Source organism: Methylobacterium sp. 22177, assembly GCF_052045615.1.
Lineage (GTDB): Bacteria > Pseudomonadota > Alphaproteobacteria > Rhizobiales > Beijerinckiaceae > Methylobacterium > Methylobacterium radiotolerans.
The window spans coordinates 1-55,596 of the sequence record NZ_JBQEPK010000023.1 but is presented as its reverse complement, the minus strand read 5'-3'; the positions used below and the strand labels follow the sequence as shown (position 1 = coordinate 55,596).

Annotated in this window: 49 protein-coding genes, 1 tRNA gene and 4 pseudogenes (1 of these 54 only partly in view); 33 read left to right on the top strand and 21 right to left on the bottom strand. The window is 73.6% G+C overall.

Annotation, left to right across the window (positions count from 1 at the left end):
* The 11 genes from ACTJK8_RS20005 to ACTJK8_RS19955 form a co-directional block, all read left to right on the top strand.
* On the top strand, window positions 1-1,263 hold the 3' portion of the coding sequence (locus tag ACTJK8_RS20005) for an ATPase domain-containing protein (protein WP_440762408.1). 246 nt of this gene lie to the left of the window's left edge; the window shows 1,263 of its 1,509 coding nt (coding positions 247-1,509); its start codon lies beyond the left edge, outside the window; its stop codon occupies window positions 1,261-1,263.
* Complete coding sequence (locus ACTJK8_RS20000; protein WP_043073441.1) at window positions 1,250-2,290, top strand: sensor histidine kinase; 1,041 nt, start codon at window positions 1,250-1,252, stop codon at window positions 2,288-2,290. Before ACTJK8_RS20005 ends, ACTJK8_RS20000 begins: the two co-directional genes overlap by 14 nt.
* Window positions 2,291-2,432: 142 nt before the next feature.
* The gene (locus ACTJK8_RS19995) at window positions 2,433-2,795 is read left to right on the top strand and encodes a hypothetical protein (protein WP_440762407.1); all 363 of its coding nucleotides are present in this window, start codon (window positions 2,433-2,435) and stop codon (window positions 2,793-2,795) included.
* Between the two features lie 495 nt (window positions 2,796-3,290).
* Entirely contained in the window at window positions 3,291-3,863 is a 573-nt protein-coding gene (gene msuE, locus ACTJK8_RS19990) for an FMN reductase (protein ID WP_024830604.1), read from the top strand.
* Between the two features lie 8 nt (window positions 3,864-3,871).
* The gene (locus ACTJK8_RS19985; RefSeq protein WP_012318323.1) at window positions 3,872-4,831 is read left to right on the top strand and encodes an aliphatic sulfonate ABC transporter substrate-binding protein; all 960 of its coding nucleotides are present in this window, start codon (window positions 3,872-3,874) and stop codon (window positions 4,829-4,831) included.
* Between the two features lie 18 nt (window positions 4,832-4,849).
* Window positions 4,850-5,899: a sulfonate ABC transporter substrate-binding protein gene (locus tag ACTJK8_RS19980; RefSeq protein WP_440762406.1), complete on the top strand. Its 1,050-nt coding sequence runs from the start codon at window positions 4,850-4,852 to the stop codon at window positions 5,897-5,899.
* On the top strand, window positions 5,899-6,681 hold the full coding sequence (gene ssuC / locus ACTJK8_RS19975) for an aliphatic sulfonate ABC transporter permease SsuC (protein ID WP_012318325.1): 783 nt from the start codon (window positions 5,899-5,901) through the stop codon (window positions 6,679-6,681). Before ACTJK8_RS19980 ends, ssuC begins: the two co-directional genes overlap by 1 nt.
* Window positions 6,681-7,532: an ATP-binding cassette domain-containing protein gene (locus ACTJK8_RS19970; protein WP_024830602.1), complete on the top strand. Its 852-nt coding sequence runs from the start codon at window positions 6,681-6,683 to the stop codon at window positions 7,530-7,532. Before ssuC ends, ACTJK8_RS19970 begins: the two co-directional genes overlap by 1 nt.
* A 118-nt stretch (window positions 7,533-7,650) precedes the next feature.
* Complete coding sequence (gene ssuD, locus ACTJK8_RS19965; RefSeq protein WP_012318327.1) at window positions 7,651-8,826, top strand: FMNH2-dependent alkanesulfonate monooxygenase; 1,176 nt, start codon at window positions 7,651-7,653, stop codon at window positions 8,824-8,826.
* Between the two features lie 141 nt (window positions 8,827-8,967).
* The gene (locus ACTJK8_RS19960; protein WP_012318328.1) at window positions 8,968-9,237 is read left to right on the top strand and encodes a hypothetical protein; all 270 of its coding nucleotides are present in this window, start codon (window positions 8,968-8,970) and stop codon (window positions 9,235-9,237) included.
* 585 nt (window positions 9,238-9,822) lie between these two features.
* Complete coding sequence (locus tag ACTJK8_RS19955; protein WP_041372287.1) at window positions 9,823-12,078, top strand: cyclic nucleotide-binding domain-containing protein; 2,256 nt, start codon at window positions 9,823-9,825, stop codon at window positions 12,076-12,078.
* A gap of 34 nt (window positions 12,079-12,112) precedes the next feature.
* Here the strand turns inward: ACTJK8_RS19955 and ACTJK8_RS19950 are convergent, their stop codons facing one another.
* Window positions 12,113-12,508 carry a DUF3307 domain-containing protein gene (locus ACTJK8_RS19950; RefSeq protein WP_012318330.1) on the bottom strand — a complete coding sequence of 132 codons (396 nt, stop codon included), beginning with the start codon at window positions 12,506-12,508 and terminating at the stop codon, window positions 12,113-12,115.
* Window positions 12,509-12,853: 345 nt separating this feature from the next.
* Here ACTJK8_RS19950 and ACTJK8_RS19945 point away from each other — a divergent pair.
* Window positions 12,854-13,354: pseudogene (locus ACTJK8_RS19945) on the top strand (sigma-70 family RNA polymerase sigma factor); the annotation flags it as partial.
* 24 nt (window positions 13,355-13,378) lie between these two features.
* On the opposite strand, the gene ACTJK8_RS19940 reads toward ACTJK8_RS19945, so the two are convergent.
* The 3 genes from ACTJK8_RS19940 to ACTJK8_RS19930 are packed head-to-tail and all read right to left on the bottom strand — an operon-like array spanning window position 13,379 to window position 17,217.
* Complete coding sequence (locus ACTJK8_RS19940) at window positions 13,379-14,791, bottom strand: MATE family efflux transporter (RefSeq protein WP_440762405.1); 1,413 nt, start codon at window positions 14,789-14,791, stop codon at window positions 13,379-13,381.
* Complete coding sequence (locus ACTJK8_RS19935) at window positions 14,788-16,119, bottom strand: lysine N(6)-hydroxylase/L-ornithine N(5)-oxygenase family protein (RefSeq protein ID WP_244633067.1); 1,332 nt, start codon at window positions 16,117-16,119, stop codon at window positions 14,788-14,790. Before ACTJK8_RS19935 ends, ACTJK8_RS19940 begins: the two co-directional genes overlap by 4 nt.
* Before the next feature lie 30 nt (window positions 16,120-16,149).
* Entirely contained in the window at window positions 16,150-17,217 is a 1,068-nt protein-coding gene (locus ACTJK8_RS19930; RefSeq protein ID WP_440762404.1) for a GNAT family N-acetyltransferase, read from the bottom strand.
* 161 nt (window positions 17,218-17,378) lie between these two features.
* Here ACTJK8_RS19930 and ACTJK8_RS19925 point away from each other — a divergent pair, with 161 nt between their 5' ends.
* Both ACTJK8_RS19925 and ACTJK8_RS19920 read left to right on the top strand, forming a co-directional pair.
* Entirely contained in the window at window positions 17,379-20,366 is a 2,988-nt protein-coding gene (locus ACTJK8_RS19925; protein WP_440762403.1) for an amino acid adenylation domain-containing protein, read from the top strand.
* 1 nt (window position 20,367) lies between these two features.
* On the top strand, window positions 20,368-21,141 hold the full coding sequence (locus tag ACTJK8_RS19920; RefSeq protein ID WP_024830596.1) for a GNAT family N-acetyltransferase: 774 nt from the start codon (window positions 20,368-20,370) through the stop codon (window positions 21,139-21,141).
* A gap of 11 nt (window positions 21,142-21,152) precedes the next feature.
* Here ACTJK8_RS19920 and ACTJK8_RS19915 read toward each other — a convergent pair whose 3' ends face one another.
* Entirely contained in the window at window positions 21,153-21,467 is a 315-nt protein-coding gene (locus tag ACTJK8_RS19915) for a hypothetical protein (protein ID WP_440762402.1), read from the bottom strand.
* Window positions 21,464-22,165: an SGNH/GDSL hydrolase family protein gene (locus ACTJK8_RS19910; protein WP_440762401.1), complete on the bottom strand. Its 702-nt coding sequence runs from the start codon at window positions 22,163-22,165 to the stop codon at window positions 21,464-21,466. Before ACTJK8_RS19910 ends, ACTJK8_RS19915 begins: the two co-directional genes overlap by 4 nt.
* Window positions 22,166-22,477: 312 nt before the next feature.
* On the opposite strand from ACTJK8_RS19910, the gene ACTJK8_RS19905 reads away from it, so the two are divergent.
* Window positions 22,478-23,254, top strand: coding sequence for a 3-hydroxyacyl-CoA dehydrogenase (locus ACTJK8_RS19905; protein WP_012318338.1), 777 nt, complete (start codon window positions 22,478-22,480; stop codon window positions 23,252-23,254).
* A 4-nt stretch (window positions 23,255-23,258) separates the two neighbouring features.
* Here ACTJK8_RS19905 and ACTJK8_RS19900 read toward each other — a convergent pair whose 3' ends face one another.
* Window positions 23,259-23,507, bottom strand: coding sequence for a hypothetical protein (locus ACTJK8_RS19900; RefSeq protein ID WP_012318339.1), 249 nt, complete (start codon window positions 23,505-23,507; stop codon window positions 23,259-23,261).
* Between the two features lie 192 nt (window positions 23,508-23,699).
* Here ACTJK8_RS19900 and ACTJK8_RS19895 point away from each other — a divergent pair, with 192 nt between their 5' ends.
* On the top strand, window positions 23,700-24,269 hold the full coding sequence (locus ACTJK8_RS19895) for a PepSY domain-containing protein (RefSeq protein WP_012318340.1): 570 nt from the start codon (window positions 23,700-23,702) through the stop codon (window positions 24,267-24,269).
* Window positions 24,270-24,510: 241 nt separating this feature from the next.
* The gene (locus tag ACTJK8_RS19890) at window positions 24,511-26,787 is read left to right on the top strand and encodes a xanthine dehydrogenase family protein molybdopterin-binding subunit (RefSeq protein WP_012318341.1); all 2,277 of its coding nucleotides are present in this window, start codon (window positions 24,511-24,513) and stop codon (window positions 26,785-26,787) included.
* Between the two features lie 85 nt (window positions 26,788-26,872).
* Here the strand turns inward: ACTJK8_RS19890 and ACTJK8_RS19885 are convergent, their stop codons facing one another.
* From ACTJK8_RS19885 to ACTJK8_RS19860, 6 genes are all read right to left on the bottom strand, one after another.
* Window positions 26,873-27,982, bottom strand: a complete 1,110-nt coding sequence (locus tag ACTJK8_RS19885; protein ID WP_024830591.1) for an aldo/keto reductase — start codon at window positions 27,980-27,982, stop codon at window positions 26,873-26,875.
* A 55-nt stretch (window positions 27,983-28,037) separates the two neighbouring features.
* Window positions 28,038-28,718: a nickel pincer cofactor biosynthesis protein LarB gene (gene larB, locus ACTJK8_RS19880; protein WP_012318343.1), complete on the bottom strand. Its 681-nt coding sequence runs from the start codon at window positions 28,716-28,718 to the stop codon at window positions 28,038-28,040.
* Window positions 28,715-29,536, bottom strand: a complete 822-nt coding sequence (locus tag ACTJK8_RS19875; RefSeq protein ID WP_012318344.1) for an adenine nucleotide alpha hydrolase — start codon at window positions 29,534-29,536, stop codon at window positions 28,715-28,717. The genes larB and ACTJK8_RS19875 overlap by 4 nt, the downstream gene beginning before the upstream one ends.
* Window positions 29,533-30,873, bottom strand: coding sequence for a LarC family nickel insertion protein (locus tag ACTJK8_RS19870; protein ID WP_053621407.1), 1,341 nt, complete (start codon window positions 30,871-30,873; stop codon window positions 29,533-29,535). The genes ACTJK8_RS19875 and ACTJK8_RS19870 overlap by 4 nt, the downstream gene beginning before the upstream one ends.
* A 113-nt stretch (window positions 30,874-30,986) precedes the next feature.
* Entirely contained in the window at window positions 30,987-31,697 is a 711-nt protein-coding gene (locus tag ACTJK8_RS19865) for a Crp/Fnr family transcriptional regulator (protein ID WP_012318346.1), read from the bottom strand.
* A gap of 371 nt (window positions 31,698-32,068) precedes the next feature.
* Window positions 32,069-33,289 (bottom strand): YihY/virulence factor BrkB family protein, encoded by a 1,221-nt coding sequence (locus ACTJK8_RS19860; protein WP_440762400.1) that lies wholly within the window; start codon window positions 33,287-33,289, stop codon window positions 32,069-32,071.
* A gap of 185 nt (window positions 33,290-33,474) precedes the next feature.
* On the opposite strand from ACTJK8_RS19860, the gene ACTJK8_RS19855 reads away from it, so the two are divergent.
* Together ACTJK8_RS19855 and ACTJK8_RS19850 are read left to right on the top strand one after the other, a co-directional pair.
* Window positions 33,475-34,479, top strand: a complete 1,005-nt coding sequence (locus ACTJK8_RS19855; protein WP_012318348.1) for an SDR family oxidoreductase — start codon at window positions 33,475-33,477, stop codon at window positions 34,477-34,479.
* Between the two features lie 106 nt (window positions 34,480-34,585).
* Complete coding sequence (locus ACTJK8_RS19850) at window positions 34,586-35,347, top strand: sigma-70 family RNA polymerase sigma factor (RefSeq protein ID WP_024830587.1); 762 nt, start codon at window positions 34,586-34,588, stop codon at window positions 35,345-35,347.
* A 236-nt stretch (window positions 35,348-35,583) separates the two neighbouring features.
* On the opposite strand, the gene ACTJK8_RS19845 is transcribed toward ACTJK8_RS19850, so the two are convergent.
* The 3 genes from ACTJK8_RS19845 to ACTJK8_RS19835 form a co-directional block, all read right to left on the bottom strand.
* Window positions 35,584-35,850 carry a hypothetical protein gene (locus ACTJK8_RS19845; RefSeq protein ID WP_024830586.1) on the bottom strand — a complete coding sequence of 89 codons (267 nt, stop codon included), beginning with the start codon at window positions 35,848-35,850 and terminating at the stop codon, window positions 35,584-35,586.
* A gap of 130 nt (window positions 35,851-35,980) precedes the next feature.
* On the bottom strand, window positions 35,981-36,295 hold the full coding sequence (locus ACTJK8_RS19840; RefSeq protein ID WP_024830585.1) for a hypothetical protein: 315 nt from the start codon (window positions 36,293-36,295) through the stop codon (window positions 35,981-35,983).
* A 67-nt stretch (window positions 36,296-36,362) separates the two neighbouring features.
* The gene (locus ACTJK8_RS19835; RefSeq protein WP_012318352.1) at window positions 36,363-36,920 is read right to left on the bottom strand and encodes a metallophosphoesterase; all 558 of its coding nucleotides are present in this window, start codon (window positions 36,918-36,920) and stop codon (window positions 36,363-36,365) included.
* Between the two features lie 1,570 nt (window positions 36,921-38,490).
* Between ACTJK8_RS19835 and ACTJK8_RS19830 the strand changes: the two are divergent.
* Window positions 38,491-38,666: pseudogene (locus ACTJK8_RS19830) on the top strand (LysR family transcriptional regulator); the annotation flags it as partial.
* A gap of 175 nt (window positions 38,667-38,841) precedes the next feature.
* Here ACTJK8_RS19830 and ACTJK8_RS19825 read toward each other — a convergent pair.
* Window positions 38,842-39,222 (bottom strand): winged helix-turn-helix transcriptional regulator, encoded by a 381-nt coding sequence (locus ACTJK8_RS19825; protein WP_058607612.1) that lies wholly within the window; start codon window positions 39,220-39,222, stop codon window positions 38,842-38,844.
* 139 nt (window positions 39,223-39,361) lie between these two features.
* Here ACTJK8_RS19825 and ACTJK8_RS19820 point away from each other — a divergent pair, with 139 nt between their 5' ends.
* The 7 genes from ACTJK8_RS19820 (at window position 39,362) to ACTJK8_RS19790 (ending at window position 46,466) form a co-directional block, all read left to right on the top strand.
* Entirely contained in the window at window positions 39,362-39,763 is a 402-nt protein-coding gene (locus ACTJK8_RS19820) for a DoxX family protein (RefSeq protein ID WP_440762399.1), read from the top strand.
* Window positions 39,764-39,832: 69 nt separating this feature from the next.
* Window positions 39,833-40,213 (top strand): glutathione S-transferase N-terminal domain-containing protein, encoded by a 381-nt coding sequence (locus tag ACTJK8_RS19815; protein WP_012318356.1) that lies wholly within the window; start codon window positions 39,833-39,835, stop codon window positions 40,211-40,213.
* Window positions 40,214-40,231: 18 nt separating this feature from the next.
* Window positions 40,232-40,843, top strand: a complete 612-nt coding sequence (locus ACTJK8_RS19810; protein WP_058607609.1) for a hemerythrin domain-containing protein — start codon at window positions 40,232-40,234, stop codon at window positions 40,841-40,843.
* A gap of 341 nt (window positions 40,844-41,184) precedes the next feature.
* The gene (locus tag ACTJK8_RS19805; RefSeq protein WP_182178437.1) at window positions 41,185-41,478 is read left to right on the top strand and encodes a hypothetical protein; all 294 of its coding nucleotides are present in this window, start codon (window positions 41,185-41,187) and stop codon (window positions 41,476-41,478) included.
* Entirely contained in the window at window positions 41,466-42,104 is a 639-nt protein-coding gene (locus tag ACTJK8_RS19800) for a TetR/AcrR family transcriptional regulator (RefSeq protein WP_012318359.1), read from the top strand. The genes ACTJK8_RS19805 and ACTJK8_RS19800 overlap by 13 nt, the downstream gene beginning before the upstream one ends.
* Window positions 42,101-43,330 carry an efflux RND transporter periplasmic adaptor subunit gene (locus ACTJK8_RS19795; protein WP_012318360.1) on the top strand — a complete coding sequence of 410 codons (1,230 nt, stop codon included), beginning with the start codon at window positions 42,101-42,103 and terminating at the stop codon, window positions 43,328-43,330. Before ACTJK8_RS19800 ends, ACTJK8_RS19795 begins: the two co-directional genes overlap by 4 nt.
* A 49-nt stretch (window positions 43,331-43,379) precedes the next feature.
* Window positions 43,380-46,466, top strand: coding sequence for an efflux RND transporter permease subunit (locus ACTJK8_RS19790; protein ID WP_012318361.1), 3,087 nt, complete (start codon window positions 43,380-43,382; stop codon window positions 46,464-46,466).
* A 330-nt stretch (window positions 46,467-46,796) separates the two neighbouring features.
* Here ACTJK8_RS19790 and ACTJK8_RS19785 read toward each other — a convergent pair.
* Both ACTJK8_RS19785 and arsH read right to left on the bottom strand, forming a co-directional pair.
* Window positions 46,797-47,298: pseudogene (locus ACTJK8_RS19785) on the bottom strand (DUF6428 family protein).
* A 35-nt stretch (window positions 47,299-47,333) separates the two neighbouring features.
* A complete protein-coding gene (arsH, locus tag ACTJK8_RS19780; RefSeq protein ID WP_024830578.1) occupies window positions 47,334-48,080 on the bottom strand; it encodes an arsenical resistance protein ArsH in 747 nt (248 codons plus the stop codon).
* Window positions 48,081-48,130: 50 nt separating this feature from the next.
* Between arsH and ACTJK8_RS19775 the strand changes: the two genes are divergently transcribed.
* The 4 genes from ACTJK8_RS19775 to ACTJK8_RS19760 are packed head-to-tail and all read left to right on the top strand — an operon-like array spanning window position 48,131 to window position 51,415.
* Window positions 48,131-48,487 carry an ArsR/SmtB family transcription factor gene (locus tag ACTJK8_RS19775; protein ID WP_024830577.1) on the top strand — a complete coding sequence of 119 codons (357 nt, stop codon included), beginning with the start codon at window positions 48,131-48,133 and terminating at the stop codon, window positions 48,485-48,487.
* Window positions 48,480-48,917, top strand: a complete 438-nt coding sequence (gene arsC, locus ACTJK8_RS19770) for an arsenate reductase (glutaredoxin) (protein WP_024830576.1) — start codon at window positions 48,480-48,482, stop codon at window positions 48,915-48,917. Before ACTJK8_RS19775 ends, arsC begins: the two co-directional genes overlap by 8 nt.
* Window positions 48,918-48,951: 34 nt before the next feature.
* A complete protein-coding gene (locus tag ACTJK8_RS19765; RefSeq protein ID WP_127991258.1) occupies window positions 48,952-50,247 on the top strand; it encodes an arsenic transporter in 1,296 nt (431 codons plus the stop codon).
* 7 nt (window positions 50,248-50,254) lie between these two features.
* Window positions 50,255-51,415, top strand: a complete 1,161-nt coding sequence (locus ACTJK8_RS19760; RefSeq protein WP_059409576.1) for an MFS transporter — start codon at window positions 50,255-50,257, stop codon at window positions 51,413-51,415.
* 937 nt (window positions 51,416-52,352) lie between these two features.
* On the opposite strand, the gene ACTJK8_RS19755 is transcribed toward ACTJK8_RS19760, so the two are convergent.
* Both ACTJK8_RS19755 and ACTJK8_RS19750 read right to left on the bottom strand, forming a co-directional pair.
* Window positions 52,353-53,642 (bottom strand): flavin monoamine oxidase family protein, encoded by a 1,290-nt coding sequence (locus ACTJK8_RS19755; RefSeq protein ID WP_012318368.1) that lies wholly within the window; start codon window positions 53,640-53,642, stop codon window positions 52,353-52,355.
* Between the two features lie 59 nt (window positions 53,643-53,701).
* Window positions 53,702-53,959: pseudogene (locus ACTJK8_RS19750) on the bottom strand (transposase); the annotation flags it as partial.
* A 502-nt stretch (window positions 53,960-54,461) separates the two neighbouring features.
* Here ACTJK8_RS19750 and ACTJK8_RS19745 point away from each other — a divergent pair.
* Window positions 54,462-54,537: transfer RNA gene (locus ACTJK8_RS19745), tRNA-Ile, on the top strand.
* A 265-nt stretch (window positions 54,538-54,802) separates the two neighbouring features.
* Window positions 54,803-55,596: adenylate/guanylate cyclase domain-containing protein (locus ACTJK8_RS19740; protein ID WP_440762398.1), on the top strand; the 794-nt coding region annotated here is incomplete at its 3' end.

Below are 55,596 nucleotides of genomic sequence, written 5' to 3'. Positions count from 1 at the left end.
CTCGACGGCATCGAGATCTGCGAGCTCGTCGCGCCGGAACTCAGCCTCGATCCCGGGCAGCAGCAGAGCCTGGTCCACTCGTCGGACCTGGAACTCGGCGAGACCGTCCGCATGGCGATCGCCGAGATCGAGCGGCTCAAGCCGCAGCGCGTGGTGTTCGACAGCCTGTCGGAGATTCGGCTGCTCTCGCAGGGATCGCTGCGCTACCGCAGGCAGGTCCACGCCCTGCGCAGCTTCCTGCTCATCCAGAACACCACGGCGCTGCTCCTCGACGATCTCACCGCCGAGACGGACGACCTGAATCTGCACAGCCTCAGCCATGCCGTGATCCGGCTGGAGCAGCTCGCGCCCCTGTACGGCGGCGAGCGCCGGCGCCTGCGCGTGATCAAGATGCGCGGCACGCCGTTCCGGGGCGGGTTCCACGACTACGTCATCCGGCGCGGCGGGCTCACGGTGTTCCCGCGCCTCGTCGCGGCCGAGCATCTCGGCACCTCCTCCGACGACCAGTGCGGCACCGGCAGCCCCGAACTGGACAAGCTGCTCGGCGGCGGCCTCGACCGGGGCACCAGCACGATGCTGATCGGCCCGTCCGGCGTCGGCAAGTCCACGGTGGCGCTCACCTGCGTCACCGCGGCGATCGCCCGCGGCGAGCGGGCGCTGATCCTCAGCTTCGACGAGACCACCGGCGTCCTCACGCGCAGGGCCCGCGGCCTCGCCATGCCGATCGACGACGCGATCGCCGCCGGATCCCTCATCGTCGAGCAGATCGACCCGGCGGAGGTCTCCCCCGGCGAACTCGCCGACATCGTGCAGAACGCGGTCGAGCACCGGGACGTGACGAGTGTCGTGATCGACTCCCTGACCGGCTATCACAACGCCATGCCGGAGGAGAATTACCTGCTCCTGCAGATGCACGAGCTGCTGACCTACCTGAACCAGCAGGGCGTCATCACGCTCCTCGTCCTGGCCCAGCACGGGATGATCGGGGCGATGGGCACGAACGTGGATCTCACCTACCTCAGCGACACGATCCTGCTGTTCCGCACCTTCGAGGCCGAGGGGCGGCTGCGGCGCGCGATCTCGGTCGTGAAGAAGCGCACCGGCAGCCACGAGGACGCGATCCGCGAATTGCGGATCGACTCCGACGGGATCCGCGTTGGCGAACCGCTGAGTGCGTTCCGAGGTGTCATGACCGGCGTTCCGACATTCGAAGGTGAGCGGTCGTCCCTCCTGCCCATCCGCGCGGCTGATGACCGAGGCTGAACCGCCGGCTCTCATCTTCACGCCCGGTGGCCGCGACGCCGTCGTCGCCGCGACCATCCTCGGCGAAGCGCGGATCGCGGCACAGGTGTGCGGCAGCCTCGCGGACGTGGTCTGCCGGCTCGACACGGCCGCCTGCGCGATCCTCACCGAGGAGGCGCTGCTGTCCTCGAACCGCCAGGCCCTGGCTGACTGGATCGCCGCTCAGCCGCCCTGGTCCGACTTCCCGTTCATCCTCCTGCGGCTGCGGGGCGCCGAGCCCAACGCGCAGCTGACCGACATGCTGGGCAACGTGAGCGTGCTGGAACGTCCGTTCCATCCGGCGACGCTGGTCATGGCGGCCCGCTCCGCCCATCGCGCCAAGCGCCGGCAGCTCGAGGCGCGGGCCTATCTCGAGGAGCGCGAGCGCACGACCGAGCGGCAGGCGCTCCTGATCCGCGAGCTGCATCACCGGGTGAAGAACACGCTGGCGACCGTGCAGGCGCTGCTCGGGGCCTCGGCCCGCTCCGCCACCAGCGTCGACGCGTTCTACGCGTCGTTCTCGGCGCGGGTGATCTCGCTGGCCAAGACCCACAATCTCCTGACCGAGGATTACTGGCAGCAGGCGCCCCTGCGCGACATGCTGATGAACGAGCTCGGCCCCTACAACGACGTCGAGGGCTCCCGCATCCAGCTCGACGGCCCCGCGATCGACCTGATGGGCGACCTCGCGGTCCCGACCGGCATGGCCATCCACGAGCTGACGACCAACGCGGCCAAGCACGGCGCGCTGTCCGTTCCGGAGGGCAGGATCGCGATCCGCTGGGATATCGAGCAGACGCCCGCCGCCCGCCTGCTCCACCTGGACTGGACCGAGCGGGGCGGTCCGGCCACGGCGGCGCCGACGCGGAAGGGCTTCGGCTCGACGCTGCTGCAGCGGGTCCTGAAGGTCCAGTGCCAGGCGGAGATCGCCTTCGATTTCCAGCCGGCCGGGCTGCACTTCACCATGCGGGCGCCGCTGCCCGAGACGCGCGTCGTCCCGGCCTACTGAGGCCGTCCGGGTTCCGGACCCGGCGCCGCGCCGGTCGCGGGGCGTGCGCTTTCACACAGAAGTGTCTTGCGTTCCGCGGCCCTGATCGAACTTATCGCAGGTGCGAGATTTGGGATGTCGCAGCACAGCGATACGTCTTGCGATGAATAGATTTGCTCCTCTCGTGGCGGCCGCACTGGCCTGGGCCGTGTTCGGTACCTGGGCCGAAGCCCGCCGCTCGTCCTTGCAGAAGGACATGCCGGCGCTCCGTCCGGGGATCGAGGCCGATCTGGCCGCGAGACACTGTCCGGCCGTCCGGATCGACACGGAGCGCTTCCGTCAGTTCTCGCGCGAGAACCATCTGAATCACGCGGACTTCTTCACGAAGAAGCGCTCGGTCGCCCTGCAGCACGACCTCGACGCGGAGCTGGCGCAGTTCCGCGCGCGTCCCGAGGAGGCCTGCGCGCGGATGTGGACCAAGTACGGCGACGACGGCACCGTGCAGCATCTCCTCGCCCGCAAGTAGGCACGCGCCCGCCGATAAGGGCTATCGCCGGTGCGCCGCCGATGTTGGTCGCGGCGACGGTGGCGGCGACCGTGGCGACGGCGACGCTGACGCCCGCCCGGATGACACCGCGGAAGGGTCGCCGGCCGCGCCGGCATCCGGCGCCGTTCCGGCGAGCGCGCTCGGCGATTCGGTTCCAAGCCGGCCCGCGTTTCGAGAAGACACTTCTCCCCTCAGGCACATCGGGAGACGGAACCTCCGATTTCTGCGCGCCTGAGCCGCGAGGACGCAAGATCTCTCCGCCGCCCTGCGCGGCTGGCGAGATGAAGTTCCATATTCCACGCCCGTTTTCGAGGAGAACGTTTTTCCTTTACCGGGGAATTGGGAACGCCGTTTCATTGACGGCGGATGTCGCGGCCATCAATTCTAGCGGCCTGTTCGGATGTCCGGCCGCGCAACCTCCGCTCTTCGGAGTCGGGGCGGTCCGTCATCCCGTCTCACAGCAAGGCATCCGGAATGACACGACCGAGACTCGTCGGGCTGAGCGCCAACGTGCAGCGGCCCTCCAAGACCCGCACGCTGGTGGATGCCGTGCTCCGCGAGGCCAGCGCCCAGGCTCCCCTCGACGCGCAGATCCTCGACTTCGTCGATGCCGGGACCGGCCTCGGTGCCGCCTGGACCCGCGACCAGCTCGCGCCGGCCGCGCGCAGCGTGCTCGCGGCCATCGAGGAGGCGGACGGGCTCGTCGTCGGCTCGCCGGTCTACAAGGGCGCCTATACCGGCCTGTTCAAGCACCTGTTCGACCTGGTCGATCCGGGTGCGCTCGCGGGAAAGCCGGTGGCGATCGTGGCCACGGGCGGCGGCGCGCGCCACGCCCTCGTGGTCGAGCACGCCTTCCGGCCGCTCTTCGGCTTCTTCGGGGCGCTCCAGATCCCGACCGCGGTCTACGCCTCCGATCCCGATTTCAGCGACGGCGTGCTGACCGAGACCGGCGTGCGCGCCCGCGCCCGCGAGGCCGGCGGGCAGCTCGCCGCACTGCTCGTGCACCGGGCCGCGGCGGCTCGGCCGGCCCTCGCCGCCGCCGAGTGAGGCGCCCGATGCTCGACCGTCGCGCCCTGCTGGCCGCCCTCGCGGCCCTGCCCCTCGCGCCGGCGCTCGCCCCGGGCGCCCGGGCGGCCGAGCCCGGCGTGCTGCGGATCGGCTACCAGAAGAACGGCATCCTGGTCGTCGCCAAGCAGCAGAAGATCATCGAGAAGCGTCTGGAGCCTCTCGGATACGCGGTGCGCTGGGTCGAGTTCTCCTTCGGACCGCCGCTGCTGGAGGCCCTGTCGCTGGACGGGATCGATCTCGGCCAGACCGGCGATGCCCCGCCGATCTTCGCCCAGGCCGCGCGCTCCAACCTCGTCTACGCGGCCGCCCAGGAGGCCGGCGGCTCCGGCGCCGGCATCCTGCTGCCGAAGGGCTCCGAGATCCGCAGCCTCGCCGAGCTCAGGGGCAGGCGCGTCGCCTTCGCCAAGGCATCGAGCTCCCACAACCTGACCATCGCGGCCCTGGAGAAGGCCGGCCTGAGCTACGCCGACATCGAGCCGGTGACGCTGGCGCCCGCCGACGCCGCGGCCGCCTTCGCCCGCGGCAGCATCGACGCCTGGACGATCTGGGACCCGTACTTCGCCATCGCCGAGCAGGGGGAGGGCGTGCGCGTGCTGGTGCGGGCCACCGACGTCACCCCGCAGAACAACTTCTTCCTGGCGAGCCGGCCCTTCGCGGAGAGCCGGGCCCCGGTCCTCACCGCGGTGATCGACGCCCTGGGCGAGGTGGCGGCCTGGTGCACGCAGAATCGCGGCGCGGTGGCGGAACTCCTGTCGCAGGGCACGGGCGTGCCGCTGGCCGCGACCCGGCGGGCGGTGGATCGGACCGACTACGTGATCGGTCCCATGACCGACCGCGTCGCCGCCGAGCAGCAGCGGATCGCCGACCGCTTCCACGCGCTGAGACTGATCCCCAAGCCGATCCGCATCGCCGACGCGGTCTGGACGCCCCCCGCCCGCAACGGCTGAGACCGACCGCAGAGAGCCATGACCGACCGATCGCCCCGCGCGCCGTCCCTGTCGCCCGCCAGCGGCCCCGCCCCGAACCGGCGCCTCCTCCTGTCCGCCGGGCTCGGCCTCGCGGCGACCGCGCTGCTGCGGCCGGCCCGCGCGGCCGGCAGCATCCGGATCGGCTACCAGAAATACGGGTCGCTCGTGCTGCTGAAGGGCCGCGGCACCCTGGAGCGGGCCCTCCAGCCCCTCGGCACCACGGTGGCGTGGTCGGAATTCCCGTCCGGGCCGCCGCTGCTGGAGGCGCTGAATGCCGGGGCGATCGACTTCGGCTCGGCGGGCGAAGCGCCGCCGATCTTCGCCCAGGCCGCGAGCCCGGAGCTGCGCTACGTCGCCGCCGAGCCGCCGGCGCCGCGGGGCGAGGCGATCCTCGTGCCCAGGGACAGCCCGATCCGCAGCGTCGCCGAGCTGCGCGGCAGGACCATCGCGCTCAACAAGGGCTCGAACGTCCATTACCTGCTGGTGCGCGCCCTGGAGCAGGCCGGCGTCCCCTACGACGCGGTGAAGCTCGCCTTCCTGGCACCGGCCGACGCCAACGCCGCCTTCGTGCGCGGCGCCGTCGACGCCTGGGTGATCTGGGACCCGTTCCAGGCCGCCGCCGAGCGCGCCACGGGCGCCCGGGTCCTGGTCGACGGGCGCGGGGTCGACGGGCACGCGCTCGCCCCGAACCGCCAGTTCTACCTGTCCCGGCGCGGCTTCACCGACACGAGCCCCGCGATCGTCTCGGCCGTGCTGGAGGCGATCGGGGAGGTCGACGCCTGGGCCGCGGGCCATGCCGACGCCGTGGCGGCGGAACTGGCGCCCTCGGTCGGCATCCCCGCGCCGGTCCTGGCCGTGGCGCTCGGCCGCCTGTCCTACGGCGTCGCGCCCCTGGATGCGACCGCGATCGCCGACCAGCAGAAGGTCGCCGACGCCTTCCACGGCCTCGGGCTCCTGCCGAAGCCCGTCCGGGTCGCCGACGCGGTCTGGACGGCGCCCGGGCCCGCGGACGCCGTCAAGTCCGAGAAGCGGACGGAGAACCGCTGATGCGCCCCTCCAAGCTCGATCGCCTGCGCGACTCCGCGGTGCCCTGGCTGCTGCCGGCCGCCATCCTGCTCGGCTGGCAGGCCGCGGTCTCGGCCGGGCTCGTCTCCAACCGCTTCATGCCGGCGCCCCTCGACGTGGTCCGGGCCGGCTGGGAGGCCGGGCGGACCGGGGAACTCTGGACCAACCTCGGCGTCAGCACCCTGCGGGCTCTGGCGGGCTTCGTGATCGGCGGCGGCATCGGCTTCGCGCTCGGCCTCGCCAACGGCCTGTCGCGCCTGTCGGAGCGGCTGACCGACACCTCGGTGCAGATGGTGCGCAACGTGCCCCACCTCTCGCTGATCCCGCTGGTGATCCTGTGGTTCGGCATCGGCGAGGAGGCCAAGCTGTTCCTCGTGGCGCTCGGCGTGTTCTTCCCGATCTACGCCAACACCCTGCACGGCATCCGCTCGGTGGATCCGGGCCTCGTGGAGATGGGCCGGGTCTACGGCATGTCCCGCACCGAGCTGTTCAGCCGCGTGGTGCTGCCCGGCGCCCTGCCGTCGATCTTCGTCGGCCTGCGCTACGCGCTGGGCATCATGTGGCTGACGCTGATCGTCGCCGAGACGATCTCGGCCTCGTCGGGGCTCGGCTACATGGCCATGCAGGCCCGGGAGTTCATGCTGGTCGACGTCGTCGTGCTGGCGATCCTGATCTACGCCGCCCTCGGCAAGCTCGCCGACGCCCTGACCCGCCAGCTCGAGCGCGCCTGCCTCGCCTGGAACCCCGCCTACAGGAGCGCCTGATGCTGCTCGACGCCGTCCGCCGCGAGGCGCTTCCCGACCTCGGCACCGATCCCCGGCAGGCGGCCGCCGCCGCGCCGGCGCGCGCGCCCGCGGAGCCGCCGGCCCGCGGGATCGCCGTCACCGTCCGCGACCTGCACAAGAGCTTCGACGGCAACGCCGTCATCGAGGGCCTGAACCTGTTCCTGCCGGCCGGGGGGTTCACCGCGGTGGTCGGCCGCTCCGGCTGCGGCAAGAGCACCCTGCTGCGCCTCATCCTCGGGCTCGACACGCCCACCGGCGGCCGGATCGACCTCGAGGGGCCGGCCGCCAGCCCGCGCCGGTCCGAGCCGCCGAAGCGGATCATGTTCCAGGAGCCGCGGCTGCTGCCCTGGGCGCGGGTCGTCGACAACGTCGCGGTCGGCCTGTCGGGGCACGGCTCCCGGGCCGAGCGCCGGGAGCGGGCGCTCGCCGCGCTCGCCGAGGTCGGCCTCGCCGACAAGGCTGGGCAGTGGCCCGCCACCCTGTCGGGCGGCCAGCGCCAGCGCGTGGCCCTGGCCCGGGCGCTGGTGAGCCGGCCGGGCCTGCTCGCCCTCGACGAGCCGCTGGGCGCCCTCGACGCCCTGACCCGGATCGGCATGCAGGACCTGATCGAGCGGATCTGGCGGGCGCAGGGGTTCACCGCGCTCCTCGTCACGCACGACGTCACCGAGGCGGTGGCGCTGGCCGACCGCATCCTCGTCGTCGATGAAGGGCGGATCGCCCTCGACCTGCGGGTCGACGTGCCGCGGCCGCGCCGGCGCGGGGACCCGGACCTCGCCCGCCTCGAGGGCCGCATCCTCGATCACCTGCTCGGATCGCAGCCGACGGCCTGAACGCGGGGCCGCCGTTTCCCGGAGGCGGCGGCCCGCCCTAGCTCTCGACGATCACCGGATGCGCGCAGTCGGATCCGGCTTTTCCGCATCCGGCCACCGGGCCGCACAGGAGATTCCGATGCACGCAGCCAATGACGGGCGCGCCGACGTCCTCTGGTTCCTGCCGACCCACGGCGACGGCCGCTATCTCGGTGCGCGGGAGGGGGCCCGGGACGTCTCGCTCAGCTATCTCCGGCAGATCGCGCAGGGGGCGGACGAGCTCGGCTATTACGGCGTGCTGCTGCCCACCGGGCGCTCCTGCGAGGATTCCTGGATCGTCGCCTCGGCGCTGGCGCCGCTGACCAAGCAGCTGCGTTTCCTCGTGGCGGTGCGGCCGGGCCTGATGGAGCCCTCCGCGGCGGCCCGCATGACCGCGACCCTCGACCGGATCTCGGACGGGCGCCTCCTGATCAACGTCGTCACCGGCGGCGACCCGGTGGAACTCGCCGGCGACGGCGTGTTCCTGTCCCACGACGCGCGCTACGCCGTCACCGACGAGTTCCTGACGATCTGGCGCGGCCTGCTCGCGGGTGAGACCGTGACCTTCCAGGGCGATCACCTGCGCACCGAGAACGGCCGGCTGATCTTCCCGCCGGTGCAGAAGCCCTATCCGCCGCTCTACTTCGGCGGCTCGTCGGCGGCCGGCATGGCGGTCGCGGCCGAGCATTGCGACGTCTACCTCACCTGGGGCGAGCCCCCGGCCCAGGTCGCGGAGAAGATCGCCGCCGCCCGGCAGGCCGCCGAGGCGAAGGGCAAGACCTTCTCGTACGGCATCCGCCTGCACGTCATCGCCCGCGAGACCGAGGCCGCGGCCTGGGAGGCCGCCGAGCAGCTGATCTCGAAGCTCGACGACGCCACCATCGCCAAGGCGCAGGAGACTCTGAAGCGGCAGGATTCCGTCGGCCAGAGCCGCATGATGGCGCTCCACGGCGGCAGCCGCGACAAGCTCGTGGTGGCGCCGAACCTCTGGGCCGGCGTCGGCCTCGTCCGCGGCGGCGCCGGGACGGCGCTGGTCGGCTCGGCCGACCAGGTCGCCGACCGGATGAAGGCGTATATCGATCTCGGGATCGATCGCTTCATCCTCTCGGGCTACCCGCACCTGGAGGAAGCCTACCGGTTCGCCGAGCTGGTCTTCCCGAAGCTGCCGCTGCGCGCCACCACCGGGCGGCCGGCCAGCAACGCCCGCAACGACGGCCCGTTCGGCGAGATCATCGCCAACGACCTCGTGCCGACCCACCGCGTCGGCGCGCACTGACCGGCGGCCCCGCCGGCACGGGGCATGGCTGATCTGCATTCGGACAGCCCGGGCGTCACGGTCATGCCATCCTTGGCGCCCATCCGCACCGCCCATCGCCGCGCGACCCGCTCGCGCGGCCTGGACGAGCGAAGGATTTCGATGACTTCGACCAAGACGGCCCTTCTGGCCATCGGTCTGTGCCTCGGCCCCGCCGCGGCCTTTGCGGAGCAATCCCCGGCCCGGGAAGCCCTCAAGCAGTACTGCACCGGCGACTACATGGATTTCTGCAGCGCCTACGCGCCGGGCGGTCCGGAGGTCGAGGCCTGCTTCAAGGCCAATCTCAAGAAGCTCTCCCCGAATTGCTCGGCGGCGATCACCGCTTACAAGAAGGAGCAGCGGGCGACCAAGCGCGTCAGCGAGGCGCGCTGAGGGCCGAACGCCCGTCCCGCCGGCGTCCGCGACCCGGGAGCCCCCGGCAGCGCGCGCCGCTCCTCCGCGCGGGCTCGGCACGTCGCGCCAGCACCGTCGCCGCCGCCGCGCCGGCTCACGCCCGCTGATCCGCCCCGTCTTGCCCAGGCGCCGCGGGCAAGTCCTGTCCCAGGGGAGCCCGAAGGCGGGCAACCCGGAGCCGTCGCCGGCGCGGGACCTGGGCGTTTCCGCCTGTCCGGATCCCGGGCTCCGCCCGCGTGGGCCCGGGAGATCCGCGCCTGTCCTGGCGCAGGGCGCGCCGCGATCGGACAGGCCGGATCTTCACGGGCGACGCCCGCCGGCACCGCGCCGGCGCCGCGGATCGGCCGACGCGGCGCGATCCACCGCAGCAATCGCCACAATGCTGCCGCGCCGGAGCGGCCTGCACGATAATTTAAGCCGGCACCTGCCATCGGTTGAGAACTGGCGTGGCCAAGGTCAGGTCCTGCGATTCGGCGACGATCCGCGCGCGTGATTGCGCGGCATCTGCCCGGGGATCTGCGAGCTCCGCGCCCGTCGGGATTTCGAGACGCGGGTACCGTGCCGATGACGACAACCGACCTGACGTCCGCCGGGGCCGCATCCCCGGCCGGCGGCCGCGCGGCGATGCTGCGCGGGGCCCGCATCGTGGCGGCCGCGGCCGTCACCGTGATGGTGCTGCTGCTCGACCTCATCAGCTACTCCCAGCTCATCTTCTCGGGTCCGCTGGCGGAGAGCCGCGCGGCCGGCCTGTCGGCGCTGCTCGCGGCCTACGTGCTGGGCAGCCTCGTCTTCATCGCCATCCGCCGGACCGCGCGGATCTCGCTGTCCTTCATCGGCGCGGCCGCGATCGTGCAGGCGGCGATCGCCGCGGCGGTCGCCGGGCAGCTCGAGGCCGCGGGCATCACCGATCCGGAGACGGTCGGCCAGCTCGTCCTCGTGGCCTGCGGCGTCTCGACCTTCGCCACCGGCGTGATCTTCGCGCTGCTCGGCACCCTGCGGGCCTCCCTGCTGGTGCAGCTGCTGCCCTACCCGGTGCTCGCCGGCTTCCTCGGCGGCGTCGGGCTGCTGTTCCTGCGCAGCGGCGTGCAGATCGGCGGCCATGTCGACGATCCGGTCGCGGCGCTGCTCCGCACCGTCGATCCGGCCAACCTCGATCCGGGCCGGATCGATGCCGGGGCGCTCGCCCGCATCGCCCTGACCCTCGCCATCGGGTTCTGCGCCTTCTACCTGCCCCGGATCGTCCGGCACTGGGGGACCTACCCCGCGGTGATCCTGTCGAGCCTCGCGGTGGTCCATCTCGGGCTGGCCTGGACGGGCACCAGCGTCGCCGCCGGGCAGGCCTCGGGATGGCTGATCGAGCCGCTGCCGACGGGCACGCTGCTGCGCCCGCCCGCCATCGGCAGCCTGATGGCCTTCGATCCGCGCCTGCTCCTGCCGATCTGGCCCAAGATCGCCACCCTGGTCGTCGTGGCGGTCATCATCCAGATCCTCTACGTGGTGAGCGTCGAGCTGGAGATCCGGCGCGACCTCGACATCGACCGGATGTTCGTGGCCTCGGGCGCCACCAACCTCGTCGGCAGCGTGTTCGGCAGCTCCGCGATGGGCTTCGGCCGGACCTCGACGCTGCTGCTGCACAATATCGGCGGCGGCCACTGGCTCGGCTGGTGGCTGACCCTCGCGGTCATGGCGGCCCTGCTCATCGTCGGCGCGAGTCCCCTGGCGCTGCTGCCCCGCCCGCTGGCCGGCGGCGCGCTGATCGCCATCGGCATCGGGCTCCTGTTCAACCTCGGCCTCGCCAGCCGGACCCTGCCGGGGTGGGAGATCGCCATCGCGCTGGTCGTGTGCGCCGCCACCGCGTTCTTCGGGGCGACCACGGGCTTCCTCGTCGGCGTCCTGCTGGCGATCCTGATCTTCGGGGTCCAGTACGGGCAGATCGGCGCGATCCGCCGGTCGCTGTCCGGGGCGGAGCGGCGCAGCAGCGTCATCCGCGGTCCCGACGCCGCCGCGCGGCTCGCGGCGGTCGGCGGCCGGACCCGGATCTACACCCTGCAGGGCTACCTGTTCTTCCTCAACGCGCAGGCGATCCACCGCCGGGCCGCCGCGGAGGCCGGCGACCTGCGCGTCCTGATCCTGGATTTCCGCGAGACCGTGGGGCTCGACAGCTCGGCGCTGATCGCGTTCCGCAAGGTCGGCCAGCTCGCCGAGCAGCGGCGCTTCGACGTGCTGCTGGTCCACGTGGATCCGGCGGCGCGGCTGCTGATCACCCGCAACGGGCTCACCGCCGACCCGCGCGTCCGGATCCTCGACACGCTGGACGAGGCCCTGCGCGCCGCCGAGGCCACGCTCCTGGCCGAGGCCGGCGGCGCCGGCCCGGGGGAGGTCGCCCGGTTCGCCCGGCACATGGCCGACCGGCTGGGCAGCGCGTTCGGGCCGGACGACTTCGCGCCCTATCTGACGGTCCGCGAACTCGCGGCGGGCGCGGCGCTGATGCGCCAGGGGGAGGCGGCCGACGCCCTCTACTTCCTGGAGCAGGGCGTCGTCTCCGTCGAGATGGAGGTCCCCGGCCGCGGCAACCTGCGCCTGCGCACCACCACGGCCGGCACGGTGATCGGCGAGATCGCGCTGGTCCAGGGCGGGCGGCGCACCGCCACCGCCGTCGCCGAGAGCCCCTGCCGGGTGGTCGGCATCGACCGCGCCGCCCTCGCCCGGATGGAGCGGGAGCGCCCGGACCTCGCGCTCGCCTTCCAGCGCTTCCTGATCCTGGAACTGGCCGGCAAGGTCTCCGACACGAACCGGCTGCTCGAGGCGGAGATGCAGTGAGGCGCCCGGCGGCGCGCGCCGTCCCGATCGCGCGTCAGGCCGCCGCCAGCACCACGGCGAGCCCGAGATGGGTGACGTGGTGCAGGAACTGGTCGATGCCCATCAGCCACCAGAACCGGGCGTCGGTGGTCGGCAGGCGGGTCCGCTGGCCGACCAGCACCTTGCCGCGGTCGATCCCCGTGTGGATCGCGAAATCGACGAGCGCCAGCCACCACAGGGCCGGCTTCACCGCGAGCGCGATCGCCAGCGTGCCGAGGCCGTGCAGGCCGGTATGGGCGCAGAGGGGGCCGAGCCAGGCCGAGGACCGCTGCTTGCCCTGCGCCATCCAGTTGGTCTGAAGGAAGAAGTCCGCCGCGAGGTGCTTCACGGCGAACGCCAGGACCAGCAGCGCGAAGGCACCCACCGGGACGAGCGTATCGGCGGACGGCATCGCGGCCCTGGCTCTCCTGCCGCGATCCTGCGGGGAAGGGTTCGGCAGCGCGCACCGCGCCCCGAATCGAGGAAGCGCCAGCATACACGCGCCGACCGAGCCTGGCGCGGGCCGAGATCCGGCACGTCACGCCGGCTCGTTCCGGGAAGTCCCGGCGTAGAATTCAGGATCCAGACCGATGTTTCGTCCTCCGGCGGGGCGATCGGCGAGACATTCCATCTATTCCCTTGAGAATCTCGTGGGACGGTAAGTTTTAATAATTCCAATCAACAAAGATAGACGTTGTTCCACAGAACAGCCGCGTGATACCCGTCCGACCCGCATGAGCCGTACCGATGGGACATCGTGAGCGGGACAGTGGCGACCTGGAACTGCGACGCCGGCTTCTCGGGCCAGGGGATCGCCGCGGCCCCGCCGGGCCGGCCCGGCCGGCCGCCGCCCGGGGGATCCTGGAACCTCGCGGCGTTCGAGCGCCATCGCGCCACCTATCTCGCGCGGGCACGCCGCATCCTCGGCTGCCCGGCCCAGGCGGAGGACGTAGTCCAGGACGTGCTGCTCCGGCTGATCGCCGATCCGCCCCCGGCCGAGACCGTGATCCAGGCCGCCTATATCGGGCGGATGGTGCGCAACCTCGCCCTCGACCGGGCCCGGCGGCAGGGCTTCGAGCGGCGCCTGTTCACCGATCTCGACGCCGCCCCGGACCCGGCCGATCCCGGCACGGGGACCCCCGAGGCGGCCGCGGCGTCGCGGGAATCCCTGCGGCAGGTGGAGGCCGCGGTGGCCGAGCTGCCGGAGCCGGTGCGCACGGCCTTCCAGCTCCACCGGGTCGAGGGCGTGCCGCAGGTCGAGATCGCGGCCCGGCTCGGGGTCTCACGCGCCCTGGTGTGCGGTCTCGTGCGCCGCGGCCACCTGCACTGCCTCGCGGCCCTCGACCGGCGCTGCGCCGCCTGCCCGGCGCGCGTCCAGGCCCCAGGCCAGCAGCAGCGCCAGGCCGAGCCCGTCGGCCAGGAACTCGGCCGCGACCCGGCTGGCGAGCACCCCCGCGTAGCCGAGGAGCGGCGGCAGGATCAGGAGCGGCGGGATCAGCGCCAGCCCCTGCGCCGCCAGCGACACGGCGGCGGCCCGGCGCGGCGCGCCGATCGCCTGGAACAGGGTCGCGGCCGTGAGCTGTAGGCCCACCGGCATGAAGGCGACGGCGAAGAGCGCGGTGGCGCGCGCGCCCGCGCGGGCGGTCGCGGGATCCTGCGCGAACAGGCCCGCGAGGGGCTCGGCGCAGGCGATCATCAGGCCGCCGACGACGAGGCCGTAGGCGAGGGCGGCGGCGAGCACGAAGGCGAGGGCGCGGTGCAGCCGGTCCCGGCGGCCGGCGCCGGCGGCGTGGCCGAGCACCGCCTGGGCGCCCGCCATCGTCCCGAGGAGCGGCAGCGCCGCCACCAGGGTCAGGCGCAGGGCGATGCCCTGCGCGGCGACCGCGGCGTCGCCGTAGGGCGCGGCCGCCTCCACGAACAGCGCCATCGCGACGGCCGCGAGCAGGCTGGAGCCGGTGGCGGGCAGCGCGAGCGTCAGGGCCTCGGCGAGGGCCCCGCGCCCGATCCGGCCGCCGGGCCACCGGAGCGACACCCGGTCCGCCCCCCGCGCCCGGGCGAAGTGCAGGCCGTAGGCGGCCGCGCCCGCGAGCTGCGCGCCGATCGCCGCCCAGCCGGCGCCGACGGTGCCGAGGCCGCAGACCCGGATCAGCACCGCGTCGAGCAGGATGTTGAGGCCGAAGCTGCCGACCATGACGGCGCCGCTGAGGCGCGCGTGGCCCTGGCCGCGCACGACGAAGCCGCCGACGATCATCACCAGCATCAGGGCCGTGCCGACCGTGGCGAGCGCCGTGTAGGGCGCGGCCTCCGCGGCGAGGACGGCATCGGCGCCGAGGAGGCGGAGCCAGAACGGCGTGTCGGCCACGATCGCGGCCGTCACGGCGAGCCCCGCCGGCAGGCTCAGCCAGAAGCCCAAGCCGGCGGCGGCCGCGGCCCGGTCGCGGTCCCCCGACCCGAGGGCGCGGGAGACCTGCGAGGCCGCCGCGATCCCGGCCCCGTAGCCGAGCGCCGCGACCAGCAGCGTCACCGGGTACGCCAGGGCGATGGTGGCGATCGCGGCGGCGCCGAGATCGGCCACGAACCACGCGTTGACCAGCATCTGCAGCGCGTGCGCCGAGATGCCGAGGATCGCCGGCCCGGACAGCCGGAGGACCAGGCCGACGACCCGGTCCTGGTCGAGGTCGACCGGCCGCCTCACGGGATCGAGGCGGCCGAGCGGATCGCCGCGCGGGCGGCCCGCTCCTCGGCGAGGATGGTCTGCGCGATGGCGCCGGCCCGCACGGGCAGGATCGACAGCAGCGTCTCGGTCAGCCCGTGGGTCGGCTCGCTGAAGCCCTGGAGATGCAGGCTCACCCGGGGCTCGGCGCGCTCCAGCGGCAGGCGGTAATGCCGGTCCGCGGTGTCGCCGGCGAGGAACGGCCGCACGGGCTCGAGGATCGCCGGCAGGGCGGCGCGCTGGTAGCCGGTCGCGCAGATCACGGCCGCGTAGCTCTGCCGCTCCGTGGTGCCGTCGACGTCGTCGCGCAGGGTCGCGCGCAGGCCGTCCGCTGCCGGCTCCAGCGCCTCCACCCGGGTGCTGCGCCGCAGCCGGTAGCGGGTCACCCCGCTCACCGTCTGCTCGTAGAGCGTGGCGTAGAAGTCCTGGATCAGGTCGGCATCGACCACCGCGTAGTTGGTGGCGCGGTGGGCGGCGATCAGTTCCGCCCGCACCGGCGCCGCGGCGCCGTGGATCCGATCGACGGAGGCCGGGTCGAAGATCTCGTTCACGAAGGGGCTGTCGTCGGCGGGCTTCAGGGCGGGCCCGCGGATCGCGAGATCGACGAGCGCCCGCGGGTAGCGCGCGCCGAGATCGGTGACGATCTCCACGGCGCTCTGGCCGCCGCCCACCACCAGGATGCGGGGCTCCGGCCCGTCCAGGCGCGGCGCCCCGAGGGCCTGCGCGATCCCCGGCAGGTACCAGGAGGAGTGGATCAGCCGCCGGTCCCGCGCGTGGGCCGCGAAGGGGGCGGGGATCGCCGGGTCGCCGCCCGCCGCGACGACGAGGTGACGGCAGCGGCGCAGGCGGCGCGACCCGGCATCGCCCCGGGCCTCCACCACGAAGGCGGCGAGCCGGCCGTCGCGGGTCTCGGGCCGCACGGAGTCCACGATCTCGCCGTACGCGACCACGTCCGAGAACTGGTCCGCCGCCCAGGCGAGGTAGTCGTTGTACTCGACCCGCGACGGATTGAACGTCTTGAGGTTGAGGAAGGTGCTGAGCCGCCCCTTCACGTGCAGGTAGTTGAGGAAGCTGAACGGGCTCGTCGGGTCGCGCAGGGACACGAGGTCCTTCACGAAGCTGATCTGCATGTCGGCGCCGGGCAGCATCATCGCCCGGTGCCAGCCGAACCGCTCCTGCCGCTCGATGAACCGCAGGGACGGCCGCGGCGGCCCGTCGCCCATCGCGTCCCGGAGGGCGATGGCCAGCGACAGGTTGGCCGGGCCGAAGCCGATCCCGATGATGTCGTCGGTCGCGGGGTGATCCGTCATCGCTCGCATCTCGCTCGCTCGAAGGGCGGTCTAGGCCGGCACGGCGGGGGGCCGCGGCGCCGCGTCGGCGGCGGCCGCGCCCGGCACCCAGAGCCGGTCACGGACGAAGTGCTCGCGCGACAGGGCGACCAGGGCCGCGCGCTTGTGGGGGAAGTCGACGGTGGCGATCGTCGCGAAGCCGGAGGCGTGGAGGTTCCGGATCTGCTGGGCGTGATCGGCCCGCGGCTCGCCCACGACGCGCTGCGTGCGCGGCTCGTCGAGGAACAGGTAGTGCATCAGCGACGGCAGCCAGGCCGAGAGGGCGGGCCGCCCGCGCACGGACGCGTCGCCGATCGCCACGTGCCAGCCGCGGTCGTAGGGGCCGGACTCGTAGAGCGGCCCGAGCCGGCTCTCCCGCGCCCAGTACAGCTCGAAATAGCCGAAGGGCCTGCCGTCGAGGCAGCCGAACAGCGGCAGGGTGGCGGGGTCGGCCTGGAGCCCGGCGATGTAGGCGGCGTGCGCCTCCAGGGTGCCGGTCTCCTGCCAGACCGCGGCGACCCGGGGATCGTTCATCCAGGCCGAGAACAGGGCGACGTCGCCGGGCTCCGTCATCGTGCGGAAGCTCAGGCGCCGGTCGAGCCAGGGGATCGTCCGCGCGTAGACCGTGCCGGAGGGCGTCCCGGGCCGCAGCGGGTGGCGGCGGCCGGCCGTGGCGGTGAACAGCTCGGGGAAGGGCGGACGGGCCTTCGGGAGCCAGCGGGCGGCGCATTGCCAGAGGAGACCCGGCAGGATCTCGACCCCGTCGCCGACGGGCCGGGCCGCGCCGAGGTCGAGCAGCCGTCCGGACGTCGCCGGATCGGCCGCGACGACGATGCGCAGGACCTGCGTGTCCTGGGCGGTCAGAGCCTCGGCGCGCGCCAGGATCGCCTCCGCGGCCGCGGCCGGCGCGGCCGGCGCGGCGAGGCGGATGACCGGCGCCTCCCGGGTCCCGTCCAGGGTGAGGGGCACCGGCACGGTCGCCTGCGCGCTCACCGGCGCGCTCACCGGCGCCCCCTCATCGTGGATGCTCGCGGGGTGCGCCCCCGGGTCGCGCATCGCTGGGCTCGAAGCGTCCGTCATCCGTCCTCCGCACGTCGTCGGCACCTCCCTGACGGATGGGGCCGCCCGGCGTTCAGACGTTTCGCGCGGTCGCGTCCCGGCGGCCCCGGGGCGCGGCCGTGAACGGCCCCCCGCCTCAACCGTCACTCCGTCGAAGCCCGGAGCGGCGCAGGAGCGAGCGGATGGACCAGCAGGCCGGCCAGGAGGCGAGCGCAGAGGCGGGCGCGGGCGCTGTTGCGGGCGCGATGGCGGGCACCATCGCGGGCACGGCCGCGGACCCGGCCGCGGACTGGACCCTCGAGCCGGTGGTGGTGGCCTTCGACCGGGCCGGGCACGGCGCCTTCTGGCCGGCGGGCCGGGCGCTGCCCGCCGGCTGGACCCGGGCGTACGGCCCCTGCGGGATCGCGGCGGCCCGGGACTGGATCGCGGATCCGGCGCGGGCGACCGAAGCCGCCCCCGCAGCCACCCCCGAAGCCACCCCCGCCTCGGTGCTCGCCCCCGACGCCGACCGCGAGAGCGTCCCGGCCCGGCTCGCCCGCCTCGCCGCCGCCGAGCCCGAACGGCCGGCGGTGCTGTTCGGGACCCGGACGCTGACCCGGGGCGAACTCGACACCCGGGCCGGCGCCCTCGCGGCCGGGCTCGCGGCGCGCGGGATCGGGCGCGGCCACCGGGTCGCGGTGGCGCTGGAGCGCGCGCCGGAAACCATCGTGGCGCTGCTCGGGGTGCTGCGGGCCGGCGCGGCCTTCCTGCCCGTCGACCCGGCCTACCCGGCCGCCCGCGTCCGCGCGATGCTGGCGGATGCCGGCATCGCGCAGTGTCTCACCACCGCCGCGATCGCCGCGCGCCTGGAACTGCCGGCGGGCGTCGCCCGGCTCGATCCCGCCGCGCTGGAGGTCGCCGCGCTGGAGGCCGCCGCGGACGGCCCCCGTCCCGCCCTGCCGGAGCCGGGGGATGCCGCCTACCTGATCTACACGTCGGGCTCGACCGGGACGCCGAAGGGCGTGCTCGTGGAGCACGGGCCGCTGGCCATGCACTGCCGCACCACGGCCGAGGCCTACGCGATGGACGCGGAGTCGCGCGAACTCCACGTCCTGTCCTTCGCGTTCGACGGCGCCCACGAGCGCTGGATGACGCCGCTCGTCGCCGGCGGCTGCATCGTGCTGCGCGGGCCCGAGCTCTGGACCGCCGCCGAGACCCTGGCGCAGATCCGCCGCCACCGGGTGACCCATGCCGGCTTCCCCACGAGCTTCATCGGCCAGCTCGCCGAATGGGCCGAGCGCCTGGGCGAGGCGCCCCCGGTCCAGGTCTACTCCTTCGGCGGCGAGGGGATGCCCCGGGAGACCTTCGCGCGGCTCGGCCGCGCCCTGAAGCCCCGGCTGCTGATCAACGGCTACGGCCCGACCGAGTGCGTGATCTCGCCCCTCGTCTGGGCGGTGCCGCCGGACGCGACCTTCGCCGAGCCCTACGCGCCGATCGGCGGCCCGGTCGGGGCGCGGGCGGCCTACGTGCTCGGGCCCGACCTCGAGCCGGTCGCGGACGGCGAGACCGGCGAGCTCTACATCGGCGGCGGCCTCGCCCGGGGCTACTGGGAGCGCCCGGCGCTCACCGCCGAGCGCTTCCTGCCCGACCCGTTCGCCGCGGGCGGCGGCCGGATGTACCGCACCGGCGACCGGGTCCGGCGGCGGCCCGACGGAACCCTCGCCTTCGCGGGGCGGGCGGACGATCAGGTCAAGATCCGCGGCCACCGGATCGAGATCGGCGAGGTCGAGGCGGCCCTGCGCGCCCTGCCGGGGGTCGCGGAGGCCGCGATCCTGCGCCGGGAGGGCCCGGCCGGCGCCTATCTCGCGGGCTACGTCGTGCCGTCACGCGGACGCCGACCGGAGCCCGGACGCCTGCGTGCCGGCCTCGCCCGCACCCTCCCGGAGCCGATGGTGCCGGCGAGCCTGACGATCCTCGACCGGCTGCCGGTCACCGCCAACGGCAAGGTCGACCGCAACGCCCTGCCGGATCCCGCCGCCGACGACCGGCGCGGGCGCCCGCCCGGGACCGCCACGGAGCGGCGCCTCGCCGGGATCTGGTCCGAGTGCCTGGGCTTCCCGGTCCGGGTGGCGGACCGGCGCTTCTTCGAGCTCGGCGGCGATTCCCTGTCGGCCCTGCGGCTGGTGGCGCGCCTGCGCCTCATCGCCCCGCGGGGCGGGATCGGCGTGGCGGATCTCCTGCGCGATCCGACCATCGCGGAGCTGGCGGCGCGGATCGACGCCGGATCGGAGGCCGCCGACGCGGAGGGCCTCGCGCCCCTGGTCCGGCTGTCCGCCGGCCGGCCGGAGAGCGGTCGGCCGCTGCTGGTGCTGTTCCCGGGGCTGCTCGTCAGCACCCGGGAATACGAGCCCCTGGTGGCCCATCTCGGCCCCGAGCAGGAGGCGCACGGCTTCCTCTGCGCCTCCCTGGTGGAGGCGGTCCGGCCCCTGCCGGCCGTGGCCGAGCTCGCGGACGCCTATGCCGAGCGGGTACGCGACCTCATGCGCGGCCGCGCGGGGTCCTGCGTCTTCCTCGGCTGGTCCTGGGGCGGGGTGCTCGCCTACGAGACCGCCCGGCGGCTCGGCCCGGACTGCCCCCTGGACTGGGTCGGCATGCTCGACGCCTGCGCCCTGGAGGCCAACTTCGCCCCGGGCGCCGGCCGGCCGATCGAGCCCGCGGAGCGGGCGGCGCACGAGGCCCTGGTCGAGGCCTGGCTCGCGCGCGCGCCGATGCGCGCGCACTGGGAGGCCCTGCGCGCCCGCATGGACCCGGAGGCCACGGTGCAGTTCCTGCGCTTCCTCGCCGCCGAGCCGCAGCCCCTGCCGGCCGACGGTCCCGAGGTCGGCAGCCGGGAGCGGATGCTCTGGACGCTCGTCGACCACGCGATCCAGTTCCGGGCCCTCCGCCTGGAGCCCGGCACGGTGCCGATCCGCAGCTTCGCGGCGGCGGATTCGCGGGCCCGCGGCCTGCCGGTGATCGACTGGGCGCCGCTCACCGACCGGCTCCTCGGGGTGGAGACCGTCCCCGACACGGATCACCTCGACATCGTCCTGTCCCCGCACCTCCACGACCGGATCGCCGCGCTGACGGCGCCGGCCGCCGAGGCACCCGCGCTGTCCCCCGCGCGGGCCCCCGCCTGGACGGCCGCCTGACATGCAGGAGCGCGAACCGACCTTCGACGCCCTGCGCGACGCCCATGTGGCGGCGCTCACCGGCTCCCTGATCGACGGCCTCGAGCACGGCCCCGGCGGGGCCGGCTACGTCTGGTCGCGCAGCATCCCGGACCCGACCCTGAACTTCGCCTTCGGGGTCCGCCGTCCCGACCAGTTCGCCTGGGCGGGCGCGGCGGCCCTCGGACGCGCCCGGGCGCCGGCCTTCCTGGCCCGGGACGACGGGGAGATCGCGCTGCTGCGCGCCCTGTTCGAGCCCGCGATCCTCTACCCGGCGAGCTGGATGGTGGCGCGGGGGCTCCCGGCGCCGGCCCCGGCCGGCAGCGCCGTCACCGTGCAGGCGACGCCCGCGCCGGGGCCGGATTTCGAGCGGGTCTTCGCCCACCTGTCCGACGCGCCGGCCGTGCGGACGCATCTGCGCCGCTACTACATCCCGGCGCTGCGCGCGGCCCGGGGCCGGCCCGGCCTCGCGGCGCTGCACCTCGTCCTGCGCGACGCCGCCGGGCCGGCGGCCTGCGCCAGCCTCTACCTGCGCGGCGAGACCGCCGGGCTGTACAATGTCAGCACGCGGGCCGACCGGCAGCGCCGCGGCCTCGGCACCGCCGTGACGGTCGCGGCCCTGCGCGAGGCGCGGGCGCGGGGGGCCGCCCAGGTCTTCCTGCAGTGCCCGGCCGGCGGCAGGATCGAGGCGCTCTACGCCCGGGTGGGCTTCCGGACGGCCTGCGCGCCGACCCTGCTGTGCACGACCTCGCCCTGACCGGACCCCGCTCAGAACGGCTCCGCGCCGTACCCGTAGGGCGTGACGCTGAGGACGAACCCGATCTCCGCCTCCGCGTCGCGCAGGACGAGCGCGCTGGCCGGACCGGTCACGACCTTGCCCCGGCCGGCGATCCGGGCCCCGTACCGGCCGCGCGATCCGAGGGTGGCCAGCGCCGCGAGGGCGCGCCGCGCCGCCCGCGCGTGGCGGACGCCGTTCTCGTCGAGCCAGACCGACTCGTCGGCGGGCCAGACCCGCAGGGGAAGGGGCTTCCCGGCGCCGCGCGCGGGCGGCCGCAGGGCTGCGAGGCGCGCGCGGATCCTCACGGTCGTCCGATCCACGCCGCGCGCAGGACCCGGAGGGGCGCGGCCGGGGCGGGCCTGCGGACGGGCGCGGGCGGGACCNCCGCGGCCAGGGGCGCGTAATCGGCCAAGTGCACGCCGTCCCGGTGGAGGCCCGGTCCGGCGAGACCGCCGGCGCCGGATCGCCACGGCGCGAACGGGTCGATGAAGGCGTACCCCCCCGCGGCGCAGAGCGCGGCCAAGCGTGCCGTGAAGACCGCGACGGCGGCGGGATCCCGGCCGGCCGCCCCGGCACCGATCGGCGGGATCGCGGCGACGAAGACCCGCGCGGCCCAGGGCTCCAGGCGGCGCAGGATGCCCCCGACATCGGCCTCGAACCGGTCGGCCACCCGGGCCCGCTCGGGATGCCGCCAGCGCTGGATATCGTTGGTGCCGATGATCAGCACCGCGGCCGCGCAGCGGACCGGGACGCGCAGCGCCGCGAGATGACGGCCGCAATCGGCCGCGGTGCTGCCGCCGACCGCGATGTTGATGCAGGGCCGGCCGCCGAGATCCGGCGCGCCGACGAACTCCGCGTGGGAATTGCCGGCGAGCAGCACGCTGTCGGGCGCGGCCGCCCGAAGCGCCGCGCGGATGCCGGGACGCCGCTCGGCGAAGCGACGCCCGACGATCCGCCCGTGCCGCCAATGCCGGGCCGCGGTCTCGATCCAGTGGGCGCCCATGGCGGTCCTGATCAGGCGTGGGGAATCGGCCGCTCCCGGACGGCCGGGAGCGGAGGGCGACGGGCGTCGACTGATCGCGCGCGGCCGCACGACTTGCCACTGCGCGATGGAGCGCCGGAAACACTTGAAGAGACGGCCCGATATCTTGGGCCGCCGCCGCAATCTATATGTGGGAAAAAATCACACGTCAATTGCCGCGCGGGTCCGGTCGGGTCCGGGTGGCGGGCCGGACGCCTTCCGGCGGCCGCGCCGCCGCGCTACCTCGGGGATCGCGGGGCGCCGTCGGCCGCCCGGGAGCGTCGGGGAGCCACGATGGCCAGCGAGATGATCAGGGACCGGGTCTTCGTCGTCACGGGCGCGGGCTCGGGCCTCGGGGAGGCGGCGGCGCGGGGCCTCGCGGCGGCGGGGGCCCGGGTGGTCGTGGCCGACATCGCCCGGGAGGCCGGCGCCCGGGTGGCGGCGGATCTCGGGGCGCGGGCCCGCTTCGTCGAGACGGACGTCACCCGCGAGGCCGACGGCGCGGCGGCGGTGCGGACGGCGCTGGACGCGTTCGGGCACCTCCACGGGCTCGTGAACTGCGCCGGCATCGCGCCGGGGGAGAAGGTGGTCGGCCGCGACGCGCCGCACCGGCTCGAGACCTTCGCGCGGGCGGTCTCGGTCAACCTCGTCGGCACGTTCAACATGATCCGGCTGGCCGCCGACGCCATCGCCCGGGAAGCGCCGGACGGGGCGGGCGCCCGGGGCGTGATCGTGAACACCGCCTCGATCGCGGCCTTCGACGGCCAGATCGGGCAGGCCGCCTACGCGGCCTCGAAGGGCGGGGTGGTGTCCATGACCCTGCCGATCGCCCGGGAACTCGCCCGGCACGGCATCCGGGTGGTCACCATCGCGCCCGGCATCTTCGAGACGCCGATGATGGCGGGCCTGCCCCAGGACGTGCAGGACACGCTCGGCCAGAGCGTGCCGTTCCCGCCGCGCCTCGGCCGCCCGTCGGAATACGCCGACCTCGTCCGCCACATCTGCGAGAACCCGATGCTGAACGGCGAGACCATCCGGCTCGACGGGGCGCTGCGGATGCCGCCGCGCTGACGGCTCAGCCGATCGACACGCTGGTCAGCACCTCGGCGGCGCGGCGGACCTCGGCGGCGATCATCTCCTCGCTCGAGCCGTCGATCGGCATGTCCGACAGGATCGCCGCCACGTCACGCTTCACGTCCTCGCGGATCTCCGGGTTCTCCTCGGAGAGCCGCCCGATCAGGACGCCGAGCACGATCTCCAGGGCGGACAGCTTGGCGTGCAGGCGGGTGAACTCGTCCAGCGGCTCGGGCTCGTGCGCGGTCATGACCGGCTCCATCGGAGAAATGTCCGCCGTCGCCGAGCGGCGCGCCGGAACGTCCGCGTGTCATACAGGGGCGCCGGCCCTCCGTCTCGCCGGGGGGGCGGGAGCCGAATTTTTTCCCGATCGCGGGCAACCGAGTTTCCGGACCCGACGTTTCACGCATCCTTGAACGAACCCGCGAAGGGACACCCCGCCATGATCACCCGTCTCACCGCCGCAGCCGGCCTCCTGGCCCTCTCCACCGGCCTCGCCCTGGCCCAGACGCCCACCGCGACGCCGGCCGAGCCCGCCACGAAGGCGGACAGCAACATGAAGGAGTGGCAGGTCGCCAAGGTCGCCAAGGTCGGCCTCGCCCAGGCCCTCGCCACCGCCGAGTCGCAGGGCGACGAGAAGGGCGGCCGCGCCATCGACGCCGATTTCGAGAAGGCCGACAGCAAGGATCCGGCCCACTACGCGATCAAGGTCGTGTACCCGAGCGGCAAGCTCGTCGAGTACGGCATCAACGCCGATACCGGCGCCCTCTACAAGACCGAGAACCAGCCGATCGAGCGCTACTTCACCCGGCTGAAGGCCTCCGACTTCCAGAACGCGAAGACCTCCCTGAAGGACGCGCTCGCCATCGCCGAGCAGAAGGCCGGCGGCGGCAAGGCCTACGAGGCCGAGGTCGAGAAGGACGGCTCCACGGTCCAGTACGAGATCAAGGTCGCCGGCGCCGACAAGGAGCAGGAGGTCAAGGTCGGACCGGACGGCAAGGTCCTGAACTGAGATCCCGGGCTGCGGCGGAAGCCCGTCGCAGCCCCGTCCTCGCGAGCGGCGCGAAGCCGTCCAGGCGGCGCCCCGCCGATCCAGGGCGCGCTGCCCTCGGTCGCTTCGCTCCATTCGCGAGGACGGCCGGTTCGGTCCGGCCGCTGCATCCTGTCGCCCCGCCACCCAGGGAGCCGGAACGCCCTCGCGGCGCTTCCTTCCTCAGCGATGGGCCCGAGCGGCCGCGAACGGGGAGGGCGGCATGGACGCGCGCGCAGGGGAAACCGACGGCCGTCTCGGCCAGTCCCACGTCCGGGTCGAGGGCCCCGACAAGGTCACCGGCCGGGCCCGCTACAGCTCCGACCTCACGGGGCCGGAATCCGGCACGGCCCACGCGGCCCTGGTGACCAGCACGGTCGCCCGGGGCCGCATCACCGGGTTCGACCTCGCGGCGGCCGAGCGGGTGCCGGGCGTCCTGCGCATCTTCACCCACCGGGATTTCGCGGGCGCGGTGGCGCCGGTGAAGCACCTGATGGCCGGCGGCTACGCCAACAGCTCGCACCGGCCGCTGGATTCCGACGCCGTCGCCTATGCCGGCCAGATCGTGGCGCTGGTCGTCGCCGAGACTCTGGAGGCCGCCGAGGCGGCGGCCGGCGCGGTCACGGTCGCCTACGCGGCCGAGCCCGCCGCTGGCGGCTTCGACGCGCCCGGCGCCGAGACCGTGCGCCTCGCCGACCTGAAACCCCACCACGAGGACATCGCCCGGGGCGACGCCGAGGCCGGCTTGGCCGGCGCGGCCATCCGGGTCGAGGCGCGCTACGCGACGCCGGTCCAGCACCACAACCCGATCGAGCTGTTCACCACCCGGGCCGCCTGGGACGGCGACCGGCTCACCGTGCACGAGCCGACCCGCTACGTCGGCGCCGTCCAGCACGGGCTCGCGGCGCAGCTCGGGCTCGATCCCGCGCAGGTGCGGGTGGTGGCGGGCCTGATCGGCGGCCATTTCGGCTCGAAATTCGCCCTGTCGCAGCACACCGCGCTGGTTGCGCTCGCGGCCAAGCGCCTCGACCGGCCGGTCTCCCTGGTGCCGAGCCGGCGACAGTGCTTCACCATCGCCAATTACCGGCCGGAATCGCGCCACACCATCCGCCTCGGCGCCGACCGGACGGGCCGCTTCACCGCCCTGGTGCACGAGGCCGAGACCGTGACGTCGCGCTTCGATCCCTTCGTCATGGAGGGTGCGGAGGTGACGGCGAGCCTCTACGCCTGCCCGAACATCCGCACCGCGGAGCGGGCCGTGCGGGTCGACCGCAACACGCCCGGGCCGATGCGGGCGCCCCCGGAGGTGCCGTTCCTGTTCGCCCTGGAGAGCGCCGTCGACGAGATGGCGGTCGCGCTCGGCATGGATCCGATCGCGCTGCGCCGGATCAACGACACGGCGGTCGATCCGGTCTCGGGAAAGCCGTTCTCGACCCGGCCGCTGATGGCCTGCTTCGCGGCGGGCGCGCGGGCCTTCGGCTGGTCGCGCCGGGTGCCGCGCCCGGGCTCGATGCGCGACGGACCCTGGCGGGTGGGGCTCGGCTGCGCCGCCTCGGTGCGGCCGGTGAAGATCGCCGCCGCGACCATGCGGGTCCGGCTGGACCCGGACGGCTCCGCGGAGGTCGCCTGCGCGCACCACGAGATCGGCAACGGCATCACCACGCTGCTCGCCCTGGGCGCGGCGGACGGGCTCGGCGTGCCGGTGGAGCGGGTGACGGTCCGGCTCGGCGACACGGACCTGCCGGCGGCCGGCATCTCGGGCGGGTCGAGCACGACCACCAGCCTCATGAGCGCGCTGGCGCTCGGCTGCGGGCAGATCCGACAGGTTGTGGCGCAGGCCGCGACCGGGCAGGGGGGCCGCCTCGCCGGCCGGGATCCGGGCACCCTGCGCCTCGTGGGTGGCCGGCTCGTCGCCCCGGAGGGGACCGGGATCCCGCTCGCGGAGGCCGTCGGTTCAGAGGGCGTCGAGACCGTCGCGGCCTTCGTGCCGGAGGGCAGCGACCGGGAGACGGCGCTCAAGGGCCTGCGCGGCGGCCATATCGGGCTCAGCCTGGGCGGCGCGGGGAAGGCGGTGTCCTGGGGCTTCGGGGCGCAGTTCGCGGAGGTCCACGTCCACGCCGAGACCGGGGAGATCCGGGTCGCCCGGCTCACCGGCGCCTTCGCGGCGGGGCGGATCCTCAACCCGCTGACCGCGAAGAGCCAGCTCACGGGCGGGATGATCTGGGGGCTCGGCTCGGCGCTGCTCGAGGAGACGGTGGTGGACGGCGCCGCCTACCGCAATCCGGATCTGGCCGAGTACCTCGTCCCCACCGCGGCGGACGCGCCGGAGGTCGAGGCGCTGCTGGTGCCCGATCCCGACGACCGGGTGGACGCGCTGGGGCTGAAGGGCCTGGGCGAGCTCGGCATCATCGGGGTGAACGCGGCCATCGCCAACGCCGTCCACCACGCCACCGGCCGCCGGATCCGCAGCCTGCCGATCCGGCTGGAAGACGTGGCGTGAGGAGGAGGCTGGGTGCGGACTTCCGGCGCGCCCTCGTCCTGAGGTGGAGGGTCGGACGTCGCCCGAGGGCCCGGACGTCCGCCCCCTACTCCATCGTCGGCGCGAGCTTCTTCACGCTCGCGACATCCTCGCCGAGCCACGCCGCGTTCTTGGCCGTGCCGTCGAAGGTGGCGCTCGTCTTGAACAGCTCGTACTTGCCCTCCAGCGCGTAGGGCTTCGAGCGCGACAGCAGCTCGGCCACCGCCGCCCTGTCCATCGGCTTGAAGGTCTTCACCGCCTCGAAGGCTTGGTCGAGGTCGCGCTGGTTCTGGATGCCGGTGATCACCACCGAGACCGGCAGGTTCAGCGAGAAGTGCAGGTACTCGAGCGGCTTGATCGGCGCGTCCGCCTTCAGGATCACCCCGTCGCCGAAGGTCTTCATGGCGAGCGGCGCGATGCCGTTCTGCACGAGATAGGGCAGGACGAGGTGGCTGAACGAGCGGAAATGCGCGTCCATCACGTTGACGGGCATCTGCACGGAATCGAAGTGGAAGCCGCGCTCGGCCGCCACCTCCAGCATCTGCAGGTGGATGCGCGGGTCCTTGTGGCCGGTGAAGCCGATGTAGCGCAGCTTGCCCTGCTTCTTCGCCTCCAGGAAGCCCTCCATGGCGCCCCCCTCGGCGAAGACCCGGTCGGGATCGTCGTAGCGCAGGATCTCGTGGTGCTGGACGAGGTCGATCCGGTCGGTGCGCAGGCGCAGGAGCGACTGGTCGATCTGCTTGATCGCCTCCTCCTTGGTCCGCCCGTCCATCTTGGACATCAGGAAGACCTTGTCGCGGTAGCCGCCCTGGGCCAGCGCCGCGCCCATGCGGAGCTCGGAGCGCCCGTCGTTGTAGTCCCAGCAATTGTCCATGAAGGTGATGCCGCGGTCGATCCCGGCATGGATCAGCCGGGTCGCCTCGTCGTCCGTCACGGCGCTCTTGCCGAGATGGAACCCGCCCATGCCGATCGCCGAGATCTTCTCCGACGTCTTCCCGAACGACCGGTAGAGCATCTCGCCCCGGCGCTCGCCGGGATCGGTGACGAAGGGCAGGTCGGCCGGGTCCTGCGGGCGGTTGCCAGGGAGCGCGGGGGCGTTCACGGCCGCTCCTGCGCTGCCGGCGCCCGCAAGGCCCGCGCCGAGCACGGCGCCCTGTAGGAAGCTGCGGCGTTCCATCGGCTGTCTCCGTTCGCGAATGTCCGGGTGAGGGGAGGTAATGCGTCGGACCGGCTCATCGTTCGGTCTCCTCGGCGAGGCGTCCTGCCGCGTGGAGCAGGCGCAGGGCGGCGCAGGCGGCGCCGTAGCCGTTGTCGATGTTGACCACCGTGATGCCCGGCGCGCAGCTCGCCAGCACGGCGTCGAGGGCGGCGCGCCCGCCCGCCGCGACGCCGTAGCCCACGGAGGTCGGCACCGCGATCACCGCGCCCGCCACGAGGCCGCCGACGACGCTGGGCAACGCCGCGTCCATGCCGGCGGCGACGATCACCACCGGATGCGCCCGGATCTCCTCGATCCGCGAGGTCAGCCGCCACAGGCCGGCGACGCCGACATCGGCGAAGAGCGAGGCCGCCCGGCCGGCATAGGCCAGCACCCGCAGGGCCTCGCGGGCGACGGGCACGTCCGAGGTGCCGGCCGCTACCACGGCGACCCGGGCGGGACCGGTGATCCGCGGCGGCTCGCCGAACACCGCCGTGCGCGAGACCGGGCAGTAGTCGAGCCGGGCCGCCGCATCGAGCCGGTCGCGCTTCTCCGGGTCGAGGCGGGTGAGCAGGAGCGAGGCACCCCGCGCCCGGGCGGCCTCCAGGATCGCGTCGATCTGCTCCGGGCTCTTGCCGGCGCAGAAGATCGCCTCCTCCAGGCCGATCCGCTCGGACCGGGCGAAATCGAGGGTGAATTCTTCGGCGACGCTCACGCCCGGCCCTCCCCCTGCTGCACCAGGAAGGCGCTGCCGACCCGGTAGGGCGCGAACCGGACCGGGCCGGCGAGACGCGCCGGCGCGATGTCCCGGATGCCCGCCCCGAGCTTCTCACGATCCCGGGTGCCGAGGGCCGCCAAGCTCCCGGGATCGAGTTCCACCACCACGCCCTCGGCGCGCACCCGGCAGCGGACCGCGCGCTTGGCGCCGCTCTCCGCGTCGAGCGCCCCGCCGACCAGCCGCTCGACCGCGTGGATGAAGCGCAAGGTCTCCGGCTCGATCGCGATGCCGGTCTCGACCCGGCTCGACAGGCAGGGCGCCGCCGGCAATTCCGCCACCGCGCCGAGGCCGAGGTCGCGGGCGAGCGCCCGGACGGACGCCTTGTCGAACCCCGCCTCCACGTAGGGATGGCGCACCCCGTGCTCCCGGGCCGCGTCGAGGCCGGGGCGGTACTCGCCGAGGTCGTCGCGATTGGCCCCCGACAGGATCTGCCGGTCCGTGACCTGCCGGACCGCGCCGTAGAGATTGGTCTTGCAGAAGAAGCAGCGGTTGACCGGGTTCGCCCGGTAGGCCGGGTCGGCGAACTCGCCGGCCTCGATCACCCGCAGATCCCAGCCCTCGCGGGCGGCCTCGGCCCGGACGCGCGCGGTCGCCTCCCCGGGCACGGCCGGCGAGACCGCGTGGACCACGAGCGTCGCCCCCGGCGCCAGCCGGTGGGCCAGGGTGGCGAGCGTCAGGCTGTCGACCCCGCCGCTCACCGCCACCGCCACGGGCCCGAGCCCGGCGAGGACCGATTCGAGATGCTGGCGCGTCACCGCTCCTCCTGCTCCTGTTCCAGCGCGCGCCGCTCGGCCTCGCGGCGCAGGGCGGCCCGCGCGGCGTGGCCCGCACGGCCGCGGGCGTCGTCGGCCTCGGCCTTGGCGGTGCGCCCGCCCGGCCGGGCCACGATCTTCACGCGGACGGAAAGACCGTCGTGCTCGACCGTGCGGGCAGCGCGCGCGAGCACCGCGCCCTCCACGGGGTGGTAACGCAGGCCGATGGTCGTGGTCTCCCGGAAGCAGGCCGCGATCGCCGCCTCCAGGCTCTCCGGGCGGACCAGGACCTGGATCCGGGCCATCATCCGGCCCTTCTTGCCGATCACCGGCATCTGCACGACGTCCACGATGCCGGGCTCCGCGCGCAGCCGGTCGAGGCCCGTGGCGAGGTCCTCGCCGGACTGGTCGTCGACCTCGAAGGCGATCACCGCCAGATCCCGCCGGCCCGGGCCGGGGGCGGCGTTCTCCTCCAGCACGAGGGCACGCAGGCAGTTGCTCAGGCCCGGCAGGACCTTGGTGCCGAAGCCGATGCCGGTGCGCCCGAGGATGCCCCGGGGGCGGCCCCGCCCGGGATCGTCGCCGCAGAGATGGCGCAGGATCGCCGCCCCGGTGGGGGTGACGCGCTCGCCGGGGATCCCGTCGTCGAGGGTCGCGAAACCCGCCAGCAGCAGCGTCGTGGCGGGGGCCGGGACGGGGAGGGGACCGTGCTGGGTCCGCACCCGGCCCGAGCCCAGCGGCAGGGCCGAGACGCTCCAGCTGCGCGTCCCCAGGGCGGCGATCAGGTGGGCGGCGGCCACGATGTCGGCGATCGAGTCGGCGGCGCCGACCTCGTGGAACGCCACCGCCTCCACGGCGATGCCGTGGACCCGCGCCTCGGCGTCGGCCAGATGCCCGAAAATGCCGAGCGCGTGCGCCCGCACCGCCGGCGCGAGGTCCGCCGCCTCCAGCGCGGCGCGGATCTCCGACCAGGGCCGGTGGCCGTGGTCGTGCGCGCGGGCCCGATCGTGGCCGTGCTCGTGGCCGTGCTCTTGGCCGTGATCGTGGCCGTGATCGTGGGGATGCGGGTGAGGATGCGGGTGTTCGTGGGGCGCGGGGTGTTCGTGCCGGTGCGGCGCGGGCCCGGACACCGCACCGGACACCTCACCGGGCGCCGACACGGCGAAGCGCGCACCGCTGAGGATCCCGTCATTGTGGGCCCGGACCGCGCAGGCGATGCGCGCGTCGACCGCCCGGACGCTGGCGGACACGCCGGCCTGATGCTCGGGGAAGGCGTCCAGCAGGGCGGCGGCGAACATGTCGCCGGCGACGCCGCCGAGCGCGTCGAGGTGGATGTGCATCGTGTGTCGCGCGGGCGCCCGTGGCGGATGACAGGTCCGCCTCAGATCGGCCGCGGCCGCCCCGCGGCAAGGCGCGCGCGGCCTCCGATGCCGCGGCGTATCGCCCGCGCCGCTCAGGAGAGCTGCAGGTAGGCGGGATCGAACAGCCCGCGCTCCCGCAGCCCGTCGAGGTCGCGGATCGTCAGGCGCCGGCTGCGCAGGGCGATGAGGCCGCCGGTGCGCAGCTCCTTCAGGGTGCGGTTGATGTGCACGCTCGTCTGGCCGAGGGCGTCCGCGAGGTCGGGCTGGGTCACCGGCATCGGCAGCGTCGTCCCGTCCGCGAGGCCGACGCGCGTCAGACGGAGGTGGAGCTCGCAGAACAGGTGCGCCAGCCGCTCGATCGCCGAGCGACGGCCGACGCTGGCGATCCACTCGCGGTGGATCGCCGTGGCGGCGAGCAACTCCCGCCACAGGCATTCCTCGACCGCGGGCCGGCCGCGGACCGCGTCGCCGATTTGCTCCGGGGCGATCCGCGCGACGGTGACGGGGGTCAGCGCGCCGATGGCGTGGTCCATCCGCGCCCGGCGGAACACGAACGGGTCGCACAGGTCGCCCGGCAGGAGCAGCGCGACGATCGCGCGCCGCCCGTCCGGGAACTGCTTGTACCGGCAGGCCCAGCCGTCGAGGATCAGGTGCGTGTGGTACGGGTCGCTCTGCTGCCCCTCGATATCCTGCCGGGCCGCGACGTGGCGGACATGCAGGCGCCCCAACCCGTCGAGCACCGCGCGGTCCTCCGGCGCGAGCCGGACATGCCGCTCCATCTTCCGTACGAACGGGTTCTCCACGTCCGCCTCCGGTCAGATCACCGCGGCGCCGGCGTGCCGGCGGCCGGACGGCGGAGCCCGGCCGGGCAGGCGCCGGGGCAGGCACCGGGGCGGGCGACCGCGGGGGATCGGGCGACGTCGCGCGCGTCCGAAGCGCCCCGCACGACGGCGCTGCCAAGGGTATCGGTGAAATAATGAGGCACGGATATTTCTATCGGCAGGGGGCCAAACCGTCGTCCGTACATTGAAGTCCGGATCTTCTTGGTCGGCTTGTGCCTGCGGCGGAAAAACGTGCGCCAACCTGTGTTAAGTCGGCGTTCTCCCCCGCGCCGCGCTCCCCCTGCGGCCCTGCGCCCAGAAGTCCCTGCCCGCGCGGATGGCCGGACGCCCCGCTACTCCGCGGCGGCGCCCACCGTGTCGGCCATGCGCGCCCGGCGCGTGCCGAGCGGCTGCGGCGCGCCGACGGTCGTGTCCTCGGCGGTCTGATGCTCCATCTCGGCGTTCACCTGGGCGCCGGTCAGGACGATCATGGTCGAGAGCCAGATCCAGGTCATGAAGCCGATCGCCGCGCCCAGCGAGCCGTAGGTCTTGTTGTAGCTGCCGAAATGGGCGACGTACCAGGAGAACAGCAGCGACGCGACGATCCACAGCAGGGCCGCGAGGGCGCCCCCGGGCGTGACCCAGCGCCAGCGCGGCGCGTCCCGGCTCGGCCCGTAGCGGTAGAGCAGGGCGAGGCCGAGCAGCACCGCCACGAGCAGGACCGGCCACCGCAGCAGCGCCAGCCACCACGCGTCCGCGCCGAGCCCGACGAATTCCAGCACCACCGGCACCACCACCACCGCGGCCAGCGCCAGGAGGAGGAACAGGAGCGCCCCCGCCGTGAAGGCGAGGGAGACGAGATTGAGCACGAGGAAGTTGCGCTTCTCGCGCTCGTTGTAGACGAGGTTGAGGGCGTCGAAGACGTGCTTCACGCCGCCATTGGCGCTCCAGACCGACAGGGCGATGCTGATGAGCAGGCTGAACCCGAGGGTGGTGTTGCCCTGCTCGTTCAGCCGCTTCACCTGATCGCCGACGATCTCCAGGGCGCCCTGGGGCAGGATGCCCTGGAGGCTGGCGAGCTGGTCGTTGATGGTCGAGGCATCGGCCACGAGGCCGTAGCAGGAGACCAGGGCCGCCACCGCCGGGAAGATCGCCAGGAGCGTGAAGAAGGTGACGCCGGCCGCGATCAGCGACAGGCGGTTCTCGCCGATGTCGTGATACGCGCGCAGCGCGATGTCCTTCCAGCCCTTGGCGGGGATCTCGGTCGGCGTCGAGGCCCGCCGCCCGCGATCGGCCTCGGCCCGGGCGACGGCGTGGGCCTCCCGTCCCGCGTGCGCGGGCGACGTCCGGCGCGCGTCGTCCCGGTCGGCGGACCGGCCGGGCGCACGGTCGGCCGAGGAACCGGCCGAGGAATCGACCGGGGAATCCGCCGCGGCACCGACCGCGCCCCGGGCCGGCCGGCGGGGGAGGGCGACGAGGCCGATCAGCGCGGTGGCGAGGGCGAGCGTCCAGACCGTCGAGGCGCCTCCCTCGGGAGCGGCGGCCCTGGCGGGGGCTGGAACGGGGGCAGGCATCGGCGACCTCGGCAGGGTTCGGGCAGACAGGGGCGGGGCCTTCGGGGCCGCGCGTCGCGGCGTCCGGATCGGCGCGTCCGGGACGGCGCGTCCGAATGGCCGCAGCTGCGAGGGGGAACGCCGCGGCGCGGGGAGCGGTTCGCCGTGCAGTTGCAACTCGACGGCGAACGACGCGGAGAACCGGCATGGCGCGCCTGAACGGCGGGACGGTGGTCATCACCGGGGCCTCGAGCGGCATCGGCCGGGCGGCGGCCGAGGCCTTCGCGGCGCGGGGCGCGCGGGTGGTCCTGGCGGCGCGGCGGGCCGACGTGCTCGACGGGATCGTCCGCGACCTGCGCGCGTCGGGCGCCGAGGCCGTCGCGGTGCCCACCGACGTCACCGAGCCCGAGGCGGTGGACGCCCTGGCCCGGGCGGCGCTCCGGGCCTTCGGCGGCATCGACGTCTGGATCAACAACGCCGGGGTAGGGGTGTTCGGCCCCCTGCTGGACGCCCCCCTGGACCTGCACCGGCAGACGATCGCGGTGAACCTGCTGGGCGCCGTGCACGGGGCCTACGCGGTGCTGCCCCACTTCCTCGACCGCGGCCGGGGGACGCTGATCAACACGGTCTCGATGGGCGGCTGGGCACCGACGCCCTTCGCCGCCGCCTACACGGCCAGCAAGTTCGGCCTGCGCGGCTTCTCGGCGAGCCTGCGCCAGGAACTCGCCCGGCACCGGCACATCCGCGTCTGCGCCGTGTTCCCCGCCATCGTCGACACGCCGGGCCTGGATCACGGCGCCAATGTCAGCGGCCGGCGGCTCAATCCCGGGCACCTGTACTACGCGCCCGAGGCCGTGGCCGAGACCTATCTCCGCCTCGTGCGCCACCCGCGCGACGAGGTCGCGGTCGGCTGGCCGGCCCGCCTCGCGCAGGTGGGCTACGCGCTCGCCCCGTACCCGACCGAGCACCTGATGGGCGCCGGGTTCCGGTGGGCCCTCGACCGGGCCGAGCCCGGGCCGCGCACGCACGGCGCCCTGCGCGCGCCGACGCCGGAGGGCACGCGCGCCGACGGCGGCTGGCGCGCCCGCAAGCACGTCCCCGATGCCGGCACGCTGAGCACCGCCCTCGGCACCGGGCTCGCCGCCGCGGGGGCCTGCGCGGCGCTCCTCGCCGGCCTCGCGGCGGCGCGGCGGTTCGGCGCCCGCGGCTGAGCCCCGTTCGGGCAAAGCGCTAACCCATGTTGCGGCATGGGCGGCCCGGGCACGCCACAACCGGTCCTCTGGGCTTGACCGGCCCGCCCGCCGACGACCGGACCGAATGCCCGACACCGAAGGCTCATCGCTCCTCGATCCCATCGCGGATGTCGCAGAGGAGGCCGGGGACGAGACTCGCTTCGGCCTGCCGGAGGCCGTGCGGGCCCATCTCGGCACCCTGCTCGGCCGCACCTACGACCGGATCGGCCAGGACGCGGACGGTGCCACGACCCCCTTCGCCGACCTGCTCGCGCGCCTGGAGATCGCCCTCGCGCAGGCCGAGGGCGAGCGGGACAAGACCTTCCGCGCGGGCCTGCTGGAGGTGGTGCCGGCGCTGCACCGGTTCGCGGTCTCGCTGACGCGCGACCCGGCCGCGGCGGACGATCTCGTGCAGGACACCCTGCTGCGCGGCTGGCGCGGCCGTGGCGGCTTCACCCCCGGGACCAACCTGGAGGCGTGGCTGTTCACGATCCTCCGCAATGTCTTCTACAGCCAGCACCGCAAGCAGGGCCGCGAGGTCGCCGACACCGACGGCAACTACGCCGAGCGGCTGACCAGCATTCCCGAGCAGGGGGGCCACCTCGACCTGCAGGACGTGCGCGCGGCCCTCGACCGCCTCGCGCCGGTGATGCGCGAGGCGCTGGTCCTCGTGGCGATCGAGAACCTGAGCTACGAGGAAGCCGCCGTCGTCATGAACTGCCGGATCGGCACCGTGAAGAGCCGGGTCTGGCGCGCCCGCGAGCAGCTCGCGCGCATGCTCGGCTATGGCGGCGACGAGATCGGCAGTGACGGGGTCATGCTGTCGGTGACCGGCACTTCGGCCTGATCGCGACGATTGTCACGATCGAATACGCCAATTCGACACTTCGACGGCCGTATTCGCCAGCAAATTGACTTAGGTGAAAGCGCCCGGGCCGTCGCCTGGGCGATATGGAGCGGGTTGGGTCGATCCGTCGACTCGGCCGGGCTCCCATCGGTGTGACATCCCCCCGATCCACCGATGGGAGCCTCTTCGCCGGCAGCCGCAGCGGATGCGCGGGACGGACGCCCCCCGCCCGGATCTCAGGTCGAGCCGCTCCGGTCCGCGTCGAGCTGCTGCAGCAGCTCCGCCAGCCGGGGATCCAGCGCCTCGTCGATCACCGGATCGTACATCGCCCGCATCTGGTGGCCGAGCCGCACGCGCGTCTGCGCGTCGAGGATCGGGCCACCCGCGACGGGCACCACCCGCAGGGCGGACGGTGCCGCGCCGGCGGCGTAGCGCTCGGTCGGTCCGGGGGCGGCACGGCGGTGATCAGGCCGGTGTTCGGCCCGGTGTTCGGGATGAGGCATGCCTCCTACATCGGCCCGCACCCCCGCCGCGGCAACCACCGGCCCGCCCGATGTCACGTCCGGTGGCAAATCCGGTGGCAAATCCGGTGGCAAATCCGGTGGCAAGTCCGACAGCGTGTCGTCGTCCGCCTCAGGCATCGTCCTCGGGGGCGAAGACCTCGCCCTTCTCGGCCAGGACGGTGTCGGCCGCGTCGCGGGCCAGCTCGTCCCGGTCGGCCGCGGGAGCGGGGCGACCGAGCGCCCGCGCCAGGGCTCCGTCCCAGCCGGGCGCCGGCGCCTGGCCCTGCCCGGCGAGGATCGCGCCGGCCCGGCGGCAGACCCGGGCCCAGTCCGGCGCGCCGAGGGCGGCCCAGTCGGTCCCGAGGCCGAGTTCGGTCGCGGCCTGATCGGCGGCCCGGGTCGCCGCCTCGGTCGAGCCCGGCGGCGGGGCGGGGATGTCGGTCATGGCGATGCGGCCTCCTGCCGGGCTGTCGATGCTCCGGCGGACGATGTAACGCGCCGGTCCCCACCCATCAGCGCAGGCCGTGGGCCGCGAGTTCCTCCGGCGCGCCCGCGGCCGCGTCCTGGCGCAGCAGGATCGCGTCGAGGGTGACCGGGCGGTCGTCCCAGGCATCCACGCCGACATCGCAGGAGCGCGTGGTGTCGGCGAGCCAGCCGTGGCTGTGCCCGTAGAGGTGGCGCGTCTCCCGCCACAGGCCCGGCCAGGCCCGGTGCGCGTAGTGCGACAGGAACAGGCGGTGCGGCCGCCCGCGCGCGTCCGCGACGGAGAGGCGGGCGCTCTCCACCGGCGGCTCGGCCCAGGGCAGGTCCAGGACGCGGTTCGAATCGTGGTTGCCCCGGACGAGGCGCTTGGTGCCGTTCAGCCGCGCGAAGATCGCCGCGCAGTGCGCCCGGCTGGCATGGGCGGCGAAGTCGCCGAGGTGCCAGACGGCGTCCTCCGGGCCGACCACGGCGTTCCAGCCGGCGACCAGGGCCTCGTCGTGGGCCTCGACGCCGCCGAACCGCGCCCCCCGGTGGCGGAGGATGTGCGGGTCGCCGAAATGCGTGTCCGCGGTGAAGAAGATCGCCATGGTGTCGAGACCTGGGCCGCGGGCGCGTCCCGTCCAGACCGGCCGGCGCGAGGCGCGCGGCCGCATCGCCGCGTTTCCGGACCGCTCCGGGCGGCTCCAGGGCCGCTTCCGCGAAACCCCGCGGGCCGGTTAGGCTGCGGCGATGCTGGATCCCGCCATCTACGACCACCTCCTGGACGCGGCGCGCGCCCATCCGCCGCTGCGGGCCGCCCTGGTGCGGGCCGGTCCGATCCGGATCGAGCCGCCGGCGCATCCGTGCGTCGCCGACCGTCTGTTCGTCGAGGTGGTCAACCAGCAGCTCTCCGTCCGGGCCGCGGCGGCGATCTGGGCCCGGATCGANGCCCGCGGGACCTGTTCGAGGCCGGGGACGCGGCGCTGCTGCGGGCCTGCGGCATCTCGGGCAACAAGGTGCGGGCGCTCCAGGCGATCGTGGCGGCCGAGACGGCGGGCCTGCTCGGGCCCGGCCTCGCCGACCTGCCGCATCCCGAGCGGGCGGCGATCCTGTGCGGCATCCGCGGCGTCGGCCCCTGGACGGCCGACATGGTCGGCATCTTCCACTTCCACGACCCCGACATCTGGCCCGCGGGCGACGTGGCGGCGGTGGGGTGCCTCCGCCGCCTCACTGGGCGGGCCGATACCGCCGCGGTGGCGGCCGCCTTCGCGCCGTACCGCTCGATCCTGGCCCGCTACCTGTGGCGCATCAAGGACACGGCGCCCGCGCCGGTGGCCGCCCCCGTGGGCGCGCCGGCGGACGAACCGGTCGCACAGGATCCCGCGCCCCGGACCCGGCGCTCCCGCGGCGCGGCGAGATCCGGGTGACGGCCGGGGCTCGGCTATCCGTCGGCGCCGCCCGGGCCCGTAGCTCGATGGTCGGAGCCGGCCGCTCCTGACGGTCCGCCCGGACCATCGATCCCCTGGGCTGGACGCAGCTTTTCTCGCGAGGGCACGTTTTCTCGCTGGGGCACGAGAAACGGCACGGGCGACGTCCCGATCAGACCCCGTTTCGCGCCGCCAGTCTCCCCCCAGTGCGCGGGCCGCGCCGTCCATGCGGATCAGGTCGGCGCTTTCTCCACCCGGTAGCGAAGCCGGACCACGCCGCCCTCCGGCAGGAGGATCTCGACGCCGAACGCCGCGCCGAGCGCATCCACGGAAGAGGCGAGGTCGCGACCGTCAGGGCCGGCGCACAGGCAGGTCCCCCGTCCCCGCGCGACGCGGCCAAGTACGCGTCGGGAACCCCGTCCGGCAGCACGGCGACGGCATGGTCACCGGGGCGGCTGTCCTGCCCGTACTGGACCTTCCCATACTGGACCTTCCCGTACTGGACCTTCCCGTACTGGACTTCCCGTGCGGGTCGGTGGCGACCGCGAGGGCGCGGACCCCGCGGTTGCCCACGAACGGCTCACGCGGGGCGATGCCGGGGACCGCCACATGTCGCGGCTCGCCCGTCGACATCGCCTCCACAGTCACGCGCCCGAGCCTCCGGCCCGGCACCCCGAACGTGGATGAGATCGCGTCGTGAGCTTGCCGGGACCGGACCCCGTCCACGCCGGGACGGTGGAGCGGCTGGGATGTGGACGGACCGCGGGCGTTCAACCGCATCGACCTCAACCGGAGCGCGGCGCTGGCCGGGCTCGGTCTCGCCTACCGCCCGGAGGATCTCGTGCTGGCCGAGATCGCCGGACCTGCCCGCGCCGTCGCCAGGCCGCGCCGGCCTTCGCGGTCGAGGCTTCCCGCCACCGGGGCTGATCGACGTTCCGGAGCCCAGTCATCGATCCGACGCGCGAGGCGGCGTCCGCGGGCCGTACCCCGGTCGAAGACGGGCAACCACGAACGCGGCGAACCGAACAGCCGTCGCGGGCCGGTCTCCGCCGGTCCGCTTCCGCGCGGTACGCGCGTCGAGGCAGACGGCGACCGTTCCGTCTCAGACAGCCTTCTCCTTCGCGTCGTAGGCAGTCTGAGCCGCATCGATCTGCGCCATGTTGTCGAACGCCCACGCCCCGAGGGCCTGGATCGGCCCCGCCAGGGAGTGCCCGAGTTCCGTCAGTTCATAATCGACCCGCGGCGGGATGGAGGGCGTCACCGTTCGCGTCACGAGCCCATCCCGCTCCAGATTCCGCAGAGTGAGGGTCAGCATCCGCTGGGAAATCCCCTCGACACCGCGCTTCAACTCGCTGAACCGACGCGACCGGTCGCGCAGGAGCATGATGACGAGGACGGTCCACTTGTCGCCGATGCGGGAAAGGATCTTCGAGACCCGCATGCATCCCGCCGAATGCTTGGAGCGATGGACAGTCACATCCATGTAACCTCGGTACCCTTCCTGTGCCGTCTTGCAGGAGGAGACGGGGCTCGTATCATAACGCGGTCACTAAACGAAACCGAGGCCTGCTAAGGAACCCACGCGCGGCTCCGGGCGCTCCGGTCACATCCAGGGTCCCGGCATGTCGCAGAGTCTCGCCCGCGCCGTCCGACCTTCGCGCGGTCGCAACATCGCCGCGTGGGTCCTGTCGGTGGCTCTGTCCGCCGCCTATCTGGCGGCCGGCGGCGCCAAGCTGGCCGGCGTGCCGATGATGGTCCAGACCTTCGATCAGATCGGCCTCGGGCAGTGGTTCCGCATCGCGACGGGCCTCGTCGAGGTCGTCGGCACCCTCGCGCTCCTGACACCCGGCTACGCCTTCCTCGGCGCCGTCTGGCTCGCCGCGACCATGGTGGGCGCGCTCCTCGCGCACCTCCTGGTGCTCCCGACCCCGGCGGCTCCCGCCTTCCTGCTGCTCAGCCTCGACGTCGTGCTCGCGTCGCTGCGCCGCGACCCGTCAGCCCGTCTCGTCCCACGCCCGCGGTAGGCCGCAGGGCCGGGCCGTCGCGCGCCAGCTGCCTACGACACCCGACCCCATCGCACAGGAAGTCCTACGATGACCGAGACACCGTTCGCGCCCGTCCTCTTCCTCAAGGCGGGCTGCCCCTTCTGCATGAAGGTGCGCCTGTTCCTCCTCGAGGCTGGACAACTCGACGGCGTCGTCCTGCGCGAGTTCGCGCCCGGCACCGAGGAGGAAACCGAGATCCGCGGCCTGCTCGGCCCGGTGGTCGAGACGGTCACCTTCCCGGCGGCCGAACTCACGCCCGGCAGCTTCACGACGGAGTCCGACGCCATCGTCGCGCACTTCGCGGCACGTGCGGGTGTCGAGCCGGCCGCCTTGCCCACCTACCAGTCCTACCTGAACGGCGTGTTCAAGAACCTCGGGGCGCTCTACCGGGAGAACATGGACCTCAAGAAGCGCCTCCCGCCGGCCTGACGGAGAACGGCACATCCGATGGCCCCCGACACGCCCGAAGCCGCCGCGCCGCCTGTCGAGGCGAGGCTTGGCCGCGCCCTCGATGGCATTCCCTTCCTGGACGATGCCACGCGCCCGAAGGCGCCGCCCATCCCCGGCGTGACCCCGGCCCAGCGGGCGCGGGGGCGGCGCCTGGCCCTGTATCATCGCCACCACCTCGCGGAGCTCGCCGCCGTTCGCGGCGCGCTCGACCGCTTCCTGGCGGGCACCGGCACCGTCGAGGCGGTGACGGACGGCGTGGCGTCGATGACGCTGACCGAGAACTACCGTGCCTTCGGCACCCTCTGCGGGCGCCAGTGCCACCTCCTCCAGATGCACCACGACATCGAGGAGGGCGACATGTACCCCAGGCTGCGGCGATCCGACGGCCTGCGCCGGGTCCTCGACCGCCTCGGCGCGGAGCACCGCACCGTGCACGCCCTCCTCGAACGCATCCGCGCCATCGTGCGGTCCGTCGCATCGGCCCCCACGCGGGAACAGGTCCTCGACCTCAGGGAGGTCTACGGGGTCTTCGAACGCGTCGTGATCTCGCACTTCGGGTACGAGGAGCGAGAGCTCGAAGAGGCCATCGGGTACTACGACGCCCTGTGACCGCGCCCGCGTGACCGCGCCCACGTGACCGCGCCCACGCGCGATGGCCCACGCGCGATGGAACGTCGGGCCCGACCGCGTGCATCGAGAGCCCGTCCGGCCTGGACGGCCCGCGGAGGTCGCGGTCCCTCAGCGCGCTCAGCGCCGGCGTCGGCCGACAGCCCCGGCGCGCATCCCGGCTGCTCGATCCGTCGGGGGACGAACACCGCCTCCGGCGACGGACTGGAGAGCAGGACCCCGGCACGCCGCGGCTGCGGGCCCCGGCACCAGTGAATGAACGTTCATTGACATGAGAATGAACGTTCACTAATGCTCCCGACGTGGCGCGGGAGACGCGAATGATGCACGGTTTCTCAGAGGCGCGGCCCGTCCACGGACCGGCCCCCGAGGCATGGGCCTGCCTGCGCTCCGTCGCGTTTGCGGCGTCGCGCCCGGCCAACCTGCTCGCCGTCCTCGTGGCGCTTCTGGGCTGGGCCGCACTGATCTCCTGGACCGGCAACGGCGCCGGGGGCTGGCAGGCCCGGACCTGCGCCGGTCTCGACGTGGTCTCGCGCGCCTGCGCCGAGATCCGCCCGATCCAGGACGCCGGCCGGGTCGTGCCCCATGCGGCGGAGCTGGCGTCGTGGACGCGGTGACCGGCGCCGTCGTCGAGGTCCGCGACGTCCAGGCGGCGCGGCGCGAACAGATCCTCGACGCGGCCGAGGCCTGCTTCGTCCGGAACGGCTTCCACCGCACCACGATGTCGGACCTCGCCCGCGAGGCCGCGATGAGCCAGGGCAACTTCTACCGCTACTTCGCCTCGAAGGAGGACATCGTCCTGGCGATGGCGGAGCGCGACCGCGCCCGCGGCGCCGCCCTGGTCGCCGAGATGGAGCGGGACGGCGACCGCCGCGCGTCCCTGAACGGCATCCTCGAACGGTTCTTCACCGGCATCACCCGCGAGGCCGCGGTGCTGCGCCTCGACCTCTGGGCGGAAACCACGCGGAACCCCGCCATCGCCGCGCTGGTCGACCGCAGCGAGGCCGAGGCCCGCGCGTGGCTGTGCGGGATGTTCGCGGCGCTCGCCGCCTCGCCGGATTGCGACCCCGCGTCGATGTTCGAGGCGATCAACCCGCTGATGAAGGGCATCGTCGTCGGCCGCGCCATCCTGCCGGGCTACGACCCGGCCCCCGCCGTCGCCCACCTCCAGGCCCTGATCGAGGCGGGCCTGAACGGCGCGCTGCCGCGGGTCACCACCGCCGTTCCGGAGACCGGCCGATGACCCGCGCCGCCGTCCTCGTCGCCCCCGCGCTGCTGGCGCTCGGCCTGTCGGCCGCCTCCGCCCGCGACGAGGCCGCCGCCGCGCTCAAGCCGTTGCCCGCGCCCGCGGTCAGCGTCGTCGAGGCGACGCGGCGCGAGACCGTGGAGACCGTGACGGTGACCGGGACCCTGGTGCCCCGCGACGAGATCCTGGTGACGCCCGAGATCGACGGCTACCGGGTCACCGAGGTGCTGGTCGAGGAGGGCGCGCGCGTCACCAAGGGTCAGGTGCTCGCGCGCCTCGCCCGCGACCTCATCGACCGCCAGATCGCCCAGCAGGACGCGGTGGTGGCCAAGGCCGAGGCCGCCGTGCCCCAGTCCCAGAGCAGCATCGAGCAGGCCGAGGCCGCCGCGACCGAGGCCCGGCTCAGCCTGGATCGGGCCAAGACGCTCATATCCACGGGCAACACCACCGCCGTGGTGATGGAGACCCGGACCTCTGCCCTGCGCCAGGCCGAGGGCCGGCTCGCCTTCGCCCGCAACGGGCTGGCCATGGCCAGGGCCGACCTCGCCCAGGCCCGCGCCGTGCGCGACGAGCTGTCCCTGCGGCTGGCCCGCACGGAGATCCGCGCTCCCGTGGACGGCATCGTCAGCCGCCGCACCGCCCGGGTCGGCCTCGCCGCCTCGGCCGCGTCCGAGCCCCTGTTCCGCCTGATCGCCCGCGGCGAGATCGAGCTCGAGGGCGAGATCGTCGAGACCAAGCTGCCCCTGCTGCGCGAGGGCGCCCCGGCCTGGATCGATCTCGGCGAGAGCGGCCGCGTCGCGGGCCGCGTGCGGGCCGTCTACCCCGAGGTCGACAAGGCCACCCGCCTTGGCAAGGTGCGCGTGCGCCTCGATCCCGACCCGCGCCTGCGCATCGGGACCTTCGCCCGCGGCGGGGTCGAGCTCGGCCGCAGCCGCGGCGTGAGCGTCCCCCAGGCCTCCGTGCTCTACGGCGGCGGACGCCGCAGCGTGCTCGCTGTCGCCGGCGACCGGGTCGAGGACCGCACCGTGCGCACCGGCATCGCCGACGAGGACACCATCGAGATCCGCGCAGGCCTCAACGAGGGCGAGCGCGTCGTGGCCCGGGCCGGCTCGTTCCTGCGTGACGGCGACCGGGTCCGGCCGGTCCTCGAGGCCCCGCCCCCCGCGCCCGCGGTCGCCGCGGTGCCCGCGCCGCGGGACACCGCCGAAGCCGGCGTGCCTTAAGCCGGCGTCCCCACACCCATCCCGACGTCACGAGAGCCAGGGCCGCCCGATGCGCCTGAACGTCTCCGCCTGGGCGATCCGCAATCCCATCGCGCCCCTCGTCCTGTTCCTGGTGCTGGTCGTGCTCGGCCTCGTCAGCTTCCGCGGGCTCGCGGTGACGAAGATGCCCAACGTCGACGTGCCCATCGTCTCGGTGGCGATCACCCAGTCGGGTGCGGCACCGTCCGAGTTGCAGACCCAGGTCACCAAGTGGGTCGAGGACTCGATCGCCGGCGTGCGGGGCGTCAAGCACATCACCTCGGCCATCACCGAGGGCTCCTCGGTGACCACGGTCGAGTTCCGGCTGGAGGTGAACACCGACCGCGCCGTCAACGACGTGAAGGACGCGGTCTCGAAGATCCGCATCAACCTGCCCCGCACCATCGACGAGCCGGTGATCAGCCGCGTCGAGATCGCCGGCCTGCCGATCCTCGTCTACGGCGTGAAGGCGCCCGCGATGACGCCCGCCGACCTCTCCTGGCTGGTCGAGGACAAGATCGCCCGCGCGCTCCAGGGCGTGAAGGGCGTGGGCGGCGTCGAGCGGGTCGGCGGCGTCGCGCGCGAGGTCCGGGTCGTGCTCCAGCCGGACCGGCTGCTGTCGCTCGGGATCACCGCCGCGGACGTGAACCGGCAGCTGCGCCTCACCTCCGCCGACATGGCGGGCGGGCGCGGCGAGGTCGGCGGGCGCGAGCAGTCGATCCGGACGCTCGCCGCGTCGCGCACCCTGCGCGACCTCAAGGCCACCGCCATCGTCCTGCCGGGCGGCCGCAAGGTCCGGCTCGACGACCTCGCACGCGTCGAGGACGGTATCGAGGAGCCGCGCACCTTCGCGCGCTTCAACGGCGAGCCGGTGGTCGCCTTCGCGGTCTCGCGCGGTGCGGGCGCCAGCGACGCCGAGGTCGCGGCCGGGGTGCAGAGGAAGATCGCCGAGTTCCAGGCGAGCTATCCCGATCTGCAGTTCGAGCTGATCGATTCGTCGGTCTCGTCGACCATCGGCTCCTACGATTCCGCCATGCACACCCTGATCGAGGGGGCGCTCCTCGCGGTCATCGTGGTGCTGCTGTTCCTGCGCGACTGGCGCGCCACGCTCATCGCGGCGGTGGCGCTGCCCCTCTCGGTCTTCCCGACCTTCTGGGCGATGGACGCGCTGGGCTTCACGCTGAACGGCATCAGCCTGCTCGCGATCACGCTGGTGACCGGCATCCTCGTGGACGACGCCATCGTCGAGATCGAGAACGTCGTCCGGCACATGCGGCTGGGCAAGTCGCCCTACCGAGCGGCCATCGAGGGCGCCGACGAGATCGGCCTCGCGGTCATCGCCATCACGGCGACCCTGATCGCCGTTTTCGCCCCGGTCTCGTTCATGCCGGGCATCGCCGGCCGCTACTTCATCCAGTTCGGCCTCACCATCGCGGTCTCGGTGTTCATGTCGCTGCTCGTGGCGCGCCTCATCACCCCGATGCTCGCCGCCTACTTCCTGCGCGACCGCGGCCACCACGACGAGCGCGAGGGACCGGTCATGCGGGCCTATACGCGCCTCGTCGGCTGGTCGGTACGCCACCGGGTCGTCACGCTGTTCGCCGGCCTCGCGCTGTTCGCCGCCTCCATCGCGTCGACGGGCCTGCTGCCCTCGGGCTTCATCCCGAAGCAGGACAATGCCCGCACGCTGTTCATGGTCGAGCTGGCGCCGGGCGCGAAGCTCGCCGACACGGTGGCGGTGTCCGACCGGGTGGTCTCGCGCATCCGGGCGCTGCCCGAGGTGACCTCGGTCTTCGTCGACGGCGGACGGCAGGTCGGCGGCAAGAAGGAGACCCGGCTCGCGACCCTGACCGTCAACCTCACGCCGAAGGCCGCGCGCGCCAAGCGCCAGTGGACGGTCGAGGCCGAGATCGCGGCCCTGCTCGCCGAGGAGCCCGACATCCGGTCCTGGACCCTGCGCGACAGCGGCCAGCGCGACCTCGCCCTGGTGGTGAGCGGTCCCGACGCCGACGTCGTCACGGAGGTCGCCGCGCGGCTGCAGCGCGACATGGCCGCCATCCCGCACCTCGTGGCGGTGATGTCGACGGCGCCGCTGAACCGGACGGAGGTCCGCATCCGGCCGAAGGAGGGCGTGGCGGCCGATCTCGGCGTCTCGACCGACGCCATCGCGGAGACCGTCCGGGTCGGGACCATCGGCGACATCGGCCTGAACCTCGCGAAGTTCAACGCCGCGGACCGCCAGGTGCCGATCCGGGTGCAACTGCCCGAGAGCGCCCGCGGCGCCGTCTCACGGCTGGAGAACCTGAAAGTGCCGGCCAAGAACGGGGCCGCCGTGCCGCTGGCGGTCGTGGCCGACATCGAGCTCGACCAGGGACCCGGCGCCATCGACCGCTACGACCGGGCGGTGCGCGTGGCCGTCGAGGCCAACATGGAGAACTCGGAGGCCCTCGGGACGCTCATCGCCGAGGCGCTGCGGACGCCGACGGCCAGGACTCTGCCGCCGGGGGTGACCATCAAGCAGACCGGCGACGCCGAGATCATGGGCGAGGTGTTCTCGGGCTTCCTGATGGCGATGGGCGCCGGCATCATGATGGTCTACGCGGTGCTCGTCCTGCTGTTCGGCTCGTTCCTGCAGCCGCTGACCATCCTGTTCTCGCTGCCTCTGTCCGTCGGCGGCGCCATCCTCGGCCTGCTCCTCTTCCAGATGCCGATCTCGATGCCGGTCGTCATCGGCATCCTGATGCTGATGGGACTGGTCACGAAGAACGCGATCATGCTGGTCGACTTCGCGGTCGAGGAGATGGGCCGCGGCGTCGACCGGGTCACCGCCATCGTCGAGGCCGGCCGCAAGCGGGCGCGGCCCATCGTGATGACGACCATCGCGATGGCGGCGGGCATGGTCCCGTCCGCCATGGCGCTCGGGGTCGGCGGCGAGTTCCGGGCGCCGATGGCGGTGGCGGTCATCGCCGGCCTCATCGTCTCGACCCTGCTCTCCCTCGTCTTCGTCCCGGCCGTGTTCCTGCTGATGGACAGCCTGGGCCGACTGCTCGGCCGACTGCTCGGCCGCTTCGTCGGCCCGCGGGACGAGGCGTGCGGCCACGCGGCGGCGACGCCGTGAGCCACCCCTCCGCCCCACGTTACAACGGAATCCGATGACCGCTCCCGCCTAGCGGCCCCGTTCGCCTCGGTGACCGCCGCCGCGTCCGGCCGAGCCGTTCGGGACTTGGCTCACGGGAGACGGTCGCGCCCGGGTCCGGACCGAGCGGTGCGGATCCGACGCGTCCCGCCTGTGTGGCTTCATCGTCTGGGGTAGAGACCCGTTCGACGGGAGCGGCAGGCCGAAGGTCGACCAATCCAACCCGAACCCGGCTTGGCAAGCCCGACCCCGCCCGGCCACCGGACGCGTGCGCCGCGCCCTTGTGCCGACGGTCGTCGAAGGGGCAGCCCCTCAGCAGCAGCGCGCGTCGTCTCGCCGCTTCGCCTCCAGCCATCGATCACGATGGCTTGCAGCTCGCCACGCGCGGCGCCAGGGCCACGGTCAGCACATCTCCTGACCGGACGGGGGCGCCAGCGCGATGGAGCTGCATCGGCGCGACTCCGTCGCTGACCTCGAAGGTGAGCCGGGCGCCCGGGTCGAGGCCGACGTGCTCCGACACCGTGCGGATGATCTCCGCGACCTTGCCGGCGGTCATGTGGGTGCGGTCGCCGTCGACCACGTCCCAGAGCTGGACGAAGATCTCCGACCAGGCTTCCGGGTTGGCCCCGCAGTCGAGGGCGGCGAACTGCCCGGCCTTCACCTCGGTGACATGATAGCCGCGCTCGATCGTCCGGCCGGCGTAGCTGAACACCAGGGGCGCGGCCGGCTGCGCGTCGCAAGCGGCGAGCAGGGCACCCAGCGGAATGTCCGTGGCGGCCGGCGCCATCCGGTCCGGGCGTTCAAGGGTCGGCATCGGCGCGCTCCACGGGTCGTTTCTCGGGAGAGGTCTCAGCGCTTTACAAAGCCGATATCGGCGGCCACCGCGCTCAGCCGCTCCGGCTCGCGCTCCTTCCGCTCGCTGTAGCGGTCCACCAGGTCGTCGGCCCGCTCGCGGGTCAGGAGCGTGAACTTCATCAACTCCTCGCACACGTCCACGACGCGCTCGTAGAGCGGCCCCGGCTTCATCCGGCCGGCGTCGTCGAACTCCTTGTAGGCCATCGGCACGGACGACTGGTTCGGGATGGTGATCATACGCATCCAGCGGCCGAGCAGGCGCAGGCTGTTCACGGCGTTGAAGCTCTGCGACCCGCCGGACACCTGCATGACGGCGAGGGTGCGCCCCTGGGTCGGTCGCACGCTGCCCTCGGAGAGGGGCAGCCAGTCGATCTGGCTCTTCATCACGCCGGTCAGGTTGCCGTGCCGCTCGGGCGACACCCACACCTGTCCCTCGGACCAGATCGACAGGGCGCGCAGCTCCTGCACCTTCGGGTGGTCGGCGGTCGTGTCGTCGGGCAGGGGCAGACCGCGGGCGTCGTAGATCCGCACCTCGCCACCCATGGCTTCGAGCAGCCGAGCGGCCTCGTAGGCGAGGAACCGACTGAACGAGCGCTCGCGCAGGGAGCCATAGAGGATCAGGAACCGGGGCGCATGGGTGAACGGCGCGGCCGAATCCGCGCTGGCGCGGGTCGGCACCACGAAGTGCGTCTGGCTCAAGTTCGGCAGGCCATCGGTGAAGGGCTGTGCAGGCTTGTCCAAGGATCGGCCTTCTTGTACTTTCAAACGGTAATTTGAAGATTGTAACGAAAATGGACGAGCCGCAAGCCCTCGCCGCGTTCGCGGCCCTCGCCCAGGAACATCGCCTGCGCCTGGTGCGGGCGCTCGTGACCGCCGGTCCGGACGGCCTGGCCTCCGGCGCGCTGGCCGAGGCGGTCGGCGTCTCCGCCGCCACCGTCTCCCATCACCTCAAGGAGCTGAGCCACGCCGGGCTGGTCGCCTCGCGGCGCGAGGGCCGCTCGATCATCTACAGCGCCGCCTACCCGGCGCTGTCCGACCTGATCGCCTTCCTGATGAAAGACTGCTGCCAGGGCCGCCCGGAAGTCTGCGCTCCGGCGATGGCCGCGCTGGCAACCTGCTGCCCCCCCGGAGAAACCGCCCATGGCTGAGCCGTTCGATGTCGTGATCTACCACAACCCCGCGTGCGGCACGTCCCGCAACACCCTGGCGATGATCCGCAACGCCGGCATCGAGCCGCATGTGGTCGAGTACGTCAAAACCCCGCCCGCGCGGGCGCTGCTGGTGCAGCTCCTCGCCCGCGCCGGCCTGAGCGTCCGCGACGTGCTCCGGGAGAAGGGCACGCCGTTCGCCGAACTGAAGCTCGGTGATCCGACGCTGACCGAGGAGCAGCTGCTCGATGCCATCGAGGCGCACCCGATCCTCATCAACCGCCCGCTGGTGGTGACGCCCAAGGGCGTGCGCCTCTGCCGGCCCTCCGAAGCCGTGCTGGATCTCCTGCCGGTGCAGCGGGGCGAATTCGTCAAAGAGGACGGCGAGCGGGTGGTGGACGAGCACGGCCGCCGCATCGCCACCGCCTGAGCCTCACGCCGAACCATAAGAAGAAACCGCCCGGATGCTCGCGCTCGCCATCTTCCTTGCCACCCTCGTCTTCGTCATCTGGCAGCCCAGGGGCCTCGGGATCGGGTGGAGCGCCTTGGCCGGCGCGGGCGTCGCCCTCGCCACGGGGGTGATCCATCCGGGCGATGTTCCGGCGGTCTGGCACATCGTTTGGGACGCGACGTTCACCTTCGTGGCGCTGATCATCATCTCGCTGCTGCTCGATGAGGCCGGGTTCTTCCACTGGGCGGCCCTGCACGTCGCCCGTTGGGGCGGTGGCCGGGGCCGGCGGCTGTTTCCGCTGGTCGTGCTCCTCGGCGCCGCCATCGCGGCGGTGTTCGCCAACGACGGCGCCGCGCTGCTGCTCACCCCGATCGTGCTGGCGATCCTGCTCCGGCTCGACTTCACGCCGGCGGCGGCCCTGGCGTTCATCGTCGCCTGCGGGTTCGTGGCGGACAGCACCTCCCTGCCGCTGGTGATCTCCAACCTCGTCAACATCGTCTCCGCCAACTTCTTCGACGTGACCTTCGGCCGGTACGCGGCCGTGATGGTGCCGGTGAACCTGGTCTCCCTGACCGCGACGCTGGTGGTGCTCCGGGCCTACTTCCGGCGCGACGTGCCGGCGGCCTACCCGGTGGCTGCGCTGGAGCGTCCGGCCGGCGCGATCCGCGACCCGCTGGTGTTCCGGGCGGCGTTCCCGCTGCTCGGCGCGCTCCTGCTCGCCTACTTCGTCACCGCGCCGTTCGGCGTGCCGGTCTCGGCCGTCACCTGCGCCGGCGCGGCCCTGCTCCTGCTGCTCGCCGGCCGGGGCCGGATCATCCCGATCCGCAAGGTGCTCACCGGCGCCCCCTGGCAGATCGTCCTGTTCAGCCTCGGCATGTACCTCGTGGTCTACGGCCTGCGGAACGCCGGCCTGACCGACGAGCTGGCGAAGGGCCTGGTCTGGCTCGCCGGACACGGCCCGTGGGTCGCCACCATCGGCACCGGCTTTGCGGCGGCCGTTCTGTCGTCGGTGATGAACAACATGCCGAGCGTGCTGATCGGAGCGCTCTCGATCCAGCAGGCCCCGGACCTGTCTCCGCTGACCCGCGAGCTGATGGTCTACGCCAACGTGATCGGCTGCGACCTCGGCCCGAAATTCACGCCGATCGGCAGCCTCGCCACCTTGCTCTGGCTGCACGTCCTCGCCAGCAAGGGTCAGAGGATCACCTGGGGCCAGTACATGAAGGTCGGCCTGGTCATCACCCCGCCCGTGCTGCTGATCACGCTGCTGGCGCTGGCGGCCTGGCTACCGCTGCTCGGCACCTGGTAGGCGGCCCGTGTCCGAGGCTCGCCGCTGGCCGGTGATCTCCGCCCTCGGCGTGGTGCAGATCCTCACCTGGGGGTCGTCGTTCTACCTGCCGGCGGTGCTCGCCGGCCCGGTCGCGGACAGCACCGGCTGGCCGCTCGCCTGGGTGGTCGGTGGCCTGTCCCTCGGCCTGCTGGTCGCCGCGTTCGCCTCGCCGCATGTCGGCGCCGCGATCCACCGCCACGGCGGTCGCCCGGTGCTGGCGCTGGCAGCCCTGCTGCTTGCGGCCGGGCTGACCACGCTGGCGCTCGCGCCGGCGCTGCCGGTCTACCTGGCCGGCTGGCTGCTCCTGGGCCTCGGCATGGGCTGCGGGTTGTACGACCCGGCGTTCGCGACACTCGGCCGGCTCTACGGCGCTGCGGCGCGGCCGGCGATCACGAGCCTGACGCTGTGGGGCGGGTTCGCCAGCACCGTGTGCTGGCCGCTGTCGGCGTTCCTGGTCGCGCATGCCGGCTGGCGGGGGGCGTGCCTCGCCTACGCCGGCCTGCACCTCGCGGTGACGCTGCCGCTGGTGCTACGGCTGATCCCGAAGGCCCCGGCGCTGCCAGCGGCGGCACATCACCAAGCCGGCGCCGGCCCGCTGACGACTCCGGAGCGGCGGGCGTTCCTGCTGTTCGCCGGGGTCCTGGTGCTCGGCGGCGCGATCATGGCGCTGGTGTCGGTCCACCTGATTACCCTCTTGCAGGCGCGCGGCGTAGCGCTCGCTTCGGCGGTCACCTACGGGGCGCTGATCGGCCCGGCGCAGGTCGGTGCCCGCATCGTGGAGATGTCCTTCAAGGGGCGGCACCATCCGCTGTGGACGCTGACCGCCGCGTTCGCTCTGGTCGCCCTCGGCGTGGCCCTGCTCGCGTTCGGCCTGCCCGGCGTGGGGCTCTGGCTGGTGCTCTACGGCGGCGGCAACGGGATCTACTCGATCGCGCGGGGCACGGTGCCCTTGGCGCTGTTCGGCTCCGTGCGCTACCCGCTGGTGGTCGGCCGATTGGCCCGGCCGGGCCTGATCGCGCAGGCTCTGGCTCCCCCAGCCGGCGCGGTGGTGCTCACCCATGCCGGCCCGGATGCGCTGTGGTGGTTGCTGCTCGCTCTCGCGCTCGCCAATCTCGGGCTGGTCGGCGCGCTCTGGCGGACACGGTAGTTGATCTCACCGCGCCATCCGCCTCCCTCCCCGATCCGACCCCTCCACCGGCCGGCCTCGGTCGGAAGCGGAACCTTCCCCACGGGACGCCAGGGGTGCGTTCGGTCACCGCCCATCGCTGCCGTTCGAGTCCGCGGCCTGGGATCATCCCGCCGTCTGGCCGCCGCCGGCTGCCCTGCCGCCAAGCCAGGACCGTCACGGCGACCGGCGACCCGCCGAGGACCATGGTGGCGATGCCGATGACCGCCGTCGCGACCGGTGTCGCGATGAGGAGGCCGTAGAGGCGCGACCCGGGGAGCAGGATGAGGCACAGGGCGGTGACGCCGACCTACGTGACCGTCTCCGGGAGCGGCCGCAGGCAGGTGACAGGCAGGGGAGCACCGCGAGCTGCCCGAGGAAGAACCGCCAGGGGCCGAGCATCCCGAGGGGACCGTCCGGCGGCGGGTGACCCGGAACACCGTTCCACTCTCGGCCGATCCGCGCTCGGACGGCATCGTGGCCGAGGACATGACCGCGGTCCGGATCGGGCCGGACATGCGCATGGCCGCCGCCCCCTCGTGTCTCGCCGGGCGAGCCAAGCCGCGGCGCCCGGAGGACCTCACCGCCCGCGCCTGCATCAACCAACGCCTGCCGACACAAGGCGGATTCCACGCCCGGGAGTTCGGGAAGGACGGGCGCGAACCGAGGGTGCGGGTCGAGGGGCCGTTGGTGTTCAACACCGAGGCGCTGCGCTCCTCCAGGCAGCCCTGGACGGGTTCGAGATCGCCTACCTGTAGGACGGCGAGCGGGCGCACCGGGAGGCCGGACCCCTCGTCCGGGTGCGGGAGGACTGGTGCGGCCCGTTCCCCGGCCGTCACCTCCACTTCCCGAGCCGGCGCGGGCCGGAGCCGGCGCTGGCCGTGCTGGTCGAGGCGCTGCGCGACCGCGACCGAGCTCGCTATCCGGCCGCCCGCGGCCCCGCGGCGGGGGCGACGCGCCGCCCGGAACGGGCCCGTTCCCGAAGCGCAACCAGGGCCTCGTCGGCGGCCCTCTGCCCGCTGTCGTGGGCCCCGTGGGCGGTCGTGAAGTCGAAGGGGTGGGTCGCCTCGCCGGCGAAGAACAGCCGGTCCTCGAAGGGCCGGGCCAGCCGTGCCCGTGCCTCGGATCGGCCCGGCACGGCGCAGCTATACGCGCCGCCGATGGACGCCATCCGGCTCCACGACGTCGCCGCCAGCGGCCGGATGGCCGACGCCACGTCGTTGCCGAACAGGGCGGCCAGTTCCGCCGCGACGTGGGCGAAGCCGGCGGAGGGGCCCTCCTCCTCCACGAGGCGGGCACCGTCGCCCCCGAGGAACGCCTCGATCACCGGCCAGCCGTTGGGTCGGATGGAATAGGCGGCAGACCTCGGGTCACGCAGGTTTCCGTAGGCGTGAGTGCCCGGTCCGAACGCGGTGTCGCGACCGATCTCCAGAAAGATCTTCTCGTTGCGACCCAGCGGCAGGGCGGCGGCCGCCTCGCGCCAGGGGTCGACCTCGGCGGGAAGGCGGATCGCGTCGCCGGCCAGGATTGCGGTCGAGACCGTGAGGATGGCCGCCCCGGCGCGGACGGTGCCGGCGCGGGTGGCGACGGCGACGCCGTCCGCCGTCACGTCGATCCGCTCGGCGGGGGTGCCCAGCCGCAGCGTCGTCGAGGACGGCAGACTGGCGGCGACGAGCGTGCCGTAGCCGAGCGGCAGGTGCCAGTTCCGGCCGGTCGAGGCATCGTCGTAGGCGAGGTAATCGGTGGCCGAGATCTGCTCGGGCCCCACGCCGCTCATGAACCCGGCGATGGCCCGGACGTAGGCGTTCCAGGCGCCGCCGGGCGCGAGGGCATCGCTGGCCCGGTCGCTGCCCGCCGCGACCGTGCGGAGCCGCTCCTCCCACTCGCCGTACGCCTTCCGCGCCGCCGCCTGGTCGTCCTCGTCCTCGGCGATGCTCGGGTGTGCCTTCGCCCATGGCGGGTCGCCGCGATCGACCGGGAAGCCCGATGCCTCGGCGATGCCGACCCACGCGTTGCGGTCGCCCGAGTGGAGCCACTCGCAGCCGAGGTCGAGCGGGTAGCCCCCGAGATCCTGCGTGTACGCGCGGCCCCCGAGACGCGCGGATGCCTCGACCAGCAAGGCCGATGCGCCGCCGTCCGCGAGCCTCCGCGCGGCGCCGATGCCGGCGGCGCCGCCCCCTACGATGATGACGTCGAACCCGCTGGTCATGAGATCTGGAGACAGGGACAAAACCGTTCGGCCTGAGCGTGGCAGACGAGGGCGCAGGCGAGCATCGCCCGGTGCAGCGCGGCCCAGACCCTGGGCGCCTGCCATACGCCCGGTCGCCGCCCGCGCGTCTTGCCGCCGCGGCCAACCCCCGCGCGCGGCAGGTGCCTCCACGGCGGTCCCGCGCGCCGGACCAGGACGATACCGGCCGCCCCGGCTCGATCCGCCACGCGCGGCCGACCATCCATCAGCTTTCCAGGCTCCGGCGGCAGAAGCGGCTCCACGACGGCCCAAAGGTCGCCAGGCAGGAGAGCGTCCATGACCTCTCAACTCGACCAGACCGGTTTTGTCCCACGCCGCGAGGCTTCGACGTTGTAGCACCCGCCGAGGCTGGAGATCTCGGTCGGCTCCCCCCGCCGCCTCTCGGATGGCTTCGGAGGCCGGTAAAAGTTTTCGCCTTCTCGAAGCCGACGAGCGCCGGGAAGCGGCCGTCGCCGCGGCCGTCGATCCTCACGAACGGCTCCTCCCGATCCTCCTGTGGGCGGGCTCACCTGGAAGAGGGCAGCCCCCATAGGAGGATCGCCACCGCCGTGCTCGGTGGGCAGCCGTTCCGCGGACCGGCGATGCCGTGCTGTCCCATCGCCCGCCACGCGACGCTCGACCGGTCACGAGGTCGGGACTCGGTTACCGACCCGAGTGCTGCCGGAGCCGGGATGGTCCGCGCCTGTTCCAGCGCACGGGAATGGACCGGAATGAGGGGGAAACCGGGGTGACGAGACGGGACGGTTCGGGTATCGCTTCTCTAGGCGTCTCCGCTCTGTCGGGCCTGTAGCTCAATGGTTAGAGCCGGCCGCTCATAACGGTCTGGTTGCAGGTTCGAGTCCTGCCGGGCCCACCAGCCTCCCGCGGTCGCGCGGGATCCGCCGGGTGGCAGGTCCCAGGCCCCGGATCGGACGCGCGCCGCGCCGCCTGTGGCCGCGCGGCGACACAGGCCGACGACGTCCTGTGGACGGCGCGAATCGTTCCGGATCGGTCACGGTTGAGCGACCAGTCTGCGGCCCCGACCCACCCGTCGCGGCGCGCGTCCGCCCTCTCGCCTTCGCCCACCGCCATCGCGTAGGTCCAACCGTGCCCGCCGCCACGCTCGACCTCGCCGACAGCCCATGCTCCCACAGTACCGCTGGCTCTGGGCCCTGACTCTCCTCCTCGCCTCCGGCGGGGCGGGTCTCCTCTACAACCTTCTCTTCGTCGGCGGGGCCTCGATGCTCGCCGGCCTCGTCTACGCCCTAGCGGTGGGCGGGACGGTGCTGGCCTTCGTGCCGGGCCTGGCCCTGTCGGGGCTGCAGACGCGGCTGCGCCGCCTGCCGGCGCTGGTCTACATGCTCGCGGCCGAGCTGCTGTACGTGGTGCTGATCACGCTCGGCTGCGCCCTCGGCGGGCTGGTCGTCTGGGCCTTCGGCCTCACCGGCGACAGCCTGTCCACGGCGGTGCGGATCACGCCGCGCTTCCTCGCCTACTCGCTGGCCGTGTCGGCCCTGCTGGTCTTCGTCATGCGCATGCGCGACCTGATCGGCGGCGAGGTGTTCGTGAACTTCATGATCGGCCGCTACCACAAGCCGGTGCAGGAGGAGCGGATCTTCCTGTTCCTCGACGTCGTCGGCTCCACGGCCTTCGCGGAGACCCACGGCGACCTGCGCGCCCAGGCCTATCTCAGCGCGGTGTTCGCGACCTTGGCCGAGCCGGTGCGGCGCAACGCCGGCTCCACGGACGACTTCATCGGCGACCTCGCGATGATCACGTGGCCGATGAAGCGCGGCCTGAAGGACGCGCGCTGCGTGACCTGCGTGTTCGAGGTGCTCGACCGGATCGAGGCGGACGCCGCGGCCTGGCAAGCCCGGTTCGGCACGGTGCCGCGGCTGCGGGCGGCCCTGCACGGCGGCTCGGTGGTCACGGCCGA

Coding starts and splice junctions, on each gene's coding strand:
- ACTJK8_RS19790 (WP_012318361.1), top strand. CDS start 43,380: ATGCGCCTGAACGTCTCCGCCTGGGCGATCCGCAATCCCATCGCGCCC.
- ACTJK8_RS19920 (WP_024830596.1), top strand. CDS start 20,368: ATGCAGGAGCGCGAACCGACCTTCGACGCCCTGCGCGACGCCCATGTG.
- ACTJK8_RS19980 (WP_440762406.1), top strand. CDS start 4,850: ATGACCGACCGATCGCCCCGCGCGCCGTCCCTGTCGCCCGCCAGCGGC.
- ACTJK8_RS19805 (WP_182178437.1), top strand. CDS start 41,185: ATGCACGGTTTCTCAGAGGCGCGGCCCGTCCACGGACCGGCCCCCGAG.
- ACTJK8_RS19900 (WP_012318339.1), bottom strand. CDS start 23,507: ATGACCGCGCACGAGCCCGAGCCGCTGGACGAGTTCACCCGCCTGCAC.
- ACTJK8_RS19765 (WP_127991258.1), top strand. CDS start 48,952: ATGCTCGCGCTCGCCATCTTCCTTGCCACCCTCGTCTTCGTCATCTGG.
- ACTJK8_RS19885 (WP_024830591.1), bottom strand. CDS start 27,982: ATGGAACGCCGCAGCTTCCTACAGGGCGCCGTGCTCGGCGCGGGCCTT.
- ACTJK8_RS19755 (WP_012318368.1), bottom strand. CDS start 53,642: ATGACCAGCGGGTTCGACGTCATCATCGTAGGGGGCGGCGCCGCCGGC.
- ACTJK8_RS19860 (WP_440762400.1), bottom strand. CDS start 33,289: ATGCCTGCCCCCGTTCCAGCCCCCGCCAGGGCCGCCGCTCCCGAGGGA.
- ACTJK8_RS19815 (WP_012318356.1), top strand. CDS start 39,833: ATGACCGAGACACCGTTCGCGCCCGTCCTCTTCCTCAAGGCGGGCTGC.
- ACTJK8_RS19930 (WP_440762404.1), bottom strand. CDS start 17,217: ATGACGGACGCTTCGAGCCCAGCGATGCGCGACCCGGGGGCGCACCCC.
- ACTJK8_RS19925 (WP_440762403.1), top strand. CDS start 17,379: ATGGACCAGCAGGCCGGCCAGGAGGCGAGCGCAGAGGCGGGCGCGGGC.
- ACTJK8_RS19955 (WP_041372287.1), top strand. CDS start 9,823: ATGACGACAACCGACCTGACGTCCGCCGGGGCCGCATCCCCGGCCGGC.
- ACTJK8_RS19950 (WP_012318330.1), bottom strand. CDS start 12,508: ATGCCGTCCGCCGATACGCTCGTCCCGGTGGGTGCCTTCGCGCTGCTG.
- msuE (WP_024830604.1), top strand. CDS start 3,291: ATGACACGACCGAGACTCGTCGGGCTGAGCGCCAACGTGCAGCGGCCC.
- ssuC (WP_012318325.1), top strand. CDS start 5,899: ATGCGCCCCTCCAAGCTCGATCGCCTGCGCGACTCCGCGGTGCCCTGG.
- ACTJK8_RS19935 (WP_244633067.1), bottom strand. CDS start 16,119: ATGACGGATCACCCCGCGACCGACGACATCATCGGGATCGGCTTCGGC.
- ACTJK8_RS19870 (WP_053621407.1), bottom strand. CDS start 30,873: ATGCACATCCACCTCGACGCGCTCGGCGGCGTCGCCGGCGACATGTTC.
- arsC (WP_024830576.1), top strand. CDS start 48,480: ATGGCTGAGCCGTTCGATGTCGTGATCTACCACAACCCCGCGTGCGGC.
- ACTJK8_RS19820 (WP_440762399.1), top strand. CDS start 39,362: ATGTCGCAGAGTCTCGCCCGCGCCGTCCGACCTTCGCGCGGTCGCAAC.
- ACTJK8_RS19810 (WP_058607609.1), top strand. CDS start 40,232: ATGGCCCCCGACACGCCCGAAGCCGCCGCGCCGCCTGTCGAGGCGAGG.
- ACTJK8_RS19970 (WP_024830602.1), top strand. CDS start 6,681: ATGCTGCTCGACGCCGTCCGCCGCGAGGCGCTTCCCGACCTCGGCACC.
- ACTJK8_RS19890 (WP_012318341.1), top strand. CDS start 24,511: ATGGACGCGCGCGCAGGGGAAACCGACGGCCGTCTCGGCCAGTCCCAC.
- ACTJK8_RS19960 (WP_012318328.1), top strand. CDS start 8,968: ATGACTTCGACCAAGACGGCCCTTCTGGCCATCGGTCTGTGCCTCGGC.
- ACTJK8_RS20000 (WP_043073441.1), top strand. CDS start 1,250: ATGACCGAGGCTGAACCGCCGGCTCTCATCTTCACGCCCGGTGGCCGC.
- ACTJK8_RS19905 (WP_012318338.1), top strand. CDS start 22,478: ATGGCCAGCGAGATGATCAGGGACCGGGTCTTCGTCGTCACGGGCGCG.
- ACTJK8_RS19825 (WP_058607612.1), bottom strand. CDS start 39,222: ATGGATGTGACTGTCCATCGCTCCAAGCATTCGGCGGGATGCATGCGG.
- ACTJK8_RS19985 (WP_012318323.1), top strand. CDS start 3,872: ATGCTCGACCGTCGCGCCCTGCTGGCCGCCCTCGCGGCCCTGCCCCTC.
- ssuD (WP_012318327.1), top strand. CDS start 7,651: ATGCACGCAGCCAATGACGGGCGCGCCGACGTCCTCTGGTTCCTGCCG.
- ACTJK8_RS19845 (WP_024830586.1), bottom strand. CDS start 35,850: ATGCCTCATCCCGAACACCGGGCCGAACACCGGCCTGATCACCGCCGT.
- ACTJK8_RS19850 (WP_024830587.1), top strand. CDS start 34,586: ATGCCCGACACCGAAGGCTCATCGCTCCTCGATCCCATCGCGGATGTC.
- ACTJK8_RS19855 (WP_012318348.1), top strand. CDS start 33,475: ATGGCGCGCCTGAACGGCGGGACGGTGGTCATCACCGGGGCCTCGAGC.
- ACTJK8_RS19775 (WP_024830577.1), top strand. CDS start 48,131: ATGGACGAGCCGCAAGCCCTCGCCGCGTTCGCGGCCCTCGCCCAGGAA.
- ACTJK8_RS19840 (WP_024830585.1), bottom strand. CDS start 36,295: ATGACCGACATCCCCGCCCCGCCGCCGGGCTCGACCGAGGCGGCGACC.
- ACTJK8_RS19835 (WP_012318352.1), bottom strand. CDS start 36,920: ATGGCGATCTTCTTCACCGCGGACACGCATTTCGGCGACCCGCACATC.
- ACTJK8_RS19795 (WP_012318360.1), top strand. CDS start 42,101: ATGACCCGCGCCGCCGTCCTCGTCGCCCCCGCGCTGCTGGCGCTCGGC.
- ACTJK8_RS19995 (WP_440762407.1), top strand. CDS start 2,433: ATGAATAGATTTGCTCCTCTCGTGGCGGCCGCACTGGCCTGGGCCGTG.
- ACTJK8_RS19895 (WP_012318340.1), top strand. CDS start 23,700: ATGATCACCCGTCTCACCGCCGCAGCCGGCCTCCTGGCCCTCTCCACC.